The organism is Streptococcus thermophilus (genome assembly GCF_010120595.1).
GTDB classification, from domain to species: Bacteria; Bacillota; Bacilli; order Lactobacillales; family Streptococcaceae; genus Streptococcus; species Streptococcus thermophilus.
Map to the genome: position 1 here is coordinate 2,018,503 of NZ_CP038020.1, position 57,671 is coordinate 2,076,173.

Annotated in this window: 57 protein-coding genes, 1 tRNA gene and 9 pseudogenes (1 of these 67 running past the window's edge); 15 read left to right on the plus strand and 52 right to left on the minus strand. The window is 39.0% G+C overall.

Annotated features, from left to right (window positions below):
- Positions 1–162 precede the first annotated feature (162 nt).
- Positions 163–477 (minus strand): hypothetical protein, encoded by a 315-nt coding sequence (locus E3C75_RS10545; protein WP_227972274.1) that lies wholly within the window; start codon positions 475–477, stop codon positions 163–165.
- Positions 478–1,254: 777 nt separating this feature from the next.
- Between E3C75_RS10545 and E3C75_RS10550 the strand changes: the two genes are divergently transcribed.
- The 7 genes and pseudogenes from E3C75_RS10550 (at position 1,255) to E3C75_RS10580 (ending at position 6,004) form a co-directional block, all read left to right on the plus strand.
- Positions 1,255–1,494 carry a GlsB/YeaQ/YmgE family stress response membrane protein gene (locus E3C75_RS10550; protein WP_100262692.1) on the plus strand — a complete coding sequence of 80 codons (240 nt, stop codon included), beginning with the start codon at positions 1,255–1,257 and terminating at the stop codon, positions 1,492–1,494.
- 62 nt (positions 1,495–1,556) lie between these two features.
- Positions 1,557–2,123, plus strand: a pseudogene (gene amaP, locus E3C75_RS10555) (alkaline shock response membrane anchor protein AmaP).
- Between the two features lie 11 nt (positions 2,124–2,134).
- Complete coding sequence (locus E3C75_RS10560) at positions 2,135–2,305, plus strand: DUF2273 domain-containing protein (RefSeq protein WP_084830586.1); 171 nt, start codon at positions 2,135–2,137, stop codon at positions 2,303–2,305.
- 14 nt (positions 2,306–2,319) lie between these two features.
- Positions 2,320–2,877, plus strand: coding sequence for an Asp23/Gls24 family envelope stress response protein (locus E3C75_RS10565; RefSeq protein ID WP_084829243.1), 558 nt, complete (start codon positions 2,320–2,322; stop codon positions 2,875–2,877).
- 85 nt (positions 2,878–2,962) lie between these two features.
- Positions 2,963–3,166 (plus strand): CsbD family protein, encoded by a 204-nt coding sequence (locus E3C75_RS10570; protein WP_084829244.1) that lies wholly within the window; start codon positions 2,963–2,965, stop codon positions 3,164–3,166.
- Positions 3,167–3,837: 671 nt separating this feature from the next.
- Entirely contained in the window at positions 3,838–5,055 is a 1,218-nt protein-coding gene (locus E3C75_RS10575) for a dicarboxylate/amino acid:cation symporter (protein ID WP_084829245.1), read from the plus strand.
- A gap of 19 nt (positions 5,056–5,074) precedes the next feature.
- Positions 5,075–6,004, plus strand: a complete 930-nt coding sequence (locus E3C75_RS10580; RefSeq protein ID WP_084829246.1) for an ATP-grasp domain-containing protein — start codon at positions 5,075–5,077, stop codon at positions 6,002–6,004.
- A gap of 102 nt (positions 6,005–6,106) precedes the next feature.
- Here the strand turns inward: E3C75_RS10580 and E3C75_RS10585 are convergent.
- Positions 6,107–7,331, minus strand: a pseudogene (locus tag E3C75_RS10585) (IS256 family transposase).
- A gap of 89 nt (positions 7,332–7,420) precedes the next feature.
- Positions 7,421–7,683: pseudogene (locus E3C75_RS11910) on the minus strand (hypothetical protein); the annotation flags it as partial.
- Positions 7,684–8,018: 335 nt separating this feature from the next.
- Between E3C75_RS11910 and E3C75_RS10595 the strand changes: the two are divergent.
- On the plus strand, positions 8,019–8,318 hold the full coding sequence (locus tag E3C75_RS10595) for a YbaB/EbfC family nucleoid-associated protein (RefSeq protein ID WP_002884818.1): 300 nt from the start codon (positions 8,019–8,021) through the stop codon (positions 8,316–8,318).
- Positions 8,319–8,511: 193 nt separating this feature from the next.
- On the opposite strand, the pseudogene E3C75_RS10600 reads toward E3C75_RS10595, so the two are convergent.
- The 4 genes and pseudogenes from E3C75_RS10600 to E3C75_RS10615 all read right to left on the minus strand — a co-directional run.
- Positions 8,512–8,766 (minus strand): annotated as a pseudogene (locus E3C75_RS10600) (IS3 family transposase); the annotation flags it as partial.
- Positions 8,767–8,871: 105 nt separating this feature from the next.
- Positions 8,872–9,600 (minus strand): MerR family transcriptional regulator, encoded by a 729-nt coding sequence (locus E3C75_RS10605; protein WP_100262677.1) that lies wholly within the window; start codon positions 9,598–9,600, stop codon positions 8,872–8,874.
- Positions 9,601–9,774: 174 nt separating this feature from the next.
- Positions 9,775–10,365 carry a 3'-5' exonuclease gene (locus E3C75_RS10610; RefSeq protein ID WP_100262678.1) on the minus strand — a complete coding sequence of 197 codons (591 nt, stop codon included), beginning with the start codon at positions 10,363–10,365 and terminating at the stop codon, positions 9,775–9,777.
- 49 nt (positions 10,366–10,414) lie between these two features.
- A complete protein-coding gene (locus E3C75_RS10615; RefSeq protein ID WP_002951646.1) occupies positions 10,415–10,951 on the minus strand; it encodes a DUF536 domain-containing protein in 537 nt (178 codons plus the stop codon).
- A 503-nt stretch (positions 10,952–11,454) separates the two neighbouring features.
- Between E3C75_RS10615 and E3C75_RS10620 the strand changes: the two genes are divergently transcribed.
- Positions 11,455–11,814: a metal-sulfur cluster assembly factor gene (locus tag E3C75_RS10620; RefSeq protein ID WP_014727662.1), complete on the plus strand. Its 360-nt coding sequence runs from the start codon at positions 11,455–11,457 to the stop codon at positions 11,812–11,814.
- A 147-nt stretch (positions 11,815–11,961) separates the two neighbouring features.
- On the opposite strand, the gene ilvD is transcribed toward E3C75_RS10620, so the two are convergent.
- Positions 11,962–13,680 (minus strand): dihydroxy-acid dehydratase, encoded by a 1,719-nt coding sequence (ilvD, locus tag E3C75_RS10625; RefSeq protein ID WP_023909890.1) that lies wholly within the window; start codon positions 13,678–13,680, stop codon positions 11,962–11,964.
- A 112-nt stretch (positions 13,681–13,792) separates the two neighbouring features.
- On the opposite strand from ilvD, the gene aao reads away from it, so the two are divergent.
- On the plus strand, positions 13,793–14,974 hold the full coding sequence (gene aao, locus E3C75_RS10630) for an aminoacetone oxidase (RefSeq protein WP_111679681.1): 1,182 nt from the start codon (positions 13,793–13,795) through the stop codon (positions 14,972–14,974).
- Positions 14,975–15,048: 74 nt separating this feature from the next.
- On the opposite strand, the gene E3C75_RS10635 is transcribed toward aao, so the two are convergent.
- The 5 genes from E3C75_RS10635 to E3C75_RS10655 all read right to left on the minus strand — a co-directional run bounded on the left by E3C75_RS10635 (position 15,049) and on the right by E3C75_RS10655 (position 18,460).
- Positions 15,049–15,135: transfer RNA gene (locus tag E3C75_RS10635), tRNA-Ser, on the minus strand.
- A 59-nt stretch (positions 15,136–15,194) separates the two neighbouring features.
- Positions 15,195–15,836, minus strand: coding sequence for a tRNA (guanosine(46)-N7)-methyltransferase TrmB (gene trmB / locus E3C75_RS10640; RefSeq protein ID WP_046206494.1), 642 nt, complete (start codon positions 15,834–15,836; stop codon positions 15,195–15,197).
- A 9-nt stretch (positions 15,837–15,845) separates the two neighbouring features.
- The gene (gene ccrZ, locus E3C75_RS10645) at positions 15,846–16,637 is read right to left on the minus strand and encodes a cell cycle regulator CcrZ (RefSeq protein ID WP_002951667.1); all 792 of its coding nucleotides are present in this window, start codon (positions 16,635–16,637) and stop codon (positions 15,846–15,848) included.
- Positions 16,638–16,694: 57 nt separating this feature from the next.
- Positions 16,695–17,729 (minus strand): ABC transporter permease, encoded by a 1,035-nt coding sequence (locus tag E3C75_RS10650; protein WP_372450197.1) that lies wholly within the window; start codon positions 17,727–17,729, stop codon positions 16,695–16,697.
- Positions 17,729–18,460 (minus strand): ABC transporter ATP-binding protein, encoded by a 732-nt coding sequence (locus tag E3C75_RS10655; RefSeq protein ID WP_084829044.1) that lies wholly within the window; start codon positions 18,458–18,460, stop codon positions 17,729–17,731. Before E3C75_RS10655 ends, E3C75_RS10650 begins: the two co-directional genes overlap by 1 nt.
- Before the next feature lie 64 nt (positions 18,461–18,524).
- On the opposite strand from E3C75_RS10655, the gene E3C75_RS10660 reads away from it, so the two are divergent.
- Together E3C75_RS10660 and E3C75_RS10665 are read left to right on the plus strand one after the other, a co-directional pair.
- Positions 18,525–18,950, plus strand: a complete 426-nt coding sequence (locus tag E3C75_RS10660; protein ID WP_100273371.1) for an HIT family protein — start codon at positions 18,525–18,527, stop codon at positions 18,948–18,950.
- Positions 18,947–19,243 carry a hypothetical protein gene (locus tag E3C75_RS10665; protein WP_084829046.1) on the plus strand — a complete coding sequence of 99 codons (297 nt, stop codon included), beginning with the start codon at positions 18,947–18,949 and terminating at the stop codon, positions 19,241–19,243. The genes E3C75_RS10660 and E3C75_RS10665 overlap by 4 nt, the downstream gene beginning before the upstream one ends.
- A gap of 19 nt (positions 19,244–19,262) precedes the next feature.
- On the opposite strand, the gene E3C75_RS10670 is transcribed toward E3C75_RS10665, so the two are convergent.
- The 26 genes and pseudogenes from E3C75_RS10670 to E3C75_RS10795 all read right to left on the minus strand — a co-directional run bounded on the left by E3C75_RS10670 (position 19,263) and on the right by E3C75_RS10795 (position 42,824).
- Entirely contained in the window at positions 19,263–19,613 is a 351-nt protein-coding gene (locus tag E3C75_RS10670) for a ribonuclease (protein ID WP_111679682.1), read from the minus strand.
- Between the two features lie 37 nt (positions 19,614–19,650).
- Positions 19,651–19,995 carry a hypothetical protein gene (locus E3C75_RS10675; RefSeq protein WP_100273370.1) on the minus strand — a complete coding sequence of 115 codons (345 nt, stop codon included), beginning with the start codon at positions 19,993–19,995 and terminating at the stop codon, positions 19,651–19,653.
- Between the two features lie 19 nt (positions 19,996–20,014).
- Complete coding sequence (locus tag E3C75_RS10680) at positions 20,015–20,512, minus strand: hypothetical protein (protein WP_223899742.1); 498 nt, start codon at positions 20,510–20,512, stop codon at positions 20,015–20,017.
- A 60-nt stretch (positions 20,513–20,572) separates the two neighbouring features.
- On the minus strand, positions 20,573–21,748 hold the full coding sequence (locus E3C75_RS10685; RefSeq protein ID WP_111679683.1) for an IS256-like element IS1191 family transposase: 1,176 nt from the start codon (positions 21,746–21,748) through the stop codon (positions 20,573–20,575).
- A 472-nt stretch (positions 21,749–22,220) separates the two neighbouring features.
- A complete protein-coding gene (locus E3C75_RS10690) occupies positions 22,221–24,335 on the minus strand; it encodes an ATP-dependent Clp protease ATP-binding subunit (RefSeq protein ID WP_084829052.1) in 2,115 nt (704 codons plus the stop codon).
- Between the two features lie 713 nt (positions 24,336–25,048).
- Positions 25,049–26,140 (minus strand): nucleotidyltransferase, encoded by a 1,092-nt coding sequence (locus E3C75_RS10695; RefSeq protein WP_084829053.1) that lies wholly within the window; start codon positions 26,138–26,140, stop codon positions 25,049–25,051.
- Between the two features lie 6 nt (positions 26,141–26,146).
- Positions 26,147–26,887, minus strand: a complete 741-nt coding sequence (locus E3C75_RS10700; protein WP_277426406.1) for a class I SAM-dependent DNA methyltransferase — start codon at positions 26,885–26,887, stop codon at positions 26,147–26,149.
- A 324-nt stretch (positions 26,888–27,211) separates the two neighbouring features.
- Entirely contained in the window at positions 27,212–27,565 is a 354-nt protein-coding gene (gene rsfS / locus E3C75_RS10705) for a ribosome silencing factor (RefSeq protein ID WP_011227491.1), read from the minus strand.
- A gap of 23 nt (positions 27,566–27,588) precedes the next feature.
- Positions 27,589–28,179, minus strand: a complete 591-nt coding sequence (yqeK, locus tag E3C75_RS10710; protein ID WP_084829055.1) for a bis(5'-nucleosyl)-tetraphosphatase (symmetrical) YqeK — start codon at positions 28,177–28,179, stop codon at positions 27,589–27,591.
- Positions 28,176–28,808 carry a nicotinate-nucleotide adenylyltransferase gene (locus tag E3C75_RS10715; protein WP_065972527.1) on the minus strand — a complete coding sequence of 211 codons (633 nt, stop codon included), beginning with the start codon at positions 28,806–28,808 and terminating at the stop codon, positions 28,176–28,178. The genes yqeK and E3C75_RS10715 overlap by 4 nt, the downstream gene beginning before the upstream one ends.
- Positions 28,809–28,912: 104 nt before the next feature.
- Positions 28,913–29,230, minus strand: a complete 318-nt coding sequence (yhbY, locus tag E3C75_RS10720; protein WP_002951701.1) for a ribosome assembly RNA-binding protein YhbY — start codon at positions 29,228–29,230, stop codon at positions 28,913–28,915.
- Between the two features lie 238 nt (positions 29,231–29,468).
- Positions 29,469–30,587 (minus strand): ribosome biogenesis GTPase YqeH, encoded by a 1,119-nt coding sequence (yqeH, locus tag E3C75_RS10725; RefSeq protein WP_100262470.1) that lies wholly within the window; start codon positions 30,585–30,587, stop codon positions 29,469–29,471.
- Positions 30,587–31,114, minus strand: a complete 528-nt coding sequence (locus E3C75_RS10730) for a YqeG family HAD IIIA-type phosphatase (protein WP_002951705.1) — start codon at positions 31,112–31,114, stop codon at positions 30,587–30,589. The genes yqeH and E3C75_RS10730 overlap by 1 nt, the downstream gene beginning before the upstream one ends.
- A gap of 136 nt (positions 31,115–31,250) precedes the next feature.
- Positions 31,251–32,165 (minus strand): annotated as a pseudogene (locus tag E3C75_RS10735) (DMT family transporter).
- A gap of 67 nt (positions 32,166–32,232) precedes the next feature.
- The gene (locus E3C75_RS10740; protein WP_111679684.1) at positions 32,233–32,625 is read right to left on the minus strand and encodes a hypothetical protein; all 393 of its coding nucleotides are present in this window, start codon (positions 32,623–32,625) and stop codon (positions 32,233–32,235) included.
- A gap of 97 nt (positions 32,626–32,722) precedes the next feature.
- Entirely contained in the window at positions 32,723–34,165 is a 1,443-nt protein-coding gene (gene gatB, locus E3C75_RS10745) for an Asp-tRNA(Asn)/Glu-tRNA(Gln) amidotransferase subunit GatB (protein ID WP_084829059.1), read from the minus strand.
- The gene (gene gatA, locus E3C75_RS10750) at positions 34,165–35,631 is read right to left on the minus strand and encodes an Asp-tRNA(Asn)/Glu-tRNA(Gln) amidotransferase subunit GatA (protein WP_100273457.1); all 1,467 of its coding nucleotides are present in this window, start codon (positions 35,629–35,631) and stop codon (positions 34,165–34,167) included. Before gatA ends, gatB begins: the two co-directional genes overlap by 1 nt.
- A complete protein-coding gene (gene gatC / locus E3C75_RS10755) occupies positions 35,631–35,933 on the minus strand; it encodes an Asp-tRNA(Asn)/Glu-tRNA(Gln) amidotransferase subunit GatC (RefSeq protein ID WP_002884769.1) in 303 nt (100 codons plus the stop codon). The genes gatA and gatC overlap by 1 nt, the downstream gene beginning before the upstream one ends.
- Before the next feature lie 174 nt (positions 35,934–36,107).
- Positions 36,108–36,326: a glycosyltransferase gene (locus tag E3C75_RS10760; RefSeq protein ID WP_223899686.1), complete on the minus strand. Its 219-nt coding sequence runs from the start codon at positions 36,324–36,326 to the stop codon at positions 36,108–36,110.
- A complete protein-coding gene (locus E3C75_RS11915; RefSeq protein ID WP_231838381.1) occupies positions 36,265–36,429 on the minus strand; it encodes a glycosyltransferase in 165 nt (54 codons plus the stop codon). The genes E3C75_RS10760 and E3C75_RS11915 overlap by 62 nt, the downstream gene beginning before the upstream one ends.
- Before the next feature lie 436 nt (positions 36,430–36,865).
- Positions 36,866–38,307: pseudogene (locus E3C75_RS10770) on the minus strand (6-phospho-beta-glucosidase).
- Between the two features lie 152 nt (positions 38,308–38,459).
- A pseudogene (gene msrA / locus E3C75_RS10775) lies at positions 38,460–38,969 on the minus strand (peptide-methionine (S)-S-oxide reductase MsrA).
- Between the two features lie 11 nt (positions 38,970–38,980).
- Positions 38,981–39,828, minus strand: a pseudogene (locus E3C75_RS10780) (MetQ/NlpA family ABC transporter substrate-binding protein).
- A gap of 122 nt (positions 39,829–39,950) precedes the next feature.
- A complete protein-coding gene (locus E3C75_RS10785) occupies positions 39,951–40,502 on the minus strand; it encodes a cysteine hydrolase family protein (protein ID WP_111679685.1) in 552 nt (183 codons plus the stop codon).
- A gap of 62 nt (positions 40,503–40,564) precedes the next feature.
- Positions 40,565–41,350 carry a GTP-sensing pleiotropic transcriptional regulator CodY gene (codY, locus tag E3C75_RS10790; protein ID WP_084826115.1) on the minus strand — a complete coding sequence of 262 codons (786 nt, stop codon included), beginning with the start codon at positions 41,348–41,350 and terminating at the stop codon, positions 40,565–40,567.
- Between the two features lie 259 nt (positions 41,351–41,609).
- Entirely contained in the window at positions 41,610–42,824 is a 1,215-nt protein-coding gene (locus E3C75_RS10795) for a pyridoxal phosphate-dependent aminotransferase (RefSeq protein ID WP_002951721.1), read from the minus strand.
- Positions 42,825–43,177: 353 nt separating this feature from the next.
- Here E3C75_RS10795 and E3C75_RS10800 point away from each other — a divergent pair, with 353 nt between their 5' ends.
- Entirely contained in the window at positions 43,178–43,630 is a 453-nt protein-coding gene (locus tag E3C75_RS10800; RefSeq protein ID WP_084826116.1) for a universal stress protein, read from the plus strand.
- A 175-nt stretch (positions 43,631–43,805) separates the two neighbouring features.
- A pseudogene (locus E3C75_RS11920) lies at positions 43,806–44,380 on the plus strand (IS30 family transposase); the annotation flags it as partial.
- A 71-nt stretch (positions 44,381–44,451) separates the two neighbouring features.
- On the opposite strand, the gene E3C75_RS11925 reads toward E3C75_RS11920, so the two are convergent.
- The 3 genes from E3C75_RS11925 to E3C75_RS10820 all read right to left on the minus strand — a co-directional run bounded on the left by E3C75_RS11925 (position 44,452) and on the right by E3C75_RS10820 (position 48,399).
- On the minus strand, positions 44,452–45,060 hold the full coding sequence (locus E3C75_RS11925) for a hypothetical protein (protein WP_223899685.1): 609 nt from the start codon (positions 45,058–45,060) through the stop codon (positions 44,452–44,454).
- Between the two features lie 211 nt (positions 45,061–45,271).
- Positions 45,272–46,072, minus strand: a complete 801-nt coding sequence (gene pflA, locus E3C75_RS10815; RefSeq protein WP_111679686.1) for a pyruvate formate-lyase-activating protein — start codon at positions 46,070–46,072, stop codon at positions 45,272–45,274.
- Positions 46,073–47,067: 995 nt separating this feature from the next.
- Positions 47,068–48,399 (minus strand): hemolysin family protein, encoded by a 1,332-nt coding sequence (locus E3C75_RS10820; protein ID WP_024703987.1) that lies wholly within the window; start codon positions 48,397–48,399, stop codon positions 47,068–47,070.
- Positions 48,400–48,509: 110 nt separating this feature from the next.
- Between E3C75_RS10820 and E3C75_RS10825 the strand changes: the two genes are divergently transcribed.
- On the plus strand, positions 48,510–49,292 hold the full coding sequence (locus E3C75_RS10825; RefSeq protein WP_111679687.1) for an ABC transporter ATP-binding protein: 783 nt from the start codon (positions 48,510–48,512) through the stop codon (positions 49,290–49,292).
- A gap of 618 nt (positions 49,293–49,910) precedes the next feature.
- Here E3C75_RS10825 and E3C75_RS10830 read toward each other — a convergent pair.
- The 10 genes from E3C75_RS10830 to E3C75_RS10875 form a co-directional block, all read right to left on the minus strand.
- The gene (locus tag E3C75_RS10830; RefSeq protein WP_084829062.1) at positions 49,911–51,977 is read right to left on the minus strand and encodes a cation:proton antiporter; all 2,067 of its coding nucleotides are present in this window, start codon (positions 51,975–51,977) and stop codon (positions 49,911–49,913) included.
- 8 nt (positions 51,978–51,985) lie between these two features.
- Positions 51,986–52,228, minus strand: coding sequence for a hypothetical protein (locus tag E3C75_RS10835; protein ID WP_011226461.1), 243 nt, complete (start codon positions 52,226–52,228; stop codon positions 51,986–51,988).
- The gene (mnmM, locus tag E3C75_RS10840) at positions 52,225–52,773 is read right to left on the minus strand and encodes a tRNA 5-(aminomethyl)-2-thiouridylate-methyltransferase MnmM (protein ID WP_084829063.1); all 549 of its coding nucleotides are present in this window, start codon (positions 52,771–52,773) and stop codon (positions 52,225–52,227) included. Before mnmM ends, E3C75_RS10835 begins: the two co-directional genes overlap by 4 nt.
- Positions 52,766–53,716, minus strand: coding sequence for a tRNA modification radical SAM protein MnmL/YtqA (gene mnmL, locus E3C75_RS10845; protein WP_111679688.1), 951 nt, complete (start codon positions 53,714–53,716; stop codon positions 52,766–52,768). The genes mnmM and mnmL overlap by 8 nt, the downstream gene beginning before the upstream one ends.
- Before the next feature lie 84 nt (positions 53,717–53,800).
- Entirely contained in the window at positions 53,801–54,877 is a 1,077-nt protein-coding gene (locus tag E3C75_RS10850) for a SepM family pheromone-processing serine protease (protein ID WP_171815041.1), read from the minus strand.
- A complete protein-coding gene (coaD, locus tag E3C75_RS10855) occupies positions 54,855–55,352 on the minus strand; it encodes a pantetheine-phosphate adenylyltransferase (RefSeq protein WP_095559436.1) in 498 nt (165 codons plus the stop codon). The genes E3C75_RS10850 and coaD overlap by 23 nt, the downstream gene beginning before the upstream one ends.
- Before the next feature lie 33 nt (positions 55,353–55,385).
- Positions 55,386–55,925, minus strand: coding sequence for a 16S rRNA (guanine(966)-N(2))-methyltransferase RsmD (gene rsmD / locus E3C75_RS10860; RefSeq protein ID WP_339327201.1), 540 nt, complete (start codon positions 55,923–55,925; stop codon positions 55,386–55,388).
- 150 nt (positions 55,926–56,075) lie between these two features.
- Complete coding sequence (gene trxB / locus E3C75_RS10865) at positions 56,076–56,996, minus strand: thioredoxin-disulfide reductase (RefSeq protein ID WP_084829067.1); 921 nt, start codon at positions 56,994–56,996, stop codon at positions 56,076–56,078.
- Between the two features lie 65 nt (positions 56,997–57,061).
- Positions 57,062–57,286 carry a DUF4059 family protein gene (locus tag E3C75_RS10870; RefSeq protein ID WP_084829068.1) on the minus strand — a complete coding sequence of 75 codons (225 nt, stop codon included), beginning with the start codon at positions 57,284–57,286 and terminating at the stop codon, positions 57,062–57,064.
- A gap of 214 nt (positions 57,287–57,500) precedes the next feature.
- Positions 57,501–57,671: the final stretch of an amino acid ABC transporter ATP-binding protein gene (locus E3C75_RS10875; RefSeq protein WP_084829069.1), read on the minus strand. The gene runs 573 nt beyond the window's last position; only the last 171 of its 744 coding nucleotides appear in the window; the start codon falls outside the window, past its right edge; its stop codon occupies positions 57,501–57,503.

A 57,671-nucleotide genomic window follows, 5' to 3' on the forward strand; every position in this document is an offset into this window, starting at 1 on the left:
CTCTAGAAATATTCATCCGCCTAATTAATAAATATATCATAATTCGCAAAAAAATGAGTACTATAAAAGATACATTTTCTTTCAGATTCCTCCCTTTTCACTTTATCACTTATTGTTGCTTAGATTTATCAAAAACAACCAAATTTGTGTCAATTTCAAGTATTACCTAGTTACAAAAATTGGGGGTGAACAGAAAAAGCATCCCGTATTTTTGTAACGAAATGCTTTCAATAAATGTAAATAAGTTTTAATGTTTACTAAATCGTCAATCATTATTTTTGCAACTTCTTTACGATAGCTTGTTCCATATTCTTCTTTCAATCCATAATCAATTCTCTCCTCAAAATTGGTATAAGGATATTGACCAAGTAGCACATTGATACGTTGATCAAATTCATAATCAATCCACCACTCCTCAAACAATTCTTTGAAAGATTGCAAATCTGGTTCAGAATTCAATAGGGTTAGTGCATCCATAAAACCTGTTTTATATCCATTAATTTCTGAGCATAAACCAACGACCTCATCCTTATTAATTTTGGCAAATTCCTAACGCATTTCAAGCAAATCCTTGTCTCTAAATAGTCGTTCAAAGCCCTCAAGCTGTTTACTAAATTTGTCTAATTTAGTGTAATCCTGACAATTCAATGTTTCTCTAAAATCCGTAATTATCTCCTTTTTTGAATTTTAAACTCCTACTGAAAATAACACAGTATCCTGTGTATGATTTAGGCTTTTTATTGGATGATACTTCATAAAGAAAAGGTATGTAAAGGTTTACATACTTCAATTATACATTTTATTTCCACTTTCGTAACTATCACTTCTTAGAGAGGTTTTTTTAACGTTTTAATTGGCTAAAAATCTTATGGTCATACCAACATAATCAAAGGTTTTATTGACGAATCATTCAATTATCAGAATGGTCTGATAATAATAATTACATATGTAGAGTATTCACAAAACTGTTCAAAAAACTACAAGAATCATAACATAAACATACTTGAAAATCTATGAAATATTTTGCAAAAACGATTAATGGTTTTCATTATATTTTTTTGTAAGTCCAAGCATTTTCATTGACTTATCAATTTGATAAGCTTACACTGTTATTTACAGGTATATACTAATATTAATCTTATGATTGTTAAGATTAATATAAAAAATGTTTTAGCTAAAATATAACTATAACTCTTAGATTGTTTGATTTTCCAAACAATCTAAATTTCCTCAATTTAGAAGGGGGCAGACATTATGCTTTGGGCTATTATCATAGGAGGGCTTATCGGTCTTATTGCAGGTGGAATCACTAAAAAGGGAGATTCCATGGGAATAATCGCTAATATCATTGCAGGTTTAGTCGGTTCATCTGTTGGACAATCACTTTTCGGTGCATGGGGACCTAGTCTAGCTGGAATGGCATTAATTCCATCAATCTTAGGAGCGGTTATTGTTGTTTCAGTAGTATCATTTTTCCTAGGGAAAAATGATTGAACTTGAACCTTTCTTGACAGGAATAGATTAAAGTTCAAATTCTGTTGATGAAAGGATTCAATATGTCAAAAACCAAAAAAATACTTTACCTTATTTTATGTATTTTAATCTTGACAATTTTGATTCCTATTTTGCTAGATTATCATAAAGTCAGTGGCTTAGGACTTCATTTAGTTGATTGGAATCAAAATTCCTTTTTAGAATTTTATCTTTCAAGATATATTTTCTTGGGTGCTCTAGTACTTTCAGCTGTAGTGTTGTTTCTAATGCTTGTTACACTCTTTTATCCTAAACAATATTTAGAGATTTAATTACCTGATGTCGATGGTGAACTAAAATTAAAAAATTCAGCTATTGAAGGATTTGTTCGTTGTGTGGTTGCTAATCACAATTTTATAAAGGATCCTACTATTAAGGTAAACAGTCGTAAGAATAAATGTTTAGTTCACGTAGAAGGACAAATGCTTCCATCAGACAACATTATTAAACGAACTCAAATAATTAAAGATGAGATTGCTGATGGTTTGAAACAGTTTTTTGGAATGAATCATCGTGTAAAACTATATATTTCTGTAAAAGAATACAAGCCAAAACCACTACGTAAAAAAACTGTTAGTCGTGTAAAGTAAGGAAGTAAAAAATGGAATGGTTTAAAAAATACCAATATTCATTTCTTTCCGGATTGGCGGGTGTTATCTTAGCTTGCTTCATCCTATCCTATGGTTTTTTTAAGACTTTATTTGTCTTGATTTGTGCCACTCTAGGAGTTGGAGTTGGATATTACATTCAACAAAAACAATTATTTAAATAGTAAAGGTGATTTATATGTCAAATGTAGAAAAAAAAGTAGAAGAAGTAAAAGGCGAATTGACCTACGAAGATAAAGTCATTCAAAAAATTATTGGTCTTTCTTTAGAAAATATTCCAGGTTTGCTGGCCATTAATGGTGGATTTCTCTCAAACCTAACTGAAAAACTTATCAATACTGAAAACGTTGCAAGCGGAGTCAATGTTGAAGTAGGTAAAAAGCAAGTTGCTGTTGATTTGAACGTAATTGTTGAATATCAAACGAATGTTCCTGAACTATACAAGAAAATCAAAGAGGTTGTTGTTTCAGAAATTTCTAAGATGACTAATTTGGAAGTGGTTGAAGTTAATGTAGATGTTGTTGATATCAAGACTAAAGAGCAACATGAAGCAGACTCAGTAAGCCTACAAGATCGAGTAACTGGAGCTGTTGAATCAACAAGTGAATTTGCTTCCGATAAGTTTGAAAACGCAAAACAGGGATTGGGTGATGGCCTCTCAGCTGCAAAGGAAAAAGTTAAAGGAGTTGCCGAAGATACCAAAGAAACTGCTAAAGCAGAACCAAGAGTTCACTAAATTCTTTTATGCCTAAAAAAATTTAAATGAATTGTTTAAAAACGTTCATTTTCAATAATCTGATTTTCCAATGGAGGGTAACACTATGTCAGTAGAAGAAAAACTTAATCAAGCTAAAGGCGCTATTAAAGAAGGTGTCGGAAAAGTAACTGATGATAAAAAAACTGAAAAAGAAGGAGCTGCTGAAAAAGTAGTTTCAAAAGTTAAAGAAGTTTCCGAAGATGCCAAAGATGCTGTTAAAGGAGCAATTGAAGATGTTAAAAATATGGTTAAAAAGGACGATAAATAATTCTAAAATCGGTTGATTTTTTACTTAAAATATGGGATTACTCTACAAGAAATTTAAGGTTGTTGTACTCCTAACTACTCACTTTTAAAACAACACCAAAAACTATGACAAATCCTTAACATTACGATATTAATCAGGTGAAAAATCAGCTTTCTTTAGATTACTTTGAGATCCTTTCTAACCTCATATGTATATTCCTTCTGATAGTAATAGCGCTCTAGCTTCTGTAGTTTTGTTTAAACTATAGAAGCTAGAGTGCTTTTTATATTATTTTTAAAAAAACAAAAGTACAGATTTTACTATACCTCAGAATGAGGTTAAGTAAGCATTCAATACGAATCAATACATAGGACTTCTAATTTCTGCATCTGAACCATTTTTAAAATAAAATAAAAACTTTGAACTTTTCATACTTATACCCTTTTTACAAGCTACTATTAATATTTCAATTTAATTATCGTCTATGTTACCATAATTTTATTATCAAACACTTAAGAAACAGTTGACGATTACAGATAATGGTCTATAAATATTTGCTGATCATATACATTCACATGAATAACAATTTTTTAGATATTGTCATACGATTTTCTAATAGGTGTGATAAAAAATATATATTAGACATTTCATTCTAGCCTATATATAATTATTGGTAATAGAAAGGAGTAATAATGAATAATTATTATAATAAATACAAATCTTCCATTGGGTTACAGATGATAAGTGCAGTTATTATTGGTACAATCTTTGGTTCTCTACTTCCTCAATTTTCTAGTATATATCAATTTCTGGGGAAAGCTTTTATATCATTGGTCAGTATGGTAATCTTACCATTGGTATTTCCAGTCATTGTCCTCTCTGTTGCTGAAATACTTAATAAAGAATCATTAGGAAAACTAATTTTGAAAAGTATCCTATATTTTTTTATCATTACTACAATTATTACTGGAATATTCGTAACTGGTTCTTATCTATTAAAATTTGGTCAAGGAATTGATATTGGTCAACAAAAGACATCATTAAATGACCTTACTAACAACACTAACTTAAACGACTTCTTACTTGGAATCATACCTGCAAATATATTCAAGTCATTATCACAAGGTTCTCTCCTTCCAGTTGTAGTTTTTGCAATTTTCCTTGGCTTTGGAATCGGTAGTTTAGAAAATAGGAAAAATTCAATTTTTATCAACGCTTTACATGTATGGGTTGATGCTATATACAAGATAGTTGAGCTAATTATTAAGTGGGTGGCCCCTTTCGGAGTCTTCGGATTCATTGCAAGCGATGTCGCTACTACAGGGTTTGAAAAATTAATTAGTTTAGGCGAATTTGTAATTGGTACTTATGTTGCTTATAGCATTTTAGCTTTGTTTTTTTACCCATTACTTGCATATATTTTTGAATTAAACTATTTTCAATTAATAAAAAGTATATGGAATCTTTTACTACTTGCATTTATCTCAGGGAGTTCGAGTGTAGTCCTTCCTGAACTTCTTAAAAGATTAAAAAATAACGGATCTGACGAGAATATTACTGACTTAGTTGTTCCCCTAGGCTATACTTTTAATTTGCAGGGAGCTGCTGTATACTTTTCAATTGCCACAATTTATATTGTTAATGTATACAATATAAATCTGTCGACTTCTCAGATAATCTATACCATTTTTATACTCTCGCTTATCGGAAAAACTGCAGCAACTGTTCCTTCTGGCGCAATTGTAGTTCTACTTGCTTCAGCAACAATGTTAGGACTTCCTAAAGAAGGTGTTGCATTAATCTTTGCAGTTGACTTTTTTGTCAATGCTGGCAGAACAGCTTTGAATGTCCTTGGACAAGGAATGACAGTTTTAATTATTGAGAAATTGAATAAAAAATATTTATTTTAAAGTTTTAAAGGAGAACAAAATGGAAACTTCAAAAGTTTATATAATACATGAAAATTTAGAATGGACTCAACATTTAGTAAATTGGTTGGAACATTATGAAATTCCATATGAACTATGGGATCTATCTAGCGGATATTTAAATCTTCAAGAAGAACCTCCTAAAGGAATATTTTATAATAGGATGTCCGCATCTTCACATACAAGAAATCACCGCTATGCTCCAGAATACACTGAACAGGTTATTTCTTGGTTAGAATTCCATAATAGAAAAGTTATAAATAGTATCGATGCAATCAATTTTGAAGTTAGTAAAGTTAAACAGTATCTAAAGCTAAATGAAGTTGGAATTACAACCCCAAAAACAATTGCTGTCCTTGGTTCAAAAAACATAATTGAAGCAGCAAGAAAATTAAATATTTATCCTTTAATTACTAAACATAATAGAGCTGGTAAAGGATTAGGTGTCAAACTATTTAATAATGAAGAAGAATTAAATAACTATGTTACAGGACCTCTTTTCGAACCTTCAATTGATGGCATTACTTTATTACAAGAATATGTAAAACCTAAAGACGGTAGAATTAGAAGATCTGAATTTATTAATCAAAAATTTCTATATACAGTATCAATTGACTCATCTGATGGTTTCCAACTTTGTCCTGCGGATGAATGTAATATTGGAAGTCGCTCCGAACAGTTAGAAACATCAAATAAATTCGAAATAACTGACCCACTTCCTCTCGAACGTCAGAATATGTTCGAAAAATTTTTGAATTCAGCAAAAATTGATGTGGCAGCAATTGAGTGGATAGAATCTGAAAACGGAAAAATCTATGTATACGATGTGAATACTAATACAAATTATAATCCCGAAGCTGAAAAACGTGCTAATCTTTTTGCCCATGAACATCTTGCACTCTATTTACAAGATTTACTAAAAACATTATAGTACTTTTTATAACTTATGGCTGAATCTCTTTAATTATTTAATTTAATAAAATGAGATACTGTCAATAATTATGTGTAAACACTCAAGTAGAGTTGAAGAATGTTAATCAAATAAGCTTTCAAGTGTGTCAGCACATTGGCCAAACCCTTTATGGATGCGTTGATTTTGCTTGAAATTATAATCTTCAAACAGGGTAACTAAATAACGTTCCAGAGCCTCCTCGTTAGGAAAAAGAACCTTCTTTTTCGTTTGACGTTTGATTTCTTTGTTAAGAGACTCAATGAGGTTTGTCGAATAAATGCTATGCCAAATCTGGTAGGGAAACTGATAAAAAGTTAAAAGATTATCCGTATTCTCCAGACTTTCCATGACTTTCCTATACTTTGGTTTCCATTCGGCGATAAAGTTCTCTAAAATTTGCACTACCATTTCTAAATTTTCAGCACGATAAATCGTTTTAAATTGCTCCAGAATAACCGCTCTATCTGCTCGTTTCACTTTACTAGCTAGATTTCGACTAATATGAATTAAGCAACGTTGTTGTTTAGCTAATGGGTAAGCCTGATTGATAATCTCTTCAAGCCCCTTGAAGCCATCGGTCACTACAAGAGAAACCTGTTGGATTCCTTGGTTTTGAAGCTTGTCTAACAGGGTGGACCAAGAAGCATTGTTTTCATTTGGAGCGATTTCATATCCAAGAACAGCCTTCTGTCCTTCTGGTGTAATGCCAAGTGCGATATGAATACATTCTTTACTAACGGTTCCACGTCTTAAGGGAAGATAGGTTCCGTCAAGAAATAAAACAGAGTAATTGGCTTCTAAGCTTCGCTCATGAAAAGTAGCGACATTCTCCTGAGTTGCTTTTGAGATATTAGAAATTGTGGCAGGACTATAGTGATGACCATACATTCGCTCGATGATATCACTAATTTCTCGAGTCGTTACACCGGTTTGATAGAGTTTGATAACCATCTCTTCCAAGTGGTCATCTCGACGTCCATAAGCGGGAAGCAAAGCTGGACTAAAGTTCCCATTACGATCTCTAGGAATACTCAACTGAACAGTCCCATATTTGGTTTCGAATTTCCGTGCATAGCTTCCGTTACGACTATTCCCAGAATTATAGCCTAATTTTCCGTGCATAGCTTCCGTTACGACTATTCCCAGAATTATAGCCTAATTTATCGTAAGGTTCATACCCTAAAAAGGCTGATAACTCTGCTTGAAGCAGATCATTCATTGCTGTTTCAAGAGAAGTACGGAAAAATTCATCAATATCTTGCTTTTGGGCTAGGAAGTTAAGTAGTTCTGTGGTAAACTGAGTCATAGGAATAAATCTCTTTCTAGTAATGTTTTGCAACTCTACTATAACGGATTTATTCCTTTTTTGTGTTTACACAACTTATTTTACACTACCGATTTTGTTAGAAAAGATTTACTTTTAGTATTTATAATATCGTTTGTTCCATCATCATATATAATATTGTCGATTTTAGGAGTATAAATCCACCCCACATTCTTTACCAACATAACTAAATCCGTTTCTGTCCCCTCCTTATGAGGGATATGCTGAGCATAATAAACAGAGTTAAATTTTAAATTACAATAAGTATAGAGACTCATACACAAGACTATAAGCAGTCCGACATCCCTAAAATATTTCTTTTTTGCATTGTCATCTTCTCTCTCCTTTTCTATCTCCAATTACATGTTGACTAGGTTAACAATTAAGCATTGTACACTATTCATAACAAGTCTTAAAACTTCAAGGATTTGTGGATTCTGTAATTGCTTCTACAGCTTTTTTAACAAAGCCTCGTGATACCATCGTTGTAAACAAACTTAACTCTCTTATAATTACGGATTCTCTTTGACCCTCTCTCACTTTGTCATTCAAACTAAACATGGTATAATAGTTGAGGTATCGACTGTCTCTTCTATTAGGAAAAATAAGGCATCAAAAAGTAACAAGAAGGGGCTAAACCCTTTATATGAAAGGAATCTAGAAATTATTATGATGAACATGCAAAACATGATGAAGCAAGCACAAAAGCTTCAGAAACAAATGGAAAAAAGTCAAGCTGAATTGGCTGCTACAACTTTCACTGGAAAATCAGCCCAAGACTTGGTCGTTGCTGAATTAACTGGTGACAAAAAAGTGGTTAACATCACTTTTGCTGATGCTGTTGTGGATCCTGATGATGTGGAAACACTTCAAGATATGACTGTTCAAGCCCTTAACGATGCTCTTGGACAAATCGACGAAGCTACTAAAAAATCAATGGGTGCCTTTGCAGGCAAATTGCCATTCTAAACAATAAAAAGGAATCTCACGATTCCTTTATCTATATACTCATTTAGCAACTCAGCCATAATATACAACAAGAGAGATACTGCACCCCAATAATGGGACAAGAGAAAAACTCTCATGCGACCAGTTTTCTTATACTCTTCAATTAGCTTGATAAAACTTACTTTGTCGATTCTCTTACCAAGCTCTGATACTTTTTTAGTAAATCTACCTGCAAACGTAACTGTTCAACTTCAGATAACTGCTTCATCCCTTTACCATAAGTATATTGGTTCCCCACGGGTTGGTGGAAACGGTATAATTCATCATTCTGATACCATCGCCACCAGGTCTTCACCTGACTAGCATTTTTGACACCGAGGGCATCCATGATAACTTTATTTGACTTATCTACTTTCTTCATTTCGATACAGGCTAGCTTAGTTTCTACTGAATATGCTTTTTTGACCATAACAAAACACTCCTGTTTCTAGTTTACCAGAATTCAACAAGAGTGTTTTCTTGTGTCTCATTTTATGGGTGCAGTGCCAGTCCAAGCGTTTTTATGTTCGAAAACTCATTTTGTTTGACTTTTGGCCAACTCCAGACAGTAGGCCTTCATATGACAATGAGGGCAAGTCAGTTTACGAGTCCTTGGTGTATGACTTGCAAGAGCAAACTCTTTAAAACTAGGACCAAAGATCTTATGACAGTTAGGACAGAGGTATTCAAACTGCTTTCTATAGTGAAACACCACTAAATTTATGGCTATTAAAAATGCAGGGCAGACAATAAACAAACCTCTAGGATACTTAAAATAATAAATAACTATCAGTAGACCTATCAGATAAAGAAGGGAGGTTAGAACGACACTCCCATACATTCTCAACTGCAAATGACGCCATGATTTTTGATTTTCCATAAGACGTGAAATGTCTGACAAATCGTCCAGTGAAAGTTGACGCCACTTAGCAGTTGCTTTTTGCAAGTGACGGGCACGTTTTAGTTTGACCTCTATTTCCTTCGAAGACTTTTCCAAACTCTCGATTTGGTCTGTCAACAAAAGCTCTAAAACCTGTTCCCTATTCTCCTCTTGCAAGAGTTTCTTGATTTGTTTGATTGAGAAGTCCAAATCTCTTAAGAAACAAATAACTTGCAGGCGTTCCAAGTCTGATTCGTGATAGATTCTCCGACCACCTTCTGTGACTTCAGATGGCGTCAAAATACCTCGTTGATCATAGTACTGAACAGTCCTGACAGACACTTCTGCTGCTTTAGCCAACTCTCCTGTTGAAAACGTCGACATCTCAGTCACCACCTTTTAAGATTTTCTATCAAAAGAGGACATCTGCCACCCTTGATACCTAGATTCTACCTTATAACGCAAGGTAATATGCAAGCCCTAACCCTAGAGGATTTTCTTTTCTTACAGAAAAAGTTAGCTATCACTCTTTACACCCTTTACAGCTTCTGTAAAGTCCTAGTCGAAAAGGCCACCCAAACCTAAGGCAGCAAAAGGATTGTTACTGACTTCTTCCTGTTGCTCCAAAAGTTTGGTATTCTCATCTAATTCGAGAAACTCCTCGTAAATCTGTGCAGTCATACGAGCATCCTCCAAACTGTTATGACCATGTCCCTTAATTCCAAAGAAATCTGCCACACTAGTCAACTTAAGGTTAAGAATACCATTCAAATCAGAAGCACGACGGTCAAAAGCCTCGTCAAAAACATCTAAAGCATATTGCTCTTCCAAGTTTAAACCATTTTCAGCTAGAATAGGCAAATCTGATTTAAGTGCATTATAACCGATAAGTGGTGTATTACCAATAAATGCCTTAAACTCTGCCAAAACCGACTCTAACTTTGGAGCCTTGGCAATCTTATCTGCTGTAATCCCTGTTAAACCATTGATAAAGGACTGCAAAGGAACATTCGAATAGACAAAAGAATCAAACTGGTCCACTTCCTTGTGCTGTCCCATTTTAACCGCCGACACTTGGATGATATGGCTAACGCCATCCACCGTATTAAACTCCAAATCAAAGGCAATATATGTTTCTAAATTTTCCATCTTAATCTCCTACAATAGTTAAAGCTGAGACCGAGTCTCAGCTTCTTTTTTATTTTCCAAATAGACGTCCAAAGAAACCTTTTTTAGCAGTTTCTTCTTGTTTAATCTGGATTTTTTCCACTTGAGCCTTGGCTTCGTCAATCTCTACCTTAGCTTCATCAAGCTCCAATTTAAGCTCTTCTTTGTCCTTCATAGCAGTCAAGGTCAATTGCTGCTGCTGATCAATTTGCTTGTCTTTTTCAGCAATTTGCACGTCTTTGACACGCAATTGATTGTCCATGTTTGACAACTGCTCATCCTTGGCCTTCAACTGAGCATAGAGACGAGCAATCTCAGAGTTTTTCTCGTCTACAAGAATCTCTAACAACTCACGTTGTTTTGTTTCTTCATCAATTGGCTCATCTTCAAATATGGTTTTCTTGTAGATTTCCTCCAACTTAATCAAGCCACTACGCTTAACGACAGTAACTCCTTTAGCATTTTTTTCAGTATCTTCTTCTGGAAGTTGTTTGACACGATTATTGACTGCTTGACGACTAACGCCAAGGATTTCAGCAATCTCGCTGACGGTCATTTCAATACTCATAATAGCCTCATTTCCTCTTGAAATTTCTTACTATGAGAATATCATAATCACACCTGTCTGTCAATTTGACAAGTCATTCAGGACATTTGAAGAATTACTTACGAATCTATTTTTCCTTTCATTTTTCAAACAGTTTAGATAGGAAGGCAGGCTTTTGATAAACTATTTTTGGGTATAAATATGTTATATAAGGAAAATCTTTGGCTTAACTGATTGGTACTTCCATAGTAAGTGTAGTTGCTACCGAATCTGCCTATTCAGGAATGGTGGACAATTCTGCATGGTTTGGGATTTTCATTCTTGCTCCAATTATTGACAGTGTTCACGTAACTCTCGTTACAAAACTGCTTATTATAGAGGCACATTAGCTTCAACGGTCTTACTGTTGGATTTTTTTTGTTGCCAATCCAAAGCCCACTATAGCCTCATATTACCAAACCGGATTGAAAAAAGCCCTAAATTATGCCATAATAAACAAAAGCAAAATAGAAAGAACGAGTCCTATGAAAAACTTCCGTAATGATATCAAAATCAATGATTTGGCCCAGCCCTTCTTAGAGCAAATTATTGAACAAATGACTACTGTATTCGACCCTGAAATTGAGCTAGATATCTACAATCTTGGTTTGATTTATGAAATCAACATTGATGAAAATGGTTACTGCTACTTCCTTATGACCTTTACCGATACTGGCTGTGGCTGTGAAGAGACCATGCCATATGAAATCGCTGAAAAACTAAAAGCAATTGATGGCATTAATTCTGTCAAAGTAGAAACCACTTACTCACCAGTCTGGAAGATGACCCGTATTAGTCGTTATGGCCGTATTGCCCTAGGTATCTCACCTCGGGGCGGAAAATAAAACCAAAACCGATTGGACTTTTCCAATCGGTTTTTTATTAAGAAGACAGTGGATAGACATTACTAACTCACACAAAACCCTAAAACTTAGAATCATAAAAATCACATCGCACAAATATACGATGTGATTTTGTTTTATAGTATGTGATTAAGCTTTACCTGATTTATCCATATTCCAGAAGTCAGTAACCGCACCACGTGATGCTGATGAAACGATGTGAGCATACTTACCGAGGACACCACGGCTATAAAGTGGTGGTAACTCAGTTTCTGCTTTACGTTTCGCCAACTCTTCGTCTGGTACATGCATAGTGATTTCTTTGGTATCCTGGTCAACTGTAACCATATCACCTGTACGGAGGTAGGCAATCGGTCCACCAACTTGAGCTTCAGGAGCAATATGACCTACAACAAGTCCGTAAGTACCACCTGAGAAACGTCCATCAGTCAAGAGGGCAACCTTGTCTCCTTGTCCTTTACCAACAATCATTGATGACAATGACAACATTTCTGGCATACCAGGACCACCCTTAGGACCTACAAAACGTACAACAACTACATCGCCGTCAACGATTTCGTCAGAAAGAACTGCCTCGATGGCATCTTCTTCTGAGTCAAATACTTTAGCAGGACCAGTAATGTTACGCACTTTAACACCTGATACTTTGGCAACAGCACCTTCTGGGGCCAAGTTACCTTTCAAGATAATCAATGGACCATCGGCACGTTTAGGATTTTCAAGTGGCATGATAACTTTTTGACCTGGTGTCAAATCATCGAAAGCTTCCAAATTTTCTGCAACAGTCTTACCAGTACACGTGATACGATCACCGTGAAGAAAACCATTCTTAAGAAGATATTTCATAACGGCTGGCACACCACCAACATTGTAAAGGTCTTGGAAGACATATTGACCTGAAGGCTTCAAGTCAGCCAAGTGAGGCACGCGCTCTTGGAAATCGTTGAAGTCTTCAAGCGTTAAATCAACGTTAGCCGCATGAGCGATAGCAAGCAAGTGAAGAGTGGCATTTGTTGAACCGCCAAGCGCCATTGTAACTGTGATGGCATCTTCAAAGGCTTCACGTGTCAAGATATCTGATGGCTTAAGTCCCATTTCTAGCATTTTTACAACTGCACGACCTGCTTCTTCGATATCAGTCTTCTTCTCAGCTGATTCTGCAGGGTGAGATGATGATCCTGGAAGGCTCATCCCCATAACCTCAATTGCTGTTGCCATTGTGTTAGCAGTATACATACCACCACAACCACCAGGGCCAGGGCAGGCATTACATTCAAGATTTTTAACCTCTTCGGCAGTCATATCTCCGTGGTTCCATTTACCGATACCTTCGAAAACAGAAACCAAGTCGATATCCTTACCGTTAAGATTACCCGGTGCAATCGTACCACCGTAAGCAAAAATAGCTGGAATATCCATGTTGGCAATAGCAATCATTGAACCTGGCATGTTCTTATCACAGCCACCAATAGCAACAAAGGCATCGACATTGTGACCACCCATAGCAGCTTCGATTGAGTCAGCAATAATATCACGAGATGTCAATGAGAAACGCATCCCTGGTGTCCCCATGGCAATACCATCTGCAACGGTAATTGTACCAAATTGAACTGGCCAAGCACCCGCATCTTTGACACCCTCTTTGGCAATTTGACCAAAACCGTGCAAGTGGATATTACATGGCGTGTTCTCAGCCCAAGTTGAGATAACCCCAACAATAGGCTTTTCAAAACTATCATCCGTCATCCCAGTCGCACGAAGCATAGCACGGTTAGGTGATTTAACCATGCTATCGTAGACAGAAGAACGGTGTTTCATGTTATTTTCAGACACGATATTTTCCTCCATAGTTAGTAACCATTCTAATTTAAAATTGTACTCCTATTTTAACATAAATTGTCTAAAAAATCTGACCATTTACCAACTATTTTCTCTTTTTAAATTATGCTAAAATAAAACTATGGAATATTTTGATACTATCGTTATTGGTGGGGGACCTGCTGGCATGATGGCGACCATCGCCTCAGCCTTTTATGGCCAACAAACCCTTCTGATTGAAAAAAATAAACGTCTCGGTAAGAAACTAGCTGGTACTGGTGGTGGACGTTGTAACGTCACTAACAATGGAACTCTGGACGATCTCTTAGCAGGTATTCCAGGTAATGGACGTTTCCTCTATAGCGTCTTTTCTCAATTTGATAATCACGATATTATTGCTTTTTTCGAGGACAATGGTGTCAAACTCAAGGTTGAGGACCACGGTCGTGTTTTCCCTAAGACAGATAAATCACGTACTATTATCCAAGCTCTGGAAAATAAAATCCAAGAACTAGGTGATACTATTCTCACTAATACGGAAGTTGTCTCTGTCAAAAAAGTCGATGAACAATTTCAAGTTAAGTCTGCAGACCAGATTTTTACTAGTGATAAACTCATCGTCACAACTGGGGGAAAATCTTATCCATCAACAGGTTCAACTGGTTTTGGTCACGATATCGCCCGACATTTCAAACTCCATGTTACTGATCTTGAAGCTGCAGAAAGTCCACTCCTAACCGACTTTCCACATAAGGCTTTACAGGGAATTTCTCTTGACGATGTCACGCTATCTTATGGAAAACACAAGATTACTCATGACCTTCTTTTCACTCATTTTGGCCTATCTGGACCGGCTGCCCTACGTTTATCTAGCTTTGTCAAAGGCGGTGAAATAGCTCATCTAGATTTTCTTCCTAACCAATGCCAAGAAAATCTCAAGACCTACTTTGAGGAAAATCGCGAGAAATCTGTTAAAAACACTCTCAAAGGTCTAGTGCCTGAGCGTGTCGCTGAATTTCTAGCAGGAGATAAGGCGGATAGCAAAATTAAACAACTCCATCCCAAAGATTTGGAAAATCTTATCAGTCAACTCAAGGGGATGGAAATTCCAATTACGGGCAAAATGTCACTTGCCAAATCCTTTGTAACCAAAGGTGGCGTAGACCTCAAGGAGATTAATCCTAAAACCCTAGAAAGTAAAAAAGTCCCTCACCTACATTTTGCAGGAGAGGTACTTGATATCAATGCCCACACCGGTGGCTTTAATATTACAAGCGCCCTCTGTACTGGTTGGGTAGCAGGAATTCAGAGCCCTTGGGACTAACGAAATTTTTCGAATAACTCTACCCAAAAAGTGTCCCTTCTATTCTGGAAGGGACACTTTGTCTATTTCTGAAAAGGAGAGGAGGGGATTCGAACCCCCGAGCCCCGTTAAGGACTACACGCTTTCCAAGCGTGCGCACTCGGCCTCTATGCGACCTCTCCATATCAAACGATTAACCCATTACTGACTAATCGTTCATTTTAATTAGAATTTTCAAGATTTAATCTTTAAACTGAGCCTCTACTCGGTAGATAGCTTGACCTTTTTCTGAAAACTTTCGCTCGTACTCAGTCATAACGTTGCCCTCATAATCACTTGCATGAAGATCCAACCACACTTTGTTAAGAATCATTCCATACTGTGAGAAACTCGTCAAACTGTATTCGAAAAATCCTCGATTGTCTGTCTTAAAGTGAATCTCTCCATTTTTAGGCAAAATTTGCTTATAAGTATCTAGGAAAGTCTTGTAGGTCAAACGACGTTTCTCGTGACGGCTCTTGGGCCATGGATCTGAGAAGTTGAGATACATCATGTCCACTTCACCATCTTCAAAATAGTTGGTCAAAGCAGATCCATCCACACGCAAGAGTTTGACATTTTCAGCACCTGAGGCCAAGACCTTGTCCAAGGCATAACTCAAAACAGATAACTGGATATCAATACCAATGTAGTTGATATCAGGATTTTGTTGGGCCATTCCAGTAATGAAGGCTCCCTTACCAGACCCCACCTCAATATGGATAGGATTGTCATTGCCAAAAATCTGGTGCCACTTACCTTTAGCAGCTTCTGGCTCAAGGATAACATACTGAGGATGGTTAGCTAGGTGTTCCTCTGCACCTTTACGTTTTCTAACTCGCATGTTTACTTTCTAATATCTGTGCAAGGTCTCTCTGAACTTACGCAGCTCATAAATTTCTCGATTGGCATGTTCCAAATCACGGTTATCAAAGAATTTGGAAATTTGTGTCAAATATGAAAATTGTCCATACCAGTAAATCTTATCCAAAACAAGGTCATTGTTCTTGTAACCATAATAAGACAACCACTGTGGCCAGTGAGCCAAAGGAATGTAATGGCTAAGAATCTGTGCTACATCATACATACGGTCAGTTAGACGTACAGAATCCCAATCAACCAAATAAATCAATCCTGAGGTTGTAATAACAAAGTTACTATGACGCGCATCGCCATGAACAATGGTCGCAATCTCTGCACGAAACTCTGGAAGATGACGTTTCAAATCTCTAACAACATCTTGAAGGAAACTATTCTCACGCAATTGATAGGCAGCATTTTCCTCCCACTCGTGTAGAAGATCAAAAGGATTTTCAATATGATAATCCAACTGCAAGAGCTGATTAACCAAGTGTTTAGAGCGGTGCAGATTACCAAGAATTTGGATAATCTGTTTACTGTTCATGTCATGTTTGGTCAAAATACGACCATCAAGCCACTCCTGTGCACTCATCATATCACCATTTCCCAGACGCTTAGCCCACAGGAGCTGGGGCGCAATCTGTTCCTTGGCAAGAGCTGCCAAGATTGGTGTTGTATTCATCTTCACAAAGACACGGTCTCCGTTTGGATAAGTCCCCATATAGGCCTTACCACTATTTCCTTTGAGAGGAGTCAGGCTCAAATCTTTATCTGTTGATGTCACCTAGGCATCTCCTTTTTCTTTAGTCTTTTGCTTCTATTCTAACTTATTTAATAGGTATTAGTCAATCATCTTCTTAAGCTTGGCTGGTAGGTAAACAAGGCTCAAAACTAGCATAACTCCAACCAAAATCAGGCTAAATTTAAGGTCAAAGAGACAAAGAGCCTGAATCAGTGTCATTACAAGGACAATTTGATTAATCAAGCGCTTAAGATTGCTCACCTGCATGTCTTTTCCAATTGGCATAAGGTTGGCCATCCTTTGGTAAGCAAAGTGCGATTTAAGCACTGTGAGCTGGAAGAGTAAGAGATAGTCAAAAACAACCACAAGTACCATAGCCAGCCATTTTTCAGGAACCAAAAAAATAACCAAAAGTGTTAAAGCAAAAAGGCGTAGGCTAAGGGCAAAGTAATCTCCTGAACGTAAGAAGGCTCTTAGGTACAGGTTGTACCACGTATGTTTCTTGTCTTTCTTTGTACGCTTGAGAATGCCATCCAAATAGCCACGGCGTTTAACACTCGATGTAATTCCCTTAACATTGGTAAAAAGTGAGAAAAACTTCAAGATTGATTGTTGTCGTTTATTCTCCGCTGCAATAGCATCAGTCCAATTCAACCCAGACTGCTTATAAAAAGGTTGTGCTTTCTTTTGGAAAATAAAATACTTAAGAATAGCCATAGCCACGGCTATAAGGACAACTCCCCAAACTGGAAGACCCAAGGCCAGAAAGAGTGGGACGACCAAGATAAAAATCAAGGTCTGGATGAGTACCCAAAATCTAAAAGCACGCCCTGTCGCCTTCTTAATATGGTCTAGCACCTCTTCTTCCTTAACTAAGAGGTAGTGCTTGTCTGCAGGCTCTAAATAGGTGGCAATATTGCCCCAAAAAGGCAGTAAAAAACAAAGCACAAGTAAGCCAAGAATGATGGCCCATGGATTCTTTGGAAAATGTCGGAGCAACTGGCTATACTGAACCAAGACAAAACCCAGCAAAAAAAGAAGAACCAGGATAAAGTGGTCATTAAAGACGTAGCGACTATACTTAGCACAACGGGTGGTGAATCGTCTGCTACGCTCCTTAAAAAGCTCAGCTATCATGACAATTCTCCCTTAGTCAACTGCATATAGATATCGTTAAGACTAGCACTACTGTCACCAAAGGTCTGACGAAGCTCATCAATCGTCCCCTGTGCCAAGACCTGTCCATGGTGCAAAATCACAAAACGATCACACATCTTCTCAGCTGAATCCAAAACGTGAGTCGACATGAGAATAGACTTGCCATTGGCTTTTTCCTCAGCCAGAAGCTCAATCAAATCAGAAATCGCCAAGGGATCCAATCCCAAAAAGGGCTCATCAACAATGAAAAGACTTGGGTTGACAATAAAGGCGCAGATAATCATGACCTTCTGCTTCATCCCTTTTGAAAACTGAGTCGGGAACCAGTCCAACTTTTCATCTAAGCGAAAAAGTTTGAGGTACTTGTCTGCATGTGCCATTCCTTCTGTAACATCAAGGCCATATGCCATAAGCACAGTTTCCAAATGTTCACGAAGCGTCAATTCTTCATAAAGACTTGGCGTTTCAGGAATGTAGCCAATCTTTTGACGGTAGCTAGCCGAATCTTGCTGTATGCTCAAACCATCAATAACAATCTGTCCCCCGTAGGGTGTCAAGAGACCAATAATCTCGTTAATTGTTGTTGATTTTCCGGCACCATTGAGACCAATAAGGCCAACTAATTCACCATCAGCCACCTCAAAAGTGACATCTTTTAGGACGGGAATATTGGCATAACCACCCGTCACCTTTTCTAATTTAAGCATTATCTTTTCTCTCTTTGGTATGATATAATCTATTATAACAGAAACTCATGGAAAGGTCGTTATTATGGATAATTGTATTTTCTGTAAAATTATATCTGGAGAAATTCCATCATCAAAAGTCTACGAGGATGACAAGGTTCTAGCCTTCCTCGACATCTCCCAAGCTACAAAAGGACATACTCTGGTCATTCCTAAAGAACACGTTCGCAACATCTTAGAAATGTCTGCTGAAAACGCAGAGACTGTCTTTAGCCGTGTCCCTAAAATTGCCCGTGCCGTCCAAAAAGCAACAAAAGCTATCGGAATGAATGTTCTCAACAACAACGAAGAAGTAGCTGGACAGACTGTCTTCCATGCCCATATCCATCTAGTACCTCGTTACGGTTCAGACGACGGTATCCATATGAGCTTTGATGAGCATGAACCTGACTTCGCTGCTCTAGCAAACCTTGCTGACAGCATTGCTAAAGAGGAAGAGGTAACAGAATGAAACTCGGACGCCTTCTAGCTCTTGGAACCCTTGCCTGTGGTGCCTACTACGCCCATAAACGACGTGAAGACATCAAAGAAGAGATCCTAGACCTCAACCAATCACGAGAAAATATCTCTCACGATCTGGACAGAATCAAACGCAACCTTGACATCATCAAGAAACAAAACCTTGTGCTTGATGACATCAAACAAGACCTCAACTATAAAACACGCGTCTTCCAAAAAGACCTAGAACCTCGACTCAGCATCATCCAAGAACACTTGAAAAAATATCAAAGTGACGATAAATAATAAAGGTAAGTAGCCTGTGCTAGTTACCTTTTTCTGTTGCTTTCCACTTTTTAAATTCCTGATATTCTCTAAAGCTTTCATCATCAGACAAATCATGCTTTTCATCTGATTCATAAGATGGCGATACAAACTCTTCAAAATCATCTAAAAATCCGTTATTACGGTGTTTTTGACTTTTCCTCCAAGTTCTACCTTGTTTTATAGCAGTGTCTGAATTGATTTTATTATTTATCACATTTCCAGCTATAGCACCTAAACCGAGCCATTTTGCTATATTACCTACTTTATTGATTACCTCTGAAATTGTCGCAAAAATCATGATAATTACCATGATGGCCATAAGGAAAAACATTGGCCAAAATAAATCCATCTTACCCTCCTTGAAATGATTTTCTCATATTCAAATATTAAAGAAATTTTTTCAGGCTCGATAGATACAATGAACCACCGATTATTCCTAATATTCCGCCAATCCATCCCAAGAAAGGAATAAGAGAAATCGCCCCTCCAACAATCAAAAGTACACTAGGAGCAGTTCCTACCGGTGTATCCCCTTTATAATATACAGCACCAACTATTCCAAGTACTAGTAGTGCTAGCTTTACAAGATATACAAACAAAGTTGTTAATCCAGTCGCGGCTTCTGATCCCGAAGATGCTACACCTAAAATAAACCAGATTGCAAAAAGAAGAAAGATTCCTCCGATTAATCCTACTACTCCATTTATTATGGCTAATGTTTTTGTTTTCATTTAATCTCCTTTAATTATATTATTGAATTTGGGTTGAAATATTTACTATATATTCCTTCAATCCATTACGGTAATTTTTCAAACATTCAACTAGACTATCCTTACCAATAATCTTCGTGTTTCCCATCGCACCGTATTCTTTCTTCTGTTCTTCCAAAGATTTCAATGTTTCTTGTTTCATTTGCTCAATTGTATTTGCATTATCTAGTACTGTACCAGCGACAGCATTTTGATAATTCGTTAGATATTCATCAACAATTTTTGAATACATCGTTAGATAGTCGTTATAGGTTGAAATACTCTCAATTGTGGCATCAGATGTGTCCTGAGGGTTAAAATTACTTGAACTTACAGAACCTGAAGAGCTTGATGTTGTTGAAGAACTTGAAGATTTACTTGTAACGACTTCTGAAATATTTTTTGCAGTATTTATTAAGTTTTTACTAGCCGAACAACCTGTTAGTGCTATAGATAGTAAAATCATAAAAAAAGTAAATAAACATTTTTTCTTTTTCAATAAGAATTCCTCGATACTGTCAATAATTATGTGTAAACACTCAAGTAGAGTTGAAGAATGTTAATCAAATAAGCTTTCAAGTGTGTCAGCACAATGGCCAAATCCTTTATGGATGCGTTGATTTTGCTTGAAATTATAATCTTCAAACAGGGTAACTAAATAACGTTCCAGAGCCTCCTCGTTAGGAAAAAGGACCTTCTTTTTCGTTTGACGTTTGATTTCTTTGTTAAGAGACTCAATGAGGTTTGTCGAATAAATGCTATGCCAAATCTGGTAGGGAAACTGATAAAAAGTTAAAAGATTATCCGTATTCTCCAGACTTTCCATGACTTTCCTATACTTTGGTTTCCATTCGGCGATAAAGTTCTCTAAAGCTTGCACTGCCATTTCTAAATTTTCAGCACGATAAATCGTTTTAAATTGCTCCAGAATAACCGCTCTATCTGCTCGTTTCACTTTACTAGCTAGATTTCGACTAATATGAATTAAGCAACGTTGTTGTTTAGCTAATGGGTAAGCCTGATTGATAATCTCTTCAAGCCCCTTGAAGCCATCGGTCACTACAAGAGAAACCTGTTGGATTCCTTGGTTTTGAAGCTTGTCTAACAGGGTGGACCAAGAAGCATTGTTTTCATTTGGAGCGATTTCATATCCAAGAACAGCCTTCTGTCCTTCTGGTGTAATGCCAAGTGCGATATGAATACATTCTTTACTAACGGTTCCACGTCTTAAGGGAAGATAGGTTCCGTCAAGAAATAAAACAGAGTAATTGGCTTCTAAGCTTCGCTCATGAAAAGTAGCGACATTCTCCTGAGTTGCTTTTGAGATATTAGAAATTGTGGCAGGACTATAGTGATGACCATACATTCGCTCGATGATATCACTAATTTCTCGAGTCGTTACACCGGTTTGATAGAGTTTGATAACCATCTCTTCCAAGTGGTCATCTCGACGTCCATAAGCGGGAAGCAAAGCTGGACTAAAGTTCCCATTACGATCTCTAGGAATACTCAACTGAACAGTCCCATATTTGGTTTCGAATTTCCGTGCATAGCTTCCGTTACGACTATTCCCAGAATTATAGCCTAATTTATCGTAAGGTTCATACCCTAAAAAGGCTGATAACTCTGCTTGAAGCAGATCATTCATAGCTGTTTCAAGAGAAGTACGGAAAAATTCATCAATATCTTGCTTTTGGGCTAGGAAGTTAAGTAGTTCTGTGGTAAACTGAGTCATAGGAATAAATCTCTTTCTAGTAATGTTTTGCAACTCTACTATAACGGATTTATTCCTTTTTGTGTTTACACAACTTATTTTACACTACCGAATTCCTCACCTAAATTTAATTTTCCATAATATTATATATATACATATACGTTGTCAATATTTTCTTAAAAATATAATGTATTTTTAACTATTCATATCATAAGATTATTATAATTTCATATCATTTTAAAATTAAGAATAAACATGGAAGTCATAGCAATACCCAAAACAAGATTTTCCGCTGTGCTAAAGGTGAGAGAAACCATATTGCTTATCTCACTCGGAAGATTTGAGACTTAGGCTCAAATCTTAGGAATGGAATTCCGTTAGAAAGTCGCTTCCGTCCGTAGCACCCAAGGAAAGTCTTAAATAAAAAAGAAAAAAGCAGAGATGTCTACTAACATCTCTGCTTCATTAATCGGATTAGGAGTTCCTATGCTTTTTATTTAGCATCTTTTTCTTTTTTTTCTTTGATAACTAAGACACCATCTTCCATATCAGCTTCTAGGTGTTTAGCATCAAGGTTATCCAAGTGGAAGTCTGTGACTTTGTCACGGATTTGTTGTTCAACCACACGACGGAGTGGACGAGCACCCATAACTTCATCATAGCCTTCTTCTGTCATATAGGCTTTAGCAGCTTCGCTAACTGCCAAGTCAATGCCTTTCTTAGAAAGAGTCTTGTTAACTTCATTCAACATAAGATCGACAATCTTAGAAAGGTCCTCCTTATCTAAGTGTGAGAACTCAATAATTGCGTCGAAACGGTTAAGGAATTCAGGACGGAAGTAAGGTTTCAAACGATCCATGAGTTCTGGTTTATCAGCATCTTCTGTCAAGTTAGATTCGTAACCAAAGCCAGCGTTTGAAGTTGCGATAATGACTGTGTTCTTGAAGTTTACAGTATTACCTTGACCATCAGTCAAACGGCCATCATCCAAAACTTGGAGGAGAAGGGTGATAACTTGAGGGTCTGCCTTTTCAATTTCATCAAGAAGGATGATTGAATAAGGGTTACGACGAACACGTTCTGTCAAGGTATTACTATTATCATCATAACCAACATAACCAGCTGTTGTACCAATCAATTTAGAAACGGCTGTGCGGTCGCTGTATTCTGACATGTCCAAACGGATGATAGCATCTTTGGTACCGAACAAATCAAGGGCCAATTGTTTAGCCAACTCAGTTTTACCAACACCAGTAGGTCCTACAAAGAGGAAGCTACCGATTGGACGGTTACCTTCGTCAAATCCTGCACGATTACGACGAATGGAACGTGCCACTGCTTCAACGGCCTTATCTTGACCAATAACCTTAGCTTGCAAACGGTTACCCATATCTTTCAAACGTTCGATATCCGTTGCACCCATTTGAGATACTGGAATACCAGTCATACGTTCTACGGATTCAGCCACATCGTTTACAGTCGCAGTCACCTTGCGATCTTTTGCATGGTTAGCAATTTCCTTTTCAAGTTTTTCAATACGAATCTTAGAATTTAGAGCTGCTTCGTAATCTTCTTTAGCAACTGCAGCTTCTTGTTTAGCTTTTTCTTCTTCGATTTCACGTTCAACAGCATTGACATCAGTTACTGGATGTTGTGCTGCCAAGTGAGCTGCTGTCATGTCCAAAAGGTCAATAGCCTTATCTGGCAAGCTACGTTGTGGAATGTATTGTACTGAAAAATCAACCGCTGCTTTCAAGACATCATCTGGCAAGATAACATTGTGGTGTTTTTCATAAAGATCACGAATACCTTGAAGAATCTTGAAGGTATCTTCAGGAGAAGGAGCATTGACCTTAACTTCGTTGAAACGACGAGCAAGGGCAGGATTCTTCAAGATAGTGTTACGGTATTCATCTTGAGTTGTTGCACCAATCACTGTTATTTCACCACGTGAAAGAGCAGGTTTCAAGATATCAGCCAGACCTTTAGAACCTTGACCATCGCCAGTGCTTCCGGCACCAAGAATTTGATGAATTTCATCGAAGAAGAGGATAATGTTTCCAGCTTCTTTGACTTCATTTATCAAGTTTTGAATGTTTTCTTCAAAGCTACCACGGTATTGAGTACCAGCTTCAAGTGCAGAAATATCAATTGAGATGATTTCTTTGTCCTTGATAGCAGCTGGGACATCACCATTAACGATGGCTTGTGCCAAACCTTCAACTACAGCTGTTTTACCAACCCCAGCATCACCGACAAGGACTGGGTTATTCTTAGTACGACGAGCCAAGATTTCGCTAGTTTCTTGGATTTCTTTGTTACGTCCGATAACAGGATCCAATTTACCTTCACGAGCTTCTTGAGTCAAGTTACGACCAATTTTAGCAAGAATACCATCTTGTTTAGGTCCGTTACCCTGTTGTTGCGTTGGGTTCACTGCTTCACCTTGATTACCAGGCAATTTACCTGTTTGACGGTAAATTGCAAATTCTTCAGGTGACACTTCACGACCGTTAATCATGTAGCGACGGCTTTCTGAACGGAAACCACCCATGTTACCCATCAATTGATTGAAAAGATCATCCATATTATTAAAGTTGTTGTTCATATAATCACCTCATACTGTGTTTTCTTGTGATTTTTTAAGTGTTATTTTTTAGTTAATGTGTAAAAATTGACTTTTACTGACCAAAACCCTAAAAATTTTCAGAGCCTCAACTACTCTTCTAATAATTTTCGGTTTTGCTCTTGGTAGAAGGCTGAGAACTTTCACAGTCTTGAATTAATTTAATTATCATTCAGCATAAGAGCCACCTTCTTTCTGTGAATCTCTCAAAATAGCTAACTTACAAGTTTCTTTCTGAAATATGCTTGTAGCTTAAGGAAACTCTTTTCCTTAAGCTTTATCATATACCTTTCATATGCTTGGGTCAAGAATTTAGCTTTGACTTTTACTGAACTTTTTAATGAAAATTTAAGCAGACAAGCTGCAATCTTTTCATATCGGTATATGGACTGTTTTGACAGCCTTCATAAGGATTTCATTTCCTTATGTTTATATTGTACAACATTGGTCAGTATTGGTCAATGTATTTTTGACTTTTTTGACCTTTATTGTAATTTTTTTGCAGGTAAGCTATAATTACCTTTTTACAAGTATTTAAGCTAGTCCTGCAATCTTATAAGGAAGCTAAATCCTTATGGAATCATAATACACCATTAGTCAGCAAAGGTCGATAGTTTTGTTTGATCTTATTTGACCTTTTGGAAAATAATTTACAGAAAGTAAAAAAGCCTACCAGAGGTAGACCTTTTATAAAACTATTTTACTCTAATCGGTATGCGTCCGAAGTTTTGTTCAGAAAGTTCGGGGTTGCCTAATTGATAAATATTATCCGCTTGTTGTGTAAGTATATCCCAAGGTTCTCGTCCAATCCGAACCACTGTATCCACAAACTTCTTCACAGATTTGAGATGAGACTGCCCTTTTTGAGAAAATCCAAGCACATGAATAGATTTAGGCAAAGAATTATCCACAGCTCCGACTAGGATATAGGTCAAAATACGACGTACCCGTGCTTTTGTATAGCGTTTGGTTGCTACCTTATCCACCAGTTCTTCAACAGAAGAAACCTCACGAATAGCAGCTTTTAAACGACTGGCAATCTCTTCATTCACCTGGAAAACACTGGTCAAATCAGGGTTTGTAAGAATCTGATAAACCAGCAATTGGAAATAATTATCCCAAGAGACCTGTGGAGAAGTTTGAAAAAGTTTGCTATTGGGCATGAACTTATCCACAAAATCACTATCTTCTTTGTGGAGACGTAGACTGGTCGCCGAGGCGAAAGATACTTCCTTGTCTAAGGAATGATAGCCAGCCCCTTGTCTCTGGATAGGATTCAACGTAATGCCCTTACCCGCACAAGCTTTGGCATAGGCTAATCCTAGGATATGGTTGGGTGTATTGCCAGTAAAATCCACACCAGCAAACTTTTCCCACATTTTTTGCGTCTTTTGTGGATAAGACAAGTCACTCGGTAAACTTTCCACAAAGGCTTCCATTTCCTCTGACTTTTCAGAATAGACATCTGCTATAGTCTGATAGTCTAGGACTTCTTCCGTGCCAAAAGTAAGACTATCAATTCCCAGTCGAGACAAGATATCGACAGCCCCAGATGCAAAATAATCGGCAGACTGGACTGCCGTAAAGAAGGGCAACTCAACCACGAGATCTGCTCCATTTTCCAAAGCCATCTGAGCTCTAATCCACTTATCCACAATAGCTGGCTCACCTCGCTGAACAAAGTTCCCAGACATGGCAACAATTTTTATTCCTTCAGCATGATCCAAGAGATACTTGTGGCCGTTATGAAAAGGATTGAACTCAGCAATAATACCTGTAACTGTCATAGGCTCTTACTTTTGGGCGACAAAGAACCAACGTGCACTAGTTTCAGTCGGTTCCTTATCCTCGAAATCGGCGTAAAGCTTGAAAGATTTGAAGCCAGCCTGCTCTAGCAAGATATCATAAGTCAAGACCTCATAGGTACGCTCCTCGTGCACCTCATCATGACGGCTAAAGCTTCCATCTTCCTCTTGGAGAAAGAAGGTCAATTCATGAACTACAGAATGCGGAGCCGCATCCTCATAAGTATCCCAGAGCATAGCAAAATCCTCAGCATTTTCATGGTAAGAATATCCAGGGAAAACTTCATCAGTTTGATAGGTTGAGTGTACATCAAATATAAAGACGCCATCCTCATTGAGTGCATTGTAAACCTCTTTGAAGACGTCTCCAACCTCTACTTCATCCTGCATATAGCAGATTGAATCTGAGTAGCAGGTCACAAAATCATACTTGCCAGCTTGCGATAAATCCAACATATTGCCTTCAATAAAATCAATTTTCTGCTTGGCAGAAGACGCACGCTTCTGAGCAATTTTCAACATATCAGCACTCAAATCAAGTCCAGTGACATCAAAACCAGCTTGAGAAAAACGTACAGATTGAATCCCTGTTCCACAAGCCAATTCAAGCAATTTCTTTTTGTCCATAGTCTTTGGCAAATGACGGAGGGAAAAATCCGTCCACAAATCGTAAAGACTGTCATCCATAACAGCGTCGTAGACCGCCGCAAAAGTTTCATAAGTAGCCATAATCATGATACCAAGTCCGTCTGTAATTGGAATGAAAATTAGAAGCTTTGACTTGGAATCCTGATCCAAGCCAAAGCTATCTATTTTCCGACGATTACAGGACGGGTTCAAATCCTTTCTAGGATACAAAGAGCGTTAAAAGCAGAGAGAAAATAGGAAACTTTCTGCCGTATCACTAGATACAAAGGAAGTTTTTCTTTTTCTCATAGCTTTGAGCTCGTGTTAAGTTTATAAAATTAACTAAACACGACACCCTATCCTTTCTTTCCATTAGATTTTCAATTAAGCAACAAAACCCAGTTATCGCTAACTGAGTTCAATTTCTTATGCCAAATAGGCTGACACATCTACCATTAGTGCTTCATGCCAGAGTTTTTCGAGGTTATAGTGTGCACGCTCATCTTCTGTAAAGATGTGAACAACGACGTCGTTAAGATCCAAAAGAATCCAGCCTCCCTTATTGTCACCTTCCATGTGACTAGCGTCCACACCAGCTTCTTTAACTTTCTCACGGATGTTGTCGGCAATAGCTTCCAACTGACGGCTATTCATTGCACTCAAAATAACAAAGTAATCTGTTAGGCTAGTAAGACCATACAAATCTAGGGCAACGATGTCTTCAGCTCGCTTTTCATCAGCAGCTTTGACAACCAATTCAAGTAATTCTTCTTTAGTCAATTGTATTCTCCAGTAATTAATTGTTAATCTTTTAAGTAACTCACAAAAGCATTATAGGTTTCAAGAGTTTTGGGATAAATCGGCAAGGCCTGGTGCGCCAAGTGTTCTACCGTATGGACTGTTTCAAAAGCAACTGCTTTATCCAAAGATTGCTTTGCTACTTGTCTAGCTTCCTCTACCAAAGGGAAATTACGGTTATGCTCAATATAGTCAGCCACATAGACAATTTTATCTAGGATTGACATTTCATGACTTCCGACAGTATGGATTTCAATACTGCGTAGAATCTCAGAATCAGTTAAACCCAAATCTTCTTGGATTTTGTAAATCCCAACCATGCCATGCCAGATATTGTTTCCCCATTTTTTCAATTCAGGATCGAGCTCATACTTATCGATTAGCTCTATGAATTCCTGGTCTGGAAGTTCCTTGGCATAATCATGAAGGAGGCCAGCTAAACCAGCTTTTTCAGTATCGTAACCATACTTTTCAGCAAGAGCAATAGCAGCTTGCTCAACACCCAAAACATGACTAAAGCGTTTAGGACTCATAACCGTTCTAACTTTTTCAAGGAGTTCATCACGAGAAAAGTCAAGGTATTTTTCATAGGTCATTTATAGAGCCCCGCTTTCTTGATGTAGGCAAGTACAGACTGCGGCACCATGAAGTTAGGTATACGATCCTTCTTAATGTAGGATCTGACTGCACTTGAACTAATATCCATAAGGGGCACATCAACCCAGATAACAGGATATGAGGTTCCAGCCTTATACTTAGGACGCGGTACACCAACAAATTGAACCATCTCGATAAGTTCATCAATACGGTGCCATTTTGGTAGGTACTCGACCATATCAGCTCCAATAATAAAGTAATAATCCGTATCCGGATTAGCCTCTGTCAAGAGCTTCATGGTGTCATAGGTATAGCTGATTCCCTTACGTTCCAACTCGATGGTTTCAATATCCAAACCTGCGATGCCGTTAGTAGCCAACATAAGCATATTAAGGCGATGCTTTTCATCAATAGTCTCTTTTTTATCGATATGAGGGGGCTCAAATTCAGGCATAAGAAGAACTTCATCGAGACCTAACTGCTGACGCACCTGGTCTGCAACAACCAGGTGGGCATTGTGAACAGGATTGAAATTTCCACCTAATATTCCAACCTGCTTACGGCCGGTATCTTTAATTTCTTCCTCTAGTTGAACCTTTGTAAACGGGGTTACAAGATCTAATGCCATGTTCGTCTCCTCTTATTCAAGCATTATATGATTTTTTTAACATCTTCAATGCTTTAAAAGTGTTTCTATACCTTAATTTGTCCTTCACCAAGTAACGTCAGCAACTATTTTTGGATGGCTTTAACATTTGGTGACAACTTACGATTTTCTTTTTTAGCAGATTCCTTGTAAAGAATCAAGATACGTCCAATCTTGAGGACTGTATCACAGCCGATTTCTTCTTCCAAAATTTCAGCAACTTCATGGATATCTTCCATAGTATTTTGAAGAAGGGTTACCTTAATTAACTCACGGGCATCAAGGGCGTTACGAACGCTAGTTTTGATATGATCGTTAAGACCGTTTTTCCCAATTTGTACAATAGGTTTAAGGGTGTGGGCTTCCGATTTGAGGAAGGCACGTTGTTTTGATGTTAGTGACATGTTTATTCCTTTTTAATTTTTTGATGTTTTTCTTAGATGATAGGGTCGCTCGTAAACTTTGGGTTCCATGGCTAATTTTTTGAGCTTAAAGTTTCAAAAATTTCGAATCCACGTAACATAGTATGTTGCTTGGATTACTATCAGGGCGAAAAACACATTGTTTGCTTATGGCTTAACTCTAGGCAAACTTTATGATCATTGAAAAGACTTTTTTATACTTTTAACTGCTTCATTAGGTTTAAATAATTGCTTTTCGCACAACGACACCAACGCCTTCTGGTGCCCAGGCAGCAACGATGGTTGGTTGGTCTGCTTTCCCTTGAACACGAATCCAGCCTAATCCTGAAAAGACAACGTCTGTCTTATCTTTGATAGTGAACTCGTGACGGACTAGTTTTGGAAAATCAGCCAATTCCTTAGGCCCAGGTGGCATAAGGAGACTTCCAACGTGCTTGTCATAAAAGGCATCTGCGCCGTCAAGTTTGGTACGGTGAAGCTTTAGATTATTGTCAAAGAAGGCTGTAAAACCTTGTTTATCACCATCAATGAAGTCAAAACGTCCTAGTCCACCTAGAAATAGGGTTTGGCCTGCATTTAACTGATAAGTCTTCGGTTTGATTTCCTTCTTAGGACTAACGTATTTGAGGTACTTAGCTGACAGATAGTGCGCCATCTGGTGACGGTGTATAATTCCTGGTGTATCAAAAATATAGCTACCATCATCTAATGGAATTTCAATCTTATCAAGGGTCGTTCCTGGGAAACGAGAGGTTGTGATAACATCCTTATCACCAGTAATTTCTTTGATGATGGCATTGATTAAGGTTGATTTACCAACATTCGTAACACCAACAACATAGACATCACGACCCTTACGGAGGGCTTCAATACGTTGAATCAGCTCTTTAATAGCATGATGATTTTGAGCAGATGTCAACATGACATCCACAGGACGCATCCCTTCTTCGTGGGCACGTTCTGTCAACCATTGAGTTACCTTACCGTCTTTAACGGATTTAGGTAGGATATCCTTTTTATTTCCAACCAAGAGCACATCATTACCCGAAACAAAGCGTGATAAGCCTGGGATGATTGATCCATTAAAATCGAAAATATCAACAACATTAACAACGAGGGCATCACTATCACCAACTTCATGAAGTAATTTTAAAAATTCATCATCAGTGATATGGACATCCACAATCTCATTGTAATGACGAAGACGGAAACAGCGCTGGCAGTATAGCTCACCTGTTTCCTCGACCTTTTTAATAGAGCTAGCAGGTGTGAAACCTGCTTTTTCTTTATCCTCTGTTTGAATTTGGGCTCCACACCCAATACAAAATAATTCTTCCATTAAATTCCTTTGTTGAAGGTCATTGGACCATATGCTTTTTCAATCTTTTTCCACATGCGACGTTCACGCCAACGGTTAAACTTGGTTACCCAAGAATCGGATTTCACCAAAGGCTTAACCAAAATCGAGCGAATACCTGCTCGGTGGCTAGCCCTAATGTCAGTCATGAGCTGGTCACCCACCATTACAACCTCTTCACGGTTAAAGTGATAGCGTTCAATCGCTTCATTAATGCCTTTAGTGAAAGGCTTCATGGCACGACTCACGAAATCTACATGGAAATTGGCAACTGCACGTTCAACACGTTTATGTTTATTGTTGGAGACCACAACCACTGGAATGTCAGCCTCTGTCATCTCATCTAACCAAGCTCGTAGCTCAGGAGTCCCATCAGGGTTGTTCCAAGCAATCAAGGTATTGTCCAAATCGACCAAGACGGTACGAATACCGTGTTCACGTAGCTGGTCAGGTTTCAAATCATAAACAGCCTCCACCATAAACTGGGGCCTATAATCGTCTATACTCATTTTCTCTCCAAAGTGTTAGTTTACTTCTTATTTTACCATAATTTTAAGGTTTATGTGTGGAACTTAAGTCCTATTTTTTAAGAACAACCTTTACAGAACAATAAAGAAAAGAACCAAAATCACTCAGGCTCCATTCTTATCTCTGAATTTTTTCTTTTGTTAGGGCAACTAAATTCTTAAGCGATATGATGATGACAGCAAGAACAATTAAAATCATTCCAACCACATCAATGGCAAAGAAGCGGTCACCCATAATTAATACGGTCAAAATGACCGATGTTACGGGTTCCACCGAGGCTAAAAGACTCCCTTTGACAGCTCCAACCATGGCCGTCCCCTTAAGGAAAATGGTGTAAGCAAAGAGTGTCCCAATGAAGACCAAACCAAAAAGCGCTAAGAGATTTCCACCGGTCAAAGGAAGCTTATACTTCCAAGCTTGGATAGCAATCGGAAAGACCAAACCACCAAGTAACATGCCTAGGCCAATAACAATCAGACTGCCCCATTTTTCAATGGCCTTAGCAGGCAGTAAGATATAAAGTGCATAGGTCACTGCCTAAAAGAGGCCCCAGAACAAGCCGATAGGCGTAATGGCCAGCTCTGTCACCTGACCATGCGTTGCGATAATAAATGTTCCCGCAATAGCCATGATAATCGCTACCAACTCTGAAACCATTGGAAATCTACGGTTCTTAGCACACACAAAAGTCAGAATGAGTACTGGCGTGACATACTGCAAGACCGTCGCAGTCCCTGCATTGGTATGCTGAATGGCACTAAGATAGGCATACTGATTCAAGACCAAACCAAAGAGTGCAAATAAGGCGATACTTACTAAGGTTTTCTTATCTTTAAGTGCTGAAACTAATTTTTCTGACTGCCTAAAAAAGACCGAAGCTGTCAGCAAAATCCCAGCTAGAATTAAACGTAAACTCGTTAAAAGATTAACATTAACCCCATGAGCCATCAGGTATTGACCCGAAACTCCTGAAAATCCCCAAGCAATTCCAGCAACCAAGACCATCAGACTCCCTTTTAATTGTTTAGACATGTGTTTTCCTCGATTATGATAATGCCTATTTATTATAACACAGGGAGTCGTAAATCAGTAGATAACTTCAGAAAAAATATACTCTTTTTCTTGAGGAATTTTCAAGCCACCAACCTATAATCCAGCCAAGAACTAAAAGATAATTTTCAAGTGCACCAATAGCGTTGACTGAGTGACGGTATTGAAGATAGCTAAGGAAATGATTAGTCCCAATCCCAAGACCTCCAATAATCAAAGCCATTAGAACAGCTCTCATATAAAACCAATCGTACTTGAGATTAACAGTAATCAGGATGACAAGAACTGTTACATTCCAAATACCAATCTCCCTCTGCCATCCGACAGAAATGCCGTAACCCGAATGACTTCCCATATAAGTTGGGAAGAATAGCTGAAAAATAATAGCACCAGTCATGGCGAGTATGACGAGGATAAAAAGGACTCTTAAGAATTTGTTCATGGGGTAACTCCTAAAATCTATTTATAATAAACTTCTTGACTAGTCTAACACAAATATTGCAAATAAAGAACCAACCTTTCGGCTGGTTCTTTATTTATCAATCTTCTTTCAACTTAGCCAATTCTTGGGCAAGTAACTTGAGGGCTACTTGTGGGTTTGCTTGGCCTTTAGTTGCTTTCATGAGGAAGCCTGTGAAGGCCTTGTCAGCATTACGTTTACCTGACTTGAAGTCGGCTATGGCTGCTTCATTATCTGCAAAGACTTGGTGGATGATTGGAATCAAGACTTCAGGATCTGAAATCTGTACCAATCCAGCTTTTTCGACGTATTCACGCGCACCGCCACCGTTTTTCGCCAAATGAACGAATACTTTCTTGGCAATCTTAGATGAGATGGTGCCATCTTCGATGATAGCAATCATTTCTACCAAGTTTTCGGGTGTCAATTGGATTTCTTCAAGCGTTTTGCCTTCTGCGTTCAAGAACTGAGCGACTTCACCTTGAAGCCAGTTAGAGACTTGTTTGGCGTCTCCACCAAGGGCTACGGCTGCTTCAAAGAAGTCAGAAGTAACCTTCGTAGCTGTCAATTGGTTGGCATCATAGTCAGACAAACCAAGCTCTGCCACATAGCGAGCACGGCGGTCTTTTGGAAATTCTGGTAACTCCGTACGCATTTCCTCAATCCACTCATCTGAGATTTCAAACAATGGAAGGTCTGGTTCTGGGAAGTAACGGTAATCTGCTGCTCCTTCTTTGACACGCATAAGGATTGTGCTCTTGCTGGCTTCATCATAACGGCGTGTTTCTTGACGAATGACACCACCTGAGCGCAAGATTTTCGCTTGACGTTGCACTTCGTATTCAAGACCTTTGCGGACATTCGAGAAGGAGTTCAAGTTTTTCAACTCCGTCTTGGTACCAAATTCCTCTTGACCATATGGACGAAGGGAAATATTGGCATCCACACGCATAGATCCTTCTTCCATCTTGACATCAGAAATGCCTGTGTATTGGATGACTTCTTTGAGAGCTGTCAAATAAGCGTAGGCTTCTTCAGGAGAACGCATATCGGCTTCAGATACAATCTCGATCAATGGCACCCCTTGACGGTTAAGGTCAACATAAGAGAAACCGTCTGTTCCATGCGTGTTCTTACCGGCATCTTCTTCCAAGTGAGCCCGTTCAATCCTGATTTTCTTAGTTGTTCCGTCTTCCAATTGCACTTCAATCCAACCGTTATAACCGATTGGCTCGTCAAATTGCGAAATTTGGTAGGCTTTTGGATTATCAGGATAGAAGTAGTTCTTACGGTCAAAGTGCATGTGCTGGTGGATATCCATATTCAGCGCCAAAGCGGCCTTGATTCCAGCGTCCACAACACCCTTGTTCAAGACAGGAAGTACCCCTGGGAAAGACCAGTCGATTACATTAGTATTGGTATTTTGCTCGTTCCCAAAGTGAGCAGAGGTTGGTGAGAAAATTTTTGAGTTTGTATTCAATTCAACGTGGACTTCAAGTCCGATGACTGTTTCAAAGTTCATTAATTGTCACCTCCAAAAATCACGGGTTGTTGCTTATGGTAATCCGTTGTAGCTTCAAAAGCAGCTGCGGCTTGATAGATGGTCTCTTCAGAATACTTAGGACCAATCAACTGCAAACCAACTGGAAGACCTTGCGCAAAACCTGCAGGAATCGAAATCCCTGGAAGACCTGCCAAGTTAACTGGAGTGGTCAACAAGTCCGCCAAGTACATGGCAACAGGATCATGATTGAGCGTATCCAAATCGAAAGCTACGCTTGGAGCTGTAGGACCAAGGATGAGATCGTAATCCGCAAAGACTTTTTCGAAGTCTTGGATGATGAGGGTACGAACTTGACCAGCTTTCTTGTAGTAAGCATCGTAGTAACCAGATGACAAACTAAAGGTACCCAGCATGATACGACGTTTGACTTCATCACCAAAGCCTTGGCTACGAGTGTTTACGTAGATGTCATCCAAGTTCTTGGCATCTTCCGCACGGAAACCATAGCGAATGCCATCGAAACGTTGCAAGTTTGAAGAGGCTTCAGATGAAGCAATGATGTAGTAGACAGCAACCCCGTATTTAGAATGAGGCAGGCTGACTTCCTCGACTGTTGCTCCCAATTTTTCAAAGTGCTTAGCCGCATCGAGGATGGTTTCTTTAACTTCTGGGTCAATCCCTTCCCCAAGGTATTCCTTAGGAAGAGCAATCTTCATGCCTTTGATGTCTTGACCAATCTTAGAAGTAAAATCGGCTATGCGGACTGGCGCAGATGTTGAATCCTTAGCATCTTCACTGGCAATAACATTGAGCAATTGGGCATTTTCCTTAACAGTTTGTGAGAACGTACCAATCTGGTCAAGTGAGCTACCAAAAGCAATGAGACCGAAACGAGAAACCGTTCCGTAAGTTGGCTTAAGGCCAACAATCCCGTTAAAGGCAGCCGGTTGGCGGATAGAGCCACCTGTATCTGAACCAAGAGACAAACGGACTTGACCTGAAGCTACAGCTGCTGCCGAACCACTAGATGACCCACCAGGAACCTTGCTGTGATCCCAAGCATTCTTGGTTGATCCATAGTAAGAAGTCTCACCAGATCCACCCATGGCAAATTCATCCATGTTAGTTTTCCCGATGACAATCATATCTTTAGCTTTGGCATTAGCAACCGCTGTCGCATCAAAAATAGGCTCGTAGTTATAGAGCATTTTTGAGGCCGCAGTCGTCAAAATGCCGTCAGTAGAGATATTGTCTTTGACAGCGAATGGAATCCCTGACAGGAGGTTGTCAGCATCGATTCCTTTTTCGTCAATGGCCTTAGCTTGTGCAAGGGCAGCTTCTTCTGCTACTGTCACAAAGGCATTGACTGCTTCTTCACGCGCCTTGATATCGTCAATGGTCGCTTGTGTCAATTCGGTTGCTGAAATTTCCTTAGAGACAAGGAGATTGTGCAACTCTTCAATGGTTTTATTGTTGAATGACATTAGGCATCTCCTCCATCTTCTAGGATAGCTGGTACTTTGATATAGTAATTGTCTTTTTCAGGTACATTTTTAAACAAACGGTCACGGTCAGTCCCTTTTTCAGCAACATCCGGACGCAGTACAGTCTTGCGGTCCGCCATGGTCGTTGTTGGGGCAACACCAGTTGTGTCCACTTCTTCCAACAATTCCACCATATCAACAATCTTCGATAAGGTTGTCGCAAACTCAGCTGTCTCTTCTGGAGAGAATTTCAATTTTGAAAGATTGGCAACGTGGGTTACCTCTTCTTGCGTAATTTTCATCTTGCTTCCTTTCGTGAAATGATGATTTTTCAATACCCTCTATTTTACCATAATTTAGCCTAATTTGCTGGGAGGATAAAAAAACTGTAGCAACTTTTTTGTCACTACAGTTTACCAATATACAGCTTTTTCAAAACAGTTATCGTATGGGTATCAAGAGCTTTCTCCAGGCTTCTAACATTTCTGGTTCAAATAATGTTTTGCCAGGTCGTATGAGGATTGGTACATAGACTCAAGATCACTTTCTAAGGCAAATAAAATCTTATCGGCCATCTGAGAAACAAGTAAATCCTCATCCATAGTCTCGCTATAAGGGACCAGATACCCATTCTCAGCATCTTTGATGAAGATTTTGCTCTTTTTGATGGGCAAGAGCAACAGCTCTAATGCCAAATCCGTTTAAATCTACTTCAAAAAGTGGTAACAAATCCTGCGTGAAAATCATATCACAGTCTAAATATAAAACGCGATTTTCTTGAACAAACTCAGGAATCACATAACGGAAAAAAAGTCGTATAATGAATATACGTACTCGGAAGCGAAAATTGTTTAAAGCTTTCTGCAGACATACGGCAATTGAGAATTTCCGAATCAATAGCAGCCAAACGACTATTCATAAGGGAAAACTAATCTGTCGGTAAATTCTCATTTAGCACATAAATTTTCCACTACCCTTGGTGTGCACGTAAAGACTAAAGATCCAGCTCTAACTTTTCCATATAGAGATGGCTCTGCTATAAATACAACTGATTTTTTACCCAAATTTTCTCCATCTCAAACTTTAATAAGAATATCATTTTTAGAAAACATTACAATTTCTACCCCTTACAAAAAAGCCAGTCCAAAGGCTGACTTCAATCGGAGATCAATTTTCTTTCAGTGCTTGCTAGATTCGTAAAATTGAACCCAGACTAGCACACAGCTCAAATCCACTATTCTACAGAGGCACCGTTACTTGCGATAACTTCTTTGTACCAGTTAAATGATTTTTTCTTAGAGCTTTTAAGGCTACCCTTACCATCATTGTCGCGGTCTATATAGATGAAACCATAACGTTTTTTCATTTCACCAGTTCCGGCAGAAACAAGATCGATACAACCCCAGGTTGTGTATCCCCAAAGTTCTACACCATCTTCATTGATGGCATCCCTCATGGTATTAATGTGGGCTGCCAAGTAGTCAATACGATAATCGTCTTCAACATAACCATTTTCATCTGGTGTATCCACAGCACCAATCCCATTCTCAACGATAAACATCGGTTTCTGGTAACGATCCCAAATAGCATTGAGGGTAATACGAAGGCCTAGTGGGTCAATTTCCCAACCCCACTCTGAAGATTCTAAATATGGATTTTTAATAGGGGCAAAGATATTGCCGGCAGTCTTTTCATTAACTTCTGGATCACCTGAAGCCACACGACTTGAATAATAAGAGAAGAAAATGAAATCAACAGTATGCTCTTTGAGAAGCTCCAAATCTTCTTCAGTCATCTCAAGCTTAATACCATCACGCTCCCACTGCTTTTTAGCATAATTTGGATACTCTCCACGATCCTGGACATCAATGAAGAAATAGTTACTACGATCTTCTTGCATGGCTGCCCAGTAGTCACGTGGGTGGGCTGTATTTGGATAATACTGACCGGCTGCCAACATACAACCAACCTTATTTTCAGGATCAATCTCGTGAGCCAACTTAGTCGCCATAGCTGAAGCTACCAAATCTTGGTGAGCTGCTTGGTATTTAACCTGCTCCTCATTCTCACCCTCTTCAAAACAGATCCCTGCTCCCATAAATGGTGCATGGAGAATCATGTTAATTTCGTTAAAAGTGAGCCAGTACTTAACCAAACCTTTATAACGTGTGAAAAGGGTACGGCAAAGATTTTCATAGAAACCAAGAATCTTACGATTACGCCATCCACCATACTCTGTAATCAAGTGCATTGGACAATCAAAGTGCGTAATAGTTACTAAGGGTTCGATGCCATGTTTGTGACATTCCTTGAATAGGTCCTCGTAAAAAGCTAGCCCAACTTCATTTGGCTCAGCCTCATCACCCTTAGGAAAAATACGAGACCAAGCAATAGAAAGTCGATAAGTCTTAAAGCCCATTTCACCAAAGAGAGCAGTATTTTCCTTGTAACGGTGGTACATATCAATGCTTTCCTTAGCAGGATAAGAATAACCATCCTCAAAATCAAACATCTTGCGACGTCCAGTAATAATCGAAAGGCGATCCTCACCAATCGGTACCACATCAACATTGGCTAACCCACGCCCATCAGCATCATAGGCACCTTCACATTGGTTGGCTGCTGTAGCACCACCCCCACAAAAAATCCGTCAGGAAACGTTAATTTTTTAGTCATTATTCTACCTCTTATATATTTCGACTTAATATAGTAATAGTATACAATAGCCTGTAATCCTTTTCTTATAGTAAACTACGGAAAACTGATACTATCCTATGATTTCAGACAAAGAATTGAGAGTAGGATAACTTCCTACTCTCGATGATGACTTATTTCCAATTTTCTTCTAAAAATTGGTGACGAATAGTGCTACTCTGCGCATAACGTTCAGGATTAGTCTTATAAAATCCCTGATGGTAAGCTTCGGCTTCGTAGAAAGTCTCCGCAGGTTCAATCTTTGTCACGATTGGACGGTCAAAACGTCCTGAGGCTTGAAGATTAGCCTTAGATTGTTCAGCAATTTTCTTTTGACGCTCATCAAAATAATAAATCACAGGACGGTAATTATCACCACGATCCTCAAATTGTCCAAAAGCATCCGTCGGATCGGTCTGTGCCCAATAAATTTCGACTAAATCAGCAAAAGAAATAATTTCTGGATCAAAGATAATCTCCACTGCCTCGGTGTGCCCCGTCGTTTTACGACATACCTCCTCGTAAGTTGGGTTTGGTACATGTCATCCAGTATAACCAGAGCGAACAGATAGAATACCTTCTTGCTCCTCAAAAGGTTGCACCATGCACCAGAAGCACCCTCCGGCAAAAATAGCTCTTTCCATAGCGTCCTCTCTTACCAAACTGGTTCATCCAAACCTTGAGATGATTTCTTGATGATTCCTTTGACTTCGTCAGTATGATAAGCCTTGATAACTTTCTTGATAGCATCAGCCTTATCTGATTTTTCCCAACCTTTTTGGGCTACAAGTAGATTGTACCATTGCTTGGTATTTTACTAGCAGGCTCTACGTAGATAGCTGTCTTAGGATCAATACCAGCCTCTGTAACGAAGTCATTATTAATAATGGCCGCATCGACAGAATCAATGTTGGCAGCTGTCTGAGCAGCATCAACTTCTCTGATATTTAAATTCTTGCTATTTTCACTAACATCAGTCAACTTAGCCTTGTCATTTGCACCTACACTAAGTTTAATCAAGCCAGCAGACTGCAAGAGATTAAGGGCACGACTTTCATTAACGGCATCATTTGGAATGGCAATCGTAGCACCTTCTGGCAACTCTTTAATATCCTTATACTTGTTCTTACCACCCTCTGTACCAGAATAGACACGGAAAGCTGTGAAATAAGTCTCAGCAATTGGTACCAAGTCAGTCTTATGATCCGAGTTCCAGTTATCAAGGAAATTATAGTGTTGGAAAGCATTAATATCAATATCACCATTATTGAGGGCTACGTTTGGTTGAGAATAGTCCGTAAACTCGCTAAACTTAAGCGTAATTCCCTCTTTTTTCAAGATTTCTTCGATCTTATCCCAGCGTGCTTGTTCAGACTCACTCTTAGCCATGGTCCCTACTCGAACCACCGTCTGATCCTTAGCAGCATCCTTACCACAAGCTGCCAAAATACCTACAGAAGCAACAGCGATAGCCACAAAACCTAATAATCGTTTTATTTTCATCATTTTTCTCCTCTCAGATGAATCAATGCCTTTAGTCTAACACGAATATATCCGCTTGACTAATTCATATTCTTAATCAGTTGATAGAGAGGAATTATCAAAAAAAGAGTAAGAACCAACTCTTACTCTACAATTGTCGCTCCAAGAACATTTTTAAAATGCCCAATGGCAAAATCATGTGCTTCTGTCGTCAAGGAGGCTGTTGCACTCTCTACCACCTCGATATCATAGCCCAAATTATAAGCATCAATAGCCGTATGTAACACACAAATATCTGTTAAAACTCCCGTCAAAACGACTGTTGTCACACGACGCTCACGCAAACGAATATCCAAATCTGTTCCTGAAAAAGCTGAATAGTGACGTTTGTCCATCCAAAAGACACGATGATCATCCTTGATGGCATCATATACACCAGCCAACTTACCATAAAGTTCTCGCCCAGCTGTCCCTGCAATATTGTGAGGCGGAAAGAGTTTAGTCTCAGGATGGAAAGTATCCCCCTCATCATGTCGGTCCATAGCCACAAAGATATAATCTCCATTGTCATAGGCTTCTTGCGTTACCTGAGCAATGCGATCTTCAATGGCTTGGGCAGGCTTACCAGCCGTCAACTTCTCATCATCTGCTACAAAGTCATAAGAGTAATCAATTGAAATCAATGCTTTTGTCATATTACCTTCTCCTTTTAAAAAAAGTGGGGCAGCCTCAACCTACCTCACTTCTATTCAATGTTTTATTCGTATTCTTTCAATTTGTCGTAGATACCTTCGTTAAGGACTTTAAGGTAAGTACCTTTCATACCAAGCGAACGACTTTCAATAATACCAGCTGATTCTAATTTACGAAGAGCATTAACAATAACAGAACGAGTGATTCCGATACGGTCCGCGATAACAGAGGCTGTCAAACGACCTTCTAAACCGTCCAACTCATTCAAGATAGCTGAAACTGCCTTGATTTCTGAGTAAGACAATGTATTAATAGCCATATTAATAGCTGTTTGTTTACGAATCGTTTCTTCCAAGTTTTCTGTTTGAAGATGCAACAATTGCAAACCAACTACTGTAGATGCAATCTCAACCAAGATAAGGTCGTCGTCCACAAAATCATGGTCGTTACGCCAAATAATGAAAGAACCAAGACGCATACCACCACCATAGATTGGTGCAATTGTAGTCAAACCGTCAGGGAAATCATCTTTTAATTCCACTGGGAAGATGGTCAAGTCACTGTCAATACCGATATTTTCTTGAGTATCATAAACACGGCTGATACCACGTATGTATTCCTCTGGAAGTTGTTTAGCTTTAAAAAACTCTTCCACACGGTCATTGTTGGTTTTGTATTTCATAGCAAAACCAAGGAGAGCACCTCCACCATTTACAATAGCAGCATTACAATCAATAATATCTGCCAACTGAGCAGCCATGTTGTTGTATGGAAGATCTCCTTCCAAACTATCTACTGAGCGTTGCAAGATAGAAGTAATTTTACGTGTTTTATCAAGCAAATTTGCCATTTTTATTGTCTTCACTTTCTATTTATAATCTTAATAATCACAGGTCCTGTACCAAGCATATCCGTTAAGATCCGCTAGCACTATCATTATAGCATACCTGAACTAAAAATTGCAAACAATTGTCTGAAAATTATTTATTATTCTACTATTCATTATATTATGTCTTTTTTCAGGAAAAACGTTCGGATTTTAGCTAAAAACGACTCCTTTTTAAGCAAGATAAAAACCGAACAAGTCTTTTTGTCCAGTTTTCACGAATTTAGCGCTTATAATATGACAAAACACGCTCGATTTTATTTCCAAGATCAGCCAATTCTTCTACACGAGGAAGGTAGACAATACGGAAGTGGTCCGGTTCATTCCAGTTAAAGCCTTTACCTGGAACCAAGAGGACCTTTTCCTTCTTCAAAAGACGAAGACAGAACTCTTCATCATCGTCAATATCATACATGTTGCGGTCAATCTTAGGGAAGATGTAAAGACCCGCATCTGGCTTAACAGCTGTGAGTCCTGGAATATCGTTTACTGTGTTTGTAATAAACTCACGTTGTTCATAAATACGACCACCTGGAATCAGGAGCTCATCAACAGATTGGTAGCCCCCAAGTGAGGTCTGAATTACGTGTTGAGAGAGCACATTAGAGCAAAGGCGCATATTGGACAACATATCAAGCCCTTCAATATAGCCCCGAACATTCTTCTTAGGCCCAGAAAGAACCATCCAACCTACACGGAAACCACAAATACGGTGAGATTTAGAAAGACCATTCATAGATACACAGAAAACGTCTGGTGCAAGACTTGCAATAGCAATGTGCTTCTTACCATCCATAACCAAGCGGTCATAAATCTCATCCGCAAAGATAATCAAATCATTTTGGCGTGCAATATCGACAATCTGTTCAAGAACATCTTTAGGGTAAAGAGCACCTGTCGGGTTATTCGGATTGATAATAACAATAGCCTTAGTATTTGATGTAATCTTTGATTTGATATCATCAATGTCTGGATACCAGTTAGATTTTTCATCACAGACATAGTGAACAGCGTTACCGCCAGCTAGACTGACACAGGCTGTCCAAAGAGGATAGTCTGGCATTGGAACCAAGACTTCATCACCATCATCAAGCAAGGCCTGCATAGACATGGGAATCATCTCTGACACACCGTTACCAATATAGATATCATCGATGTCTACATTTGGGAAACCCTTAAGCTGGCAATACTGCATAATAGCCTTACGAGCTGAGAAAATCCCCTTACTATCTGAATACCCCTCACTGTTACGAACATTCATAATTAAGTCACGAATGACTTCATCTGGTGCTGTAAAACCAAATTCCGCAGGATTTCCTGTGTTCAGACGGAGAATTTTTTCACCTTTGGCAATCATACGGTTGGCCTCATCCAAAACTGGACCACGAATATCATAGGCAACGTGTTCCAACTTTGATGATTTATCAAATGTTTTCATAGGTAAATCCTTTCAAAAGATACTAAAGCAGATACATCTAGTAGAAAATAAGAAAATTCAACACCTGATGGGGATTTTTACTTTCATTGACACCATCTTAGACCTAGCCGTTTGGCATCATTTCTGAAGATTTATCTTCCTCATTGATTATCTCGTTTCTTACGAAGCTAATAACAGATTGTATTATACCTCTTTTTCAGACAATATTCAATTTTTAGATAAGGTCAAACTCTTCCCATTACTGATAGTATCGTAAAGTAAGCAGTCAAAAAAGATTTCAGAAAACCCATAACAACATTTTCATTTTCAAGATTAAAGGAGTATAATAAAACTAAAGATAGGAGGTAGAGCTTATGTCTCAACAATATAAACATATTATGGTAGCCATCGACGGTTCTCACGAATCAGAGCTGGCCTTTCTCAAAGGTGTGCACGTTGCAAAACGTAATAACGCACAGTTACTTTTAGTACACGTTATCGATACACGCGCCCTTCAAAGCATTATGACTTTCGACTCTTATATCTATGAAAAACTAGAAGACGAGGCTAAAGCTGTATTGGCTAACTATGAACGTCAAGCCAGAGAAGCTGGTTTAACTAAGATTCGCAAAGTTATTGAGTTCGGTAATCCTAAGAGCCTTTTGGCTGTTGATATCCCTGATAAGGAAAATGTTGACCTTATTATGATTGGTGCCACTGGTCTCAATACTTTTGAGCGTTTGCTTATCGGTTCATCTTCTGAGTACATTCTCCGTCACGCAAAAGTTGACTTGCTCGTTGTTCGTGATTCTGAAAAAACGCTATAGTCACCTCTCACAAGCACCTACGGTGCTTTTCTCATATAATAGATTGTAAAATATAGTGCAACAAAAAACTCATAGCGTTTCATTGGTGTAAACTGTAAGTAACGAAACAAACAGAACCCGAGGAAAAACTATAAGCTACTCCCAGCTTACCATAACCGACTGAATAAAGATAGAAACCTATAAAACCATCTATAACTGGCTCTATACTGGTTTGATTGATCTGGATTTGAGCGTCCTTCGTCGGAAAGGAAACAGTCGACAACCCAAAGAAACAGGTGGAAGATTTAGAATTGGTACGCCAATTGCCAAACGTCCTAAGGAGGTCAGGAATCGTGAGACCTTTGGTCACTGGGAGGCTTGATACTGTGGTGTCTTCCAGAGGCAAAAACAAGGGGTGTTTAGTGGCCTTTCTAGAGCGAAAAACACGTTTTTACTTAGCTTCCAAGATACCAGATAGAACAACCAAAGCCATATTTTCAGCCATCGAACAACTTTGTAGGCTATTTCCAAAAGAGACTCTTATAACTTTCACTTCAGACAGGGGAAAAGAGTTTGCATGCTATCCTCTGGTAGAGAGGAAGCAATGAGAACGCAAATGGCTTACTAAGAGGATATTTCCCAAAGAAAACAGATTTAGCTACTATCTCTGATAAGGTTTTGAACAAGGCCTTAGATGATATCAATCATCGACCACGAAAATGTTTAGCTTACAGAACTGTTTGTGAATCTCTAGAGGATGAGTTCGAGTAAATGTTGCACTTATTCTTGTGATTTATCATATAAAAAGAACTGAGTTGTTAATCTCGGTTCTTTTTCTTGTTCTATTTTTCAGACGTTGCTGATTCAGACACAGCTTCTGACTCTGAAGTTGCTTGGCTTTCTTCTACCAAGGCTTCGCTAGCAGATTGACTAGAGGCACTTGCTTGCTCCAAAGCAAGACTAGTTGAAAGGCTCTCGCGTTCTGCTTCCTGACTAAGGCTTGCTTCAACAATCATCAGTTCCTTTTGACGTTTTGTTTCACGAAGATACTCACGTTCTTCTTGCTCTTCTTGACGTCGTCTTTCTTGCTCACGTCTTTGAGCTTTCTGACGTTCACGCTTAGCATGGCGTTTTTGCGTCTCATCAATCAAGACCTTAGTATTATCTTTAATTCGCATTAATTTGACAAGTCGAACCAAAAGTCTCCATACAAACACAATGACTGACTCCACAAAGAGAAGAAGCTCAACCAGAATAACTCCCAACAAGCTCCAAGCCATGAAAAGCGTTATCAATAATTGTGTGGAAATCTTCTTCAAGTCACCCAAATGATTGTTGTAAATATTGAGGGTCTCAAGGAAAAGATCTAAGATTCCTTGTAAGAGATGAGACTTAACAGATTTATCTCCCTCAAGGCTCAAGTCCATTTGAACTTCCGCCGGAGTAACCACTGTCAACTCTCCATCTTGATAGACCTCAACACGATCCCCTAAATTTATATCAAAATCAAAAAGAGTACAATCTATTTTTTCAAGCGCCCATCGGGATGACTAAGGTAAACAAAGTCATCATCAATTTTTAAAATACGAAACATAATTACCTGCTTTTTATTGCTTCCTAAAGAGAAACAAAATAAAAAAGCTCTTGTTGAGAGCTCATTCTTTAATCCAAGGTTTTAACCCCGATACGATTCTTATACTCTTGATAAGTTTCCGTATGCATAAGAGCCTTAGCATTTTTAACACGATCTGCAGTTGGTGGTTTGACACCTTCCAATGGATAAGGGATGCCAAGTTCACGCCACTTGAATTCCCCCATCGTATGATATGGAAGAATTTCAAATTTATCGATATTTTTCAAGGTCTTCACAAATTCACCCAATTCAACCAGATGCTCATCAAAGTCAGTAAAACCTGGTACCAAAACATGACGAATCCAGACTGGTACTTGTTTATCAGACAAGTATTTAGCAAATTCCAAGATATTCGTATTAGGCTGGCGAGTTACAAACTTATGTTGCTCTGGGTCAATCTCTTTAATGTCAAGTAGAACCAAATCAGTAACAGCCAAGAGTTTGTCAATAACTTCATGATATTCAGGAGTATTACGGTAAGCAGATCCACAGGTATCAAGCGTACAATGAATACCTAACTTTTTAGCCTCCGTAAAAAGGGCTGTGACAAAATCAATCTGAAGCATGGCCTCACCACCAGATACGGTGATACCACCCTGTTTACCCCAAAAATGACGGAAACGAAGAGCTTCTTCTAAAACATCCTCGACAGTACGCTCAACAGCCTTATTTGACTCCATTGCCCACGTGTCTGGGTTATGGCAATATTGGCAACGCATCTTACAGCCTTGCATAAAAACAATAAAACGGATTCCCGGACCATCTACGGATCCAAAACTTTCAGTTGAATGAACAAGTCCAGTCACCTGACTGTAATTAATTTCTACCATGGCAGCCTCCTTGTAAACGCTTTTTACATGTTTTCATTATACCTCTTTTATCAGAAACATGCTCCATGTCTATCTAATTTAAGATAAAAGTTATACTATAATACATCTAAAATTACTATATAACTATACTATACCAGAAGAAGAAAGGGAAAAACTGGATTCTTCCGGTTTTTTATTATCTATACTATTAGGCACGTTTCTTGAATACCAATAAAACTGCAAGAACATGGAAGAATGTTCCTATAAGCGTCAATATTACAGTTGATACTTTACCAGTCAATGTACCGTCAGCATTCACTTTGAATCCTGTACTTATGGAACAACAAGACTTGTTGTACCGTCATTATTGGCAACAACAAGCTGACTATTTTGTTTAGAAAGGATTGTTTGACCAGGTGCCGTTATAGCTGGTGCTGCTGGTGTTACAATAGCAACAGGTCAACCATTAACGTTGACTGAAGGAACTTCAGGTGATTGAGGGTCCTCACTTGTATTTGTATCTGTATCAGTTTTTGGCTGCATAAGAACAGTATCATTTGTCGCAATGCCGGCATCTGCAAAAGAAGTTACTGGTAAAAAGTCTCCTAGAGTAAGGGTGAGTAAAAGTAAGCTACTATGTATAGAATATAGAGATTTTTTAGAAGCTATTAAGATTCTCCTTTATCATTTATCAGTTAATTTATATTCTGTCATAAAAAGTAATAGAAAGGCGTTTTAATCAAAATATTATTTATTTTTATTCTTAGTCTACCATAATTTCAAAACCCGTTTAAATTACTTCAAAAAAATGTCGTAGGTCAATAATAACTAGATGTTTTATTTTTATAATAAAGCATAGCATAGAGGTTATCATATATTTTTAATCTAATTATATATTAAAAAATATTTATCAAAAAGATAATAAAAAGCACTTTCAATCCAAAGGAAAGAAGGCGCTCAATTATCATTATCTTACTTTTTAGCTCTAGTCTTTTTTAATCTAAAGCTGGTGAATTCTATTCTCCTGCTTCTTCTGGAGCAGCTGTGATGATTACCTTAAGTTTGGTTACGCGACCATCCTTAACCTTATCGTTAATAAATTCAAGACGTTTGTCCTTGTTGATAACTTCGTAATGTTCCTTGACTTCTTGAGTGGGAATTGCTCCTACACCAGTCAAATAATAGCCTGCGATAGTGTCAACATCATCACTTTCAAGCTCTGTGTCAAAGTGTTCATTGAAGTCATTAAGAGTCATAGATCCTTCAACAATATAGGTATTCTCTCCTATTTCACGAACTTCCACACTAGCTTTATCTGTTTCGTCATCAATTTCACCGACGATTTCTTCCAAAAGATCCTCGAAGGTCACCAGACCAGCCACACCACCATATTCATCAAGTAAGATAGCCATTTGATTATTGGTGTTACGAAAGGCTGCCAAGAGGTCGTCAACGAAAATTGTTTCTGGAACAAAGAGGGGCTCATTCATGATACGGCGAAGATTAACATTCTCAAAACCGAGCTCATAAGCCGCTTTAAGGAGGTTTTTGGTATGGATTACACCGATAATCTTATCCTTATTATCTTCGTAGACAGGGATACGAGAGAAGCTTTGCTTTAGAATGGCTTGGATATTTTCCTGAGTATCGTCTTCAATATCTATCATGAAGGCATCTGTACGAGGAACCATGACTTCACGCGCCATTAATTCATCAAGAGAAAAGATACCTTGAAGCATTTCGATTTCTTCAGCTTCAAGTGTATCCTCACTCTTGGTCAACATGTACTCAATCTCATCACGTGTCATCGGCTCATCCGCATCATCAAAAGTCATAGGTGTCAAACGAGACAAGAGGTTGGTTGATGCCGAAAGAATCCATACAAAGGGACTGACAATCTTACCAGTTACAATAATGACAGGTGCTGAGTAGATGGCCAGATTTTCCTTTAGGTTCATGGCAATACGCTTAGGATAAAGCTCACCAAAAACGATAGAAATGTAAGTCAAGACCACCAAAGATACCACGCTACCTGCTGTTTTAGCCCAAGCTACGTTACCAAACCAGGTCGCTATAACTGCTCCTAGGGAAGCAGAGAGACTAGCCCCTTGCAAAAGACCGATAAAAGTAATACCAACCTGAATAGTTGATAAGAAGTTATTGGGATTTTCAAGAACCTTGAGCAGGCGAATAAATTTCTTGTCGCCTTCTTCAGCCTTTTGTTCCACACGTGAACGGTTTAGTGATACTAAAGCCATCTCAGACGCTGAGAAAAAGGCCGAAAGTAAGGTTAAAATTAGTAATAAAATAAATTGAAATAATAAGGACTGACCGCTAGAGTCTTCCATTTTTTCTTCTCCTCTAAAAAAAAATCTGACTTTCATTATATCACAATTTTCCAATATAGGTTTCTATTTTATGCTATAATTAGAGTAATTTATCATCGAAGGAGAGACTTATGTCACTTATACGCTTAGAAAATGTCAGCTTGGCTCGCCAAGGAAAAACACTCTTGTCCAATCTTAACTGGTCAGTTGAAAAAGGCCAGACCTGGGCTATCCTTGGACTTAATGGTGCAGGAAAATCAACACTTCTACGCTTATTGACAGCTGAGTTCTTTCCTTCCGAAGGTCATGCTGAAATACTTGGCTATACCTTTGGTAATGGAGACATCACGGGTCTTCGCAAACATATCGGTATTGTCAGTTTCTTCATCACTGAGCGTCTGCCTAAGCATATGACTGCAGAAAAAATCGTCCTTACTGGTAAATACAAGAGCTCAATCCTCTACAGGGCATATGGGGATAAGGAGTTGCAAGAAGCCAAGGACATGCTGACCTCACTTGGTGCTGGGGATTTGATAGGTCGTAAATACCATGGCCTCTCTCAAGGAGAAAAACAAATTTGTTTGATTGCTCGCAGTCTCATGGAAGATCCTGACATCATTATTCTTGATGAAGCGACTGTTGGCTTGGACCTATTTGCTCGTGAAAAACTCTTGCGTCAGATTGATCGTATCACCTCACTTCCTCATGCTCCACTGGTTCTTTACGTCACTCACCACGCTGAGGAAATCACTGAAAACATGGACCATATTCTCCTACTCCGTCAAGGAAAAATCGTATCACAAGGATCCAAAAATGATGTCATCACACCAGAAGTCTTAGCTGACTTCTATCAAAATCCTGTTCAAATTATTCCAATTGACGACCATCGTTTTTACATTAACCCTCTTTTATAGAGATCAGTCATAAAGTAGCTTGATTTAGGGCTAATTTACGAACAACATTAAAGAAACAAGTCCCCTAGACTATAAGTCTGGGGGAATTTGTTCTTTCATCATTACTTCTTTTTTATTTGAGATACGCTATACAAAATTAAGGCTGGAAGGACAAGGTGTTCTATAGACGTTCTTGAATAAAATAAATTGTGCAGCGACTATATATAAACAGATTTTGTCAGAGGTTTTACTGTGTGAGGAAATCTTTTGACTTTTACCGATTCGATAACAAAACAGTTCTTTTTTGACCGAATAAATTCTAAGATTAACCACATAGACATATGATATTGTCCGATGGCCGCTCTTTCCAGTTGTCTTGTTAATCTTCTTTACAATTGAGAATTTCATGAAAAAAGATTATAAGTCTAGCCTCATTAGTGCCTTGATTGGGCTGATGATTGCTAATGCAATCTATGACCTACTCCCTATTCCCTATTCCTACCGAAACTCTGATTGTTTCCGGTATCCTAGTAGGCCTAGGATTGGGCTATCTCTTTCCTGACCACGATAATTAAAAAAGCAAACATTAAAAGAAGCCAAATTAATAACTTAGCTTCTTTTTCTACTCTAAATTCTTTCTTAAGCTCCCCTTCGGGCTAGATTGATCATATCATATATCAAAGTATTGCTTGTTTCTTTGAGAGAATAGTTCTCCAAAGTATTGACTTCCTTACGAAGCTGTCTGGCATAACGACTAGAAATACGCCCAGCTTGTTCATATTCGATGATAATCTTACGTTCCAAAAAATAGCCTCGCAACATTTCGTCAACATAGTCTGGATTTAAGTGAGTGATAACCCGCTCGACAAAGGCTCCAGATTGAATAATTTCAGCCTCTCGAATCCGACTGCGTTTCAAATAAGACAAAAGATCTGAATTATAGACACCTTCCAGATTACTCAAGGCTTCCAAAACCTGCTCAGTATTTGTTAAATAAAGCTCAGTCATATGATCACGATTTTCCTCGGTCAATCGAGGACCTTGCCTATTCTCCTCTTGTTCAAATCGAAACTTGAAGGTAAAAGCTAGGTGCAAAATTCTACGAAGACCAAGAACGAAAACAGCAGAGGCATAAGAGAGACTAGAAACAAAACCACGGTTGATACGGCGCTCCAAGCCTTTGATATAACGTTGGTATAGATTGTATTCGAGTTCTGAAATCTTCCCCTTCTTGTAGGCATATTCCAAACCCTCACTCTCGATTTCCATAATCATGATACGGATATTAGCTAACTCTTCCTTGATATCATTTGATTCCTGCTCCAAGATTAAATCTTCCAAACGTTGGTTATAGTTGTCAATGGTAGCATAAACAGCTCCTTGATTTGCAGACTGCTTCAGGTCTTTTTCTAGCTCTCTTACCACATCATTAAGAATAGCAATCTGCATGTAATGGTTGGTCGTATGTGCTGGTCCGGTAGCTAACCTAGGTAGAATTAAAATACCTATCAAGAAGCTCAATAGTGTAACACCCGCTACTGTAAAGGTCAAGAGACTGTGTTCTAGCGCAGTCATATTAGCAACCGGAAGTAAAAGGATTGTTGCAATCGAAACCGTTCCTTTTACGCCAGAAAAAGTCAAAATCGTAGCAACCTTCCATATTTTTTTCAGTGACCGTTTGGTCCGCCAAGCTCTTTGGGCAAGCACTGCACTAATCATGACAAAACGAATTCCAAACATGATCGCTGTTAACAAGACTATGGCAAGAAGCATCCAAAGCGTATCATAAGTACTGCTAGACAGTACTGGGGTTGCTAAGGTTGGCAGTTCCGTCCCCAGAAGGAAAAAGACCATACCATTAAGAACAAAGGTAATGGTTCCCCAAATCGTATGGGAGACACTATCCAATTTGGCATCAAATACGGTGATTTTTTTGAAACGGCTAGCAAGCGAAATCCCTGCTACAACAACAGCAATAATTCCAGAGACATGTATTTCCTCAGCTACAAAGTAAGAGGAAATCGGTAGCACTAACTCTAGTAAGAGTGCACCTGTGACATCTGCTGCATCCATATTATCTAAAATGGTCAAAAAAAGACGATTCAATAGAGCTGTAATCAAGCCAACCAAAAAACCACCAATTACAGAGATAACCAAATTCCAGCTCGCGTCCAGGAGGGAGAAGGATCCCGTTGTCAAAGCCGTTACTGCTACCCGAAAGGCGACCAAGCCAGAGGCATCATTTAGCAAACCCTCTCCCTGCAGAATATAGCTAATCCACTTTGGAAAACTGAAGCGTTTGGAGATAGCGGAATAGGCAACAAAATCCGTTGGACCAAGAGCGGCACCGAGGGCTAGACAGGCAGACAAGGGCACCGAAGCAGGCAAGACGGCCTTAGCAAGATAGCCGATTCCTAGCGTAGAGACGAAGATGACTGGAAAAATCAAAAACAGAATGAGCTTCCAGTTACGTAGAATACTGGTAATGTCACTCTCTTCGCCCTCACGAAAAAGCAAGGGAGCAATAATAAACGCTAGAAAAAGTTCCGTTTCAAGCTCAAAAACTTCCCCCTTAAGAAGAAAACCAATACCCACTCCAAAAATAATTTGAATCAAAGGTAGGGGAAGTCGTGGAAAAATGCGGTTGATAACGTTCGATAAGATTAAGCTAAGCAGAAGAACAAGCAAAGCTAATGATAAATGCATAGTTTCTCTTAACCTTCCTTATGACAACAGTTAGAAAATAGTTCTTTTTGCTTGCGAATTTTTTTATCAATGGCAGTCACGTCTTCCTTAGCTAAAAGTTTATGGCAACGTTCAACCTCAAGACTGGCTAGTTTCTTCTTGATTTTCGTCGTTTTGCAATTGTAAACCGTTTTTAAGTTATCTTCAGCACTCTGCTTGTCTATATATTTGGCCTGCATATCTGCAAGTTTTTCTTTAATATCTGTAATCATTGTAATTTCTCCAACATCACCAAAAATGGCGGGGTATTAATTTGATTGATAGGTTGATACAGCATGGCTGTAAAAACACGCTGGTCTAAACCAATCACATACTCAAGAACAGCATCCTTCTCCATATCACCACCATCATGACCGTAGTAAATCATAATAGCTAGGCGACCACCCACCTCTAAGCGGTCAAGAATCTTCTCAATAGCTTCAAGGGTCGTGTGAGGTTTGGTGATGACACTCTTGTCTGCAGATGGTAGATAGCCTAAATTGAAAATAGCTGCTCGAATAGGCTCCCTAACATAATGGTCCAGATTTTCATGACCATCTAAAATGAGTTCCGTATTTTCAATTCCCAAGTCTGACAAGCGTTGACTGGTCTTTCCAAGCGCCTGCTCCTGCACGTCAAAAGCATAGACCTTCTTGGAAAGTCTAGCCAGAAAGGCTGTGTCATTACCATTTCCCATGGTCGCATCGACAACTATACTCTCATCGTCCAGCACTTCTGCTAGAAAGTCATGAGACATATGAATGGGACGTTTAATCATGCTTTTTCCTCCTTCTTGCTAACGACTCTTTACACCCTTGCCATGAGTCACGACGTTCCATCTCTTTGTCAATGGCATTAAGGACTTCCCACTTGTTGAGACTCCACATAGGTCCAATCAGCATATCTCGCGGTGCATCACCAGTAATCCGATGAATGACGATATCCTTAGGGATGATTTCCAACTGGTCACAGATGATTGACACATACTCTTCCTGACTCAGCAATTTAAGACCCCCTTCGTGGTAGTCTCTTTGCATACGCGTATTAGTCATCAGGTGGAGGAGATGGAGTTTAATCCCCTGAATGTCATTATCAGTCACACAACGGCGAACATTCTCCACCATCATCTCATGAGTTTCCCCCGGTAACCCATTAATTAGGTGTGATACAATTTCAGCCTTGGGCGCACGCTCACGCAAGCGCTTCACCGTCTCCACATAGAGTTCATAGCTGTGTGCTCGGTTTATGAGCTCTGACGTTTCTTCATAAGTCGTCTGCAGTCCAAGTTCAACCGTTACGTGCATGCGGTCTGTGAGTTCTGCCAGATAATCAATCACATCGTCTGGCAAACAGTCAGGGCGAGTACCGATATTGATCCCAACAACACCAGGCTCATTGATAGCCTGTTCGTAGCGATCCTTGATAACCTCAAGTGGTGCGTGAGTATTCGTAAAGTTTTGAAAATAAACCAGATATTTATGAACTTCTGGCCACTTGCGGTGCATAAAGTCAATCTCATGGTAAAACTGCTCACGAATCGGTGCCTCAGGAGCTACAATAGCGTCCCCAGACCCCGATACTGTACAAAAGGTACAGCCACCGTGAGCCACTGTTCCATCACGGTTGGGACAATCAAAGCCCGCATCTATAGGAAGTTTGAAAATCTTTTCGCCAAAAATCTCGCGATAGTAATCATTTACTGTTCTATAACGTTTTTTCATACAGACTATTATAACACTTTAGTCTAAAAAAGAGAGTAAGACAGAGACAAAATCATAGATTTCTGTCTGTCCTACTCTCACTTCTCATTTAGTCTTTTTCAAAAAATCAATGGCTTCTTGAGCTGTTTTAACAGGGACGATTTTCATCTTGGTCCCCAGTTTCTCGGCAGCTTCCTTGGCCTCTTGATAATTAGTCTTGGCATCCGGATCAGCCTTTTTCATTTCCTTAGTTACTAGATTATTTGGCACGAAGAAAATGTCTGCGCCACTATCAGCCGCAGATTTCACCTTGAGATAGGCCCCACCGATATCACCGACAGCCCCATCTTTTTCAATAGTTCCTGTACCAGCAATCTTGCGGCCAGCCTTGAGGTCTTGACCAGACACCTGATCGTAAATAGCCAAGGTAAACATAAGACCAGCACTTGGCCCACCGACACCATCCAGTTTAAACTTAACATTCTCAGGACTCTTGATCTCAGTATGGTCCGTTAGGCCGATACCAATACCATTTTTGCCATTGGCAATCTTAATAATCTTACCAGTAGCAGTCTTTTCTTTGCCATCTCTCATATAAGTGACCTTGACCTTTGAACCCAGCTTAAGTCCTTGAACGTATTTAATCATGTCAGTAGAATTATCAAAGGTCTTACCATTAACAGCCGTCACCGTATCAGCAATATTGAGGACACCCTTGAAGCTAGAATCATCAGCAACCTGAAGCACATAGACACCCATATACTCCAAACTAACCTCCTTACCAGCCAGAGTCAAGCCCTGATAAACCGCTTGGTTTTGAGAAGTCTCCATGTAAAATTGGTTGATGCGCATGAAATCTTCATCAGAGTAATTTCCAGTTGCCTCTTCAGCCGTTTGAAGCTTTGCAAAATCATTAAACTGAGCATAGAGCATCAAGGCCAAAGTCGCCTTGGTTTGAGCCACCGCCACAAAATTATAGGAGCCCTTAGAATCATCAGCTTTCTTATTCACTGTCAAGACTTCCTTGGTATCAAAAGCACCACCCGGAAGCTCCACATAGTAATTATTGAGCGGGAAAAAGAGGGCAAAAAGGAGGAAAAGTACCGTAAAAATACTTAATAACCGCCACTTAATACGCCACATTTTCTCTAATAGCGATTTAGATTTTGTCTTGTTTGCCACGCTTGGCCTCCACTTGCTTAACAACTGCTTGCGGAACATAGGAGCTAATGTCCCCCTCAAAATAAATCAACTCACGCACACGACTTGAAGACACCGGTGTCACCTCATGACTAGCAATCAAATAAACCGTTTCAAGTTCTGGCGCCAAACCTTTATTGAAATAGTCCATATTAGCCTCATAGTCAAAGTCTGTCGCATTGCGTAGGCCTCGAACCAGATAAGTTACACCAAGATCTCTGGCGACATCTACAGCCAGACTATCGTGGGCCGTTATGACCTTGACATTAGGAAAATCTGCCACAACCTCATCCAAGATACGCTTGCGAGTCACAACATCCCAGAAGCCCTGCTTATTTTTATTATAAAAAAGTCCTATATAGAGCTCGTCAAAGAGTTTGCTGGCTCTGACAATAATATCCATATGCCCATTTGTAATCGGATCAAAAGACCCCGTAAACATAGCAATCTTGGTCATAGCATTTCCTTTCTACAATTTCCCTACCAAAGGCTAACGCACGTAAACGGTCACCTTACTGATACCATAGGTTTTCTGCTTCCAAATCCCAAAGTTTGAAACTTCTTCAGGCAAGTCCACATCCTTATCAGTCTCACAAACCAACATCACCTCTTCAGACAAGAGCCCCTGCTCCTCTAACTGAGTAATATTGGCCACAATCTGCTCTTTCGCATAAGGCGGATCTAAGAGCACCAAGTCAAACTGACCTGTCAATTGTGTCAATGCACGCGCCGCATCCATCTTCAAAAGCTGGAACTGTTCCTCACTCTTGGTCATCTTGATATTTTCCTGAATAACAGCCTGTGCTCGACGATCCTTTTCCACGAGGACAGCAGACGACATGCCACGGCTAATAGCCTCAATAGCTAAACTACCACTCCCAGAAAAAAGATCCAAAACACGTCCTCCATCAAAGAAAGGACCAATCATATTGAAAATGGCACCCTTGACCTTGTCCGTTGTTGGACGAGTCGTTTTGCCTTCTAACGTTTTAAGCGGACGCCCGCCAAAATCACCTGCTACAACACGCAAGTCGGTCACCTCGTTTTTACTGACTTTTAGTAAGACTTCTCTATTATAACAAAAAACTACACATAGATGTTACTCCAAAGGAGGCTAGACTAGCTAAAGATCATCACACAAACACAAAAAACTCGAAATTCTCCCGAATTTCCATTTATGTTACTTATCACCAAGTGCAGTCACGTAGTTATAAGCTTCGATACCGGCTATGGCACCTTCCCCTACGGCTGTGGTAATTTGGCGAAGATCTTTCTGACGCACATCACCAATGGCAAAGATACCTGGAACACTTGTCGCCATCTTGTCATCTGTGATTACCCAACCATTTTGGTCAGTGATGTCGAGGCCTGTCAAGTAATCTGAAACAGGATCAAGTCCGACATAAACAAAGACACCGCCAAATTCGTGGTTAGTCACCTCACCAGTTTTGACATTCTTGATATCAACACTGCGAACCTTGATGTCATCACCCTTGATTTCTTCAACAACGGAATCCCAGATAAACTTGACCTTTTCATTGGTGAAGGCACGGGCTTGAAGGACTTTTTGGGCACGCAATTCGTCACGACGGTGAACAATGGTCACGCTATTGGCAAAGCGTGTCAAATAAATTCCTTCTTCAACAGCAGAGTCTCCACCACCAACAACCAAGAGGTCTTGATTGCGGAAGAAGGCACCATCACATACAGCACAATAAGAGACACCACGGCTGTTGTACTCTTCTTCACCAGCAACACCAATGTGGCGGTGTTTAGCACCCGTCGCAATGATAACTGTCTTGGTTTGGTACTCCTCGTCACCAGTTTTGACAACTTTATAATTGCCCCTGTCTTCGATACCAGACACGATACCATAAAGATTTTCAACACCCAATTTTTCCAAGGGTTCAAACATCTTCATGGACAGTTCTGGACCAGAAATACTTTCAAAACCAGGATAATTTTCAATATCAGATGTGTTATTCATCTGTCCACCAGGAGCACCTTGCTCCAAAGTTGCCACTTTAAGGTTGGCACGAGCTGCATAAAGTGCTGCAGTCATCCCCGCAGGACCAGCTCCAATAACAATTGTATCGTACATGAGTAACTCCTTATATGATTTTCTTGTAGAGATATCTTACACCTAATGTGCCAACAAAGCTAGCATTATGCATTAAGTACGATAAGAATCGCCATAAAAGCAAATGCCAATACTGGGATCGAAACCATCGATATCATAATAGCATCATAGAGGGCACCCTGACGCTCCTTAACGGTTTTGTCTAAATGACGTAGGGCACGCCATCCAAGCCAAAAGACACCAATAACCAAACAAACAAAGAAAGCAATCACAAGGCCTAAGAGATAAAATTTAAAAATATTTAATAACATAAATCATCCTAAAGTGAAAAATAGAAAAGGCTGAGACAACATTCTCCAACCTCTGAATCCGATTAATAATAACTACAGAAGGCAGTCACCGAGTAGACTCCTTAGTCGCCTTTGAAGTATTCAAAAGTTCCTAATCATCCTTGTGGGACTTTGACTATGAACTAGAAATGTAGTCCTATCCCATCACCTTTTCTATTGTAACAAAAATCCCATCTTAAAGATATTGTTTTGAATAAGAAGCGAAGAATTCTTTTGTTCGCTCTTCTTTTGGATGGTTAAAGATTTCATCAGGTGTTCCTTGTTCAAGGATATGACCTTTTTCAAGGAAAAGCACCTTGTCAGCCACTTGATAAATAAAGTTCATGTCGTGACTGACCAAAATCAT

What these genes read in the sequence shown, in the direction of transcription:
- E3C75_RS10545 (WP_227972274.1), bottom strand. Translation starts at nt 477, where the DNA reads ATGGATGCACTAACCCTATTGAATTCTGAACCAGATTTGCAATCTTTC.
- E3C75_RS10550 (WP_100262692.1), top strand. Translation starts at nt 1,255, where the DNA reads ATGCTTTGGGCTATTATCATAGGAGGGCTTATCGGTCTTATTGCAGGT.
- E3C75_RS10560 (WP_084830586.1), top strand. Translation starts at nt 2,135, where the DNA reads ATGGAATGGTTTAAAAAATACCAATATTCATTTCTTTCCGGATTGGCG.
- E3C75_RS10565 (WP_084829243.1), top strand. Translation starts at nt 2,320, where the DNA reads ATGTCAAATGTAGAAAAAAAAGTAGAAGAAGTAAAAGGCGAATTGACC.
- E3C75_RS10570 (WP_084829244.1), top strand. Translation starts at nt 2,963, where the DNA reads ATGTCAGTAGAAGAAAAACTTAATCAAGCTAAAGGCGCTATTAAAGAA.
- E3C75_RS10575 (WP_084829245.1), top strand. Translation starts at nt 3,838, where the DNA reads ATGAATAATTATTATAATAAATACAAATCTTCCATTGGGTTACAGATG.
- E3C75_RS10580 (WP_084829246.1), top strand. Translation starts at nt 5,075, where the DNA reads ATGGAAACTTCAAAAGTTTATATAATACATGAAAATTTAGAATGGACT.
- E3C75_RS10595 (WP_002884818.1), top strand. Translation starts at nt 8,019, where the DNA reads ATGATGAACATGCAAAACATGATGAAGCAAGCACAAAAGCTTCAGAAA.
- E3C75_RS10605 (WP_100262677.1), bottom strand. Translation starts at nt 9,600, where the DNA reads ATGTCGACGTTTTCAACAGGAGAGTTGGCTAAAGCAGCAGAAGTGTCT.
- E3C75_RS10610 (WP_100262678.1), bottom strand. Translation starts at nt 10,365, where the DNA reads ATGGAAAATTTAGAAACATATATTGCCTTTGATTTGGAGTTTAATACG.
- E3C75_RS10615 (WP_002951646.1), bottom strand. Translation starts at nt 10,951, where the DNA reads ATGAGTATTGAAATGACCGTCAGCGAGATTGCTGAAATCCTTGGCGTT.
- E3C75_RS10620 (WP_014727662.1), top strand. Translation starts at nt 11,455, where the DNA reads ATGAAAAACTTCCGTAATGATATCAAAATCAATGATTTGGCCCAGCCC.
- ilvD (WP_023909890.1), bottom strand. Translation starts at nt 13,680, where the DNA reads ATGGAGGAAAATATCGTGTCTGAAAATAACATGAAACACCGTTCTTCT.
- aao (WP_111679681.1), top strand. Translation starts at nt 13,793, where the DNA reads ATGGAATATTTTGATACTATCGTTATTGGTGGGGGACCTGCTGGCATG.
- trmB (WP_046206494.1), bottom strand. Translation starts at nt 15,836, where the DNA reads ATGCGAGTTAGAAAACGTAAAGGTGCAGAGGAACACCTAGCTAACCAT.
- E3C75_RS10655 (WP_084829044.1), bottom strand. Translation starts at nt 18,460, where the DNA reads ATGCTTAAATTAGAAAAGGTGACGGGTGGTTATGCCAATATTCCCGTC.
- E3C75_RS10660 (WP_100273371.1), top strand. Translation starts at nt 18,525, where the DNA reads ATGGATAATTGTATTTTCTGTAAAATTATATCTGGAGAAATTCCATCA.
- E3C75_RS10665 (WP_084829046.1), top strand. Translation starts at nt 18,947, where the DNA reads ATGAAACTCGGACGCCTTCTAGCTCTTGGAACCCTTGCCTGTGGTGCC.
- E3C75_RS10670 (WP_111679682.1), bottom strand. Translation starts at nt 19,613, where the DNA reads ATGGATTTATTTTGGCCAATGTTTTTCCTTATGGCCATCATGGTAATT.
- E3C75_RS10675 (WP_100273370.1), bottom strand. Translation starts at nt 19,995, where the DNA reads ATGAAAACAAAAACATTAGCCATAATAAATGGAGTAGTAGGATTAATC.
- E3C75_RS10685 (WP_111679683.1), bottom strand. Translation starts at nt 21,748, where the DNA reads ATGACTCAGTTTACCACAGAACTACTTAACTTCCTAGCCCAAAAGCAA.
- E3C75_RS10690 (WP_084829052.1), bottom strand. Translation starts at nt 24,335, where the DNA reads ATGAACAACAACTTTAATAATATGGATGATCTTTTCAATCAATTGATG.
- E3C75_RS10695 (WP_084829053.1), bottom strand. Translation starts at nt 26,140, where the DNA reads ATGACAGTTACAGGTATTATTGCTGAGTTCAATCCTTTTCATAACGGC.
- E3C75_RS10700 (WP_277426406.1), bottom strand. Translation starts at nt 26,887, where the DNA reads ATGGCTACTTATGAAACTTTTGCGGCGGTCTACGACGCTGTTATGGAT.
- yqeK (WP_084829055.1), bottom strand. Translation starts at nt 28,179, where the DNA reads ATGACCTATGAAAAATACCTTGACTTTTCTCGTGATGAACTCCTTGAA.
- E3C75_RS10715 (WP_065972527.1), bottom strand. Translation starts at nt 28,808, where the DNA reads ATGGCATTAGATCTTGTAACCCCGTTTACAAAGGTTCAACTAGAGGAA.
- yhbY (WP_002951701.1), bottom strand. Translation starts at nt 29,230, where the DNA reads ATGTCACTAACATCAAAACAACGTGCCTTCCTCAAATCGGAAGCCCAC.
- yqeH (WP_100262470.1), bottom strand. Translation starts at nt 30,587, where the DNA reads ATGGAAGAATTATTTTGTATTGGGTGTGGAGCCCAAATTCAAACAGAG.
- E3C75_RS10730 (WP_002951705.1), bottom strand. Translation starts at nt 31,114, where the DNA reads ATGAGTATAGACGATTATAGGCCCCAGTTTATGGTGGAGGCTGTTTAT.
- E3C75_RS10740 (WP_111679684.1), bottom strand. Translation starts at nt 32,625, where the DNA reads ATGAACAAATTCTTAAGAGTCCTTTTTATCCTCGTCATACTCGCCATG.
- gatB (WP_084829059.1), bottom strand. Translation starts at nt 34,165, where the DNA reads ATGAACTTTGAAACAGTCATCGGACTTGAAGTCCACGTTGAATTGAAT.
- gatA (WP_100273457.1), bottom strand. Translation starts at nt 35,631, where the DNA reads ATGTCATTCAACAATAAAACCATTGAAGAGTTGCACAATCTCCTTGTC.
- gatC (WP_002884769.1), bottom strand. Translation starts at nt 35,933, where the DNA reads ATGAAAATTACGCAAGAAGAGGTAACCCACGTTGCCAATCTTTCAAAA.
- E3C75_RS10785 (WP_111679685.1), bottom strand. Translation starts at nt 40,502, where the DNA reads ATGACAAAAGCATTGATTTCAATTGATTACTCTTATGACTTTGTAGCA.
- codY (WP_084826115.1), bottom strand. Translation starts at nt 41,350, where the DNA reads ATGGCAAATTTGCTTGATAAAACACGTAAAATTACTTCTATCTTGCAA.
- E3C75_RS10795 (WP_002951721.1), bottom strand. Translation starts at nt 42,824, where the DNA reads ATGAAAACATTTGATAAATCATCAAAGTTGGAACACGTTGCCTATGAT.
- E3C75_RS10800 (WP_084826116.1), top strand. Translation starts at nt 43,178, where the DNA reads ATGTCTCAACAATATAAACATATTATGGTAGCCATCGACGGTTCTCAC.
- pflA (WP_111679686.1), bottom strand. Translation starts at nt 46,072, where the DNA reads ATGGTAGAAATTAATTACAGTCAGGTGACTGGACTTGTTCATTCAACT.
- E3C75_RS10820 (WP_024703987.1), bottom strand. Translation starts at nt 48,399, where the DNA reads ATGGAAGACTCTAGCGGTCAGTCCTTATTATTTCAATTTATTTTATTA.
- E3C75_RS10825 (WP_111679687.1), top strand. Translation starts at nt 48,510, where the DNA reads ATGTCACTTATACGCTTAGAAAATGTCAGCTTGGCTCGCCAAGGAAAA.
- E3C75_RS10830 (WP_084829062.1), bottom strand. Translation starts at nt 51,977, where the DNA reads ATGCATTTATCATTAGCTTTGCTTGTTCTTCTGCTTAGCTTAATCTTA.
- E3C75_RS10835 (WP_011226461.1), bottom strand. Translation starts at nt 52,228, where the DNA reads ATGATTACAGATATTAAAGAAAAACTTGCAGATATGCAGGCCAAATAT.
- mnmM (WP_084829063.1), bottom strand. Translation starts at nt 52,773, where the DNA reads ATGATTAAACGTCCCATTCATATGTCTCATGACTTTCTAGCAGAAGTG.
- mnmL (WP_111679688.1), bottom strand. Translation starts at nt 53,716, where the DNA reads ATGAAAAAACGTTATAGAACAGTAAATGATTACTATCGCGAGATTTTT.
- coaD (WP_095559436.1), bottom strand. Translation starts at nt 55,352, where the DNA reads ATGACCAAGATTGCTATGTTTACGGGGTCTTTTGATCCGATTACAAAT.
- trxB (WP_084829067.1), bottom strand. Translation starts at nt 56,996, where the DNA reads ATGTACGATACAATTGTTATTGGAGCTGGTCCTGCGGGGATGACTGCA.
- E3C75_RS10870 (WP_084829068.1), bottom strand. Translation starts at nt 57,286, where the DNA reads ATGTTATTAAATATTTTTAAATTTTATCTCTTAGGCCTTGTGATTGCT.